This is a genomic window from Kitasatospora sp. NPDC057542 (assembly GCF_042801945.1).
In the GTDB taxonomy this organism is placed as follows: Bacteria; Actinomycetota; Actinomycetes; order Streptomycetales; family Streptomycetaceae; genus Kitasatospora.
In genome coordinates this window covers 1-55,953 of record NZ_JBHVFE010000008.1, presented here as the reverse complement: position 1 = coordinate 55,953, position 55,953 = coordinate 1, and the positions used below count along the sequence as shown (strand labels likewise).

Genomic DNA, 55,953 nt, shown 5'->3' with positions numbered 1-55,953 from the left:
AGCGGGTCGGAGCCGGTGCGGCGGTCGTCCGGTCGGCTGTCGAGCGTGCCGCCCTCGCCGAGATGGAACCGCTGGGTGCGGGTGCCCGGGACCGGCCAGCGGGAGGTGGTGCGCCAGACGCCCTCGTTGAAGGTGTAGTAGTGCACCTGCCGCCGGCCGTCGGGGCGGGCGTCACCCCGGACGTAGCGGTCGAAGAAGTCGAGCACGCGCCGGTCGTTCTCGTCGTGTTCCTGCGCGGTGAGCGGGCGGGCGGGCCGGAACGGGTCGGCGAGCCAGCCGGCGCCGTGGTTCCAGGGCCCGATCCAGGCGTCCTGGGTGTTGGACAGGCCGGTGAACTGGGAGAGCGCCCCGTTGGCGGTGCCCGCGTCGAGCCAGCCGGCGCGGGTCAGGACGGGCACCCGGCCGGCTTCGACGGCGTCGGTCTTCTCGCCGACGCTGCCGACCGTCCAGCTCTTCGGGCCGTCCCGGTAGTCGCGGTAGGCACCGGCGTTCGCCATCTCGACCAGGTTGGCGTTGTTCGCGTGCTCGGCGCGCGCGGCGGCGAGCAGGGCCTGGCCGTCAGGGCCGTCGACCGGCCGGGGCTGGAGTCCGGTGAGGCCGACGTGCGCGCAGAGCTGCCTGGCCTGCTCGTCCGTCTCGCAGGTGGTGCCGCCGGCCTGGTCGAGGATGCGCAGCAGCAGCGCGTACGGGGCGACCCGGGGTTCGATGAGCACGCCGCCGGGGCGCACCAGGTCCTCGTAGGGGTCGAAGTCGTAGGAGATCGGGGCGGCGGCCGTGATGTGGTGGTTGCGCAGGGCGGTGGCGAGCATCGCGGTGTCGCCGCCGTAGGAGATGCCGGTGGTGCCGACCCGGCCGTTGGACCAGGGCTGGGCGGCGATCCAGTCGCTGAGCGGGCCGCTGTCGGCGATCGCGTCGGCGCCGAGTTCGGAGCCGAGGGTGCCGAAGGAGGCGCCGGTGCCGCGCAGGTCGGCGACCACGTAGGCGTAGCCACGGGCGGTCCACTGCTCGGCCTCGCCGCTGGCGCCGCCGGGTTCGCCGAGCCGGACCCTGGCCCGCCAGTAGCGCTGGGTGACCAGGACGGTGGGCAGTCCGGCGCCGGCCCGGGTGCCTTCGGGCAGGTAGACGTCGACGGCGAGGCGGACCCCGTCCGGCATGGTGACGTAGCGCGACCGCAGATGCGGCTCGGCAGGCCCGGCAGGCCCGGCAGGCCCGGCGGCGGCCGCCGGGACGACCGAGAGCCCGAGCACGGCCGCGACCGCGACCAGCGCCGCCAGCGGGCGGCGCAGCAGCCCCCGCCTCATCGGACGGTCGCCTTCCAGGGACCTTCCGCCGGCCGCGCCTCGCGGTCCGTCCCCGGCCAGGGCGGCATGGTGACGGCGGTGATCCGCAGCGGCCCGTCGGAGTCCGCGTCCGTCCGGAACTGGAACGCGGTGCCCAGCGGTATCGACACCGCCGTGCCGGGCACGAGCCGTACGGTCTCCTCGCGCCCGCCCTGGCGGCGCCACAGCTCTCCGCTGCCCGCGGTGACCTGCCACAACTCCTGCACGGTGGCGTGCGACACCGCGCGGGTCACCTGCCCGGGGGCGAGTGCGAAGACCGCGAGGCTTCCGGCGCCCGCCAGTACCAGCAGCGGGCGCACCTCGGCCCCGTCCGGGGCGGTGACCACCGGCGCGCCCTCCGTATGCGCGCTGTGGAAGGGCTGTTGACCTGCCTGATTGCTCATGCGACGACCTGGCCTCTCTCGTACGAGCGAGTAGCGTGGTCTCGTCCCCCACCGCCGATGGGACCACGGGCGCCCGGGCGCCCGCCAGAGCGGGCTACCCTGAGACGACCCCGATCCGGCCCTGGTCCTCCCCGGACTCCTGGCAGCGTCCGAAGTCGCGCACGGCCTCGGTGACGATCGCCTCCAGCCGGGCGTGATGGGCGCCGCGCCAGTAGGCCTGGCCGCAGTCGGTGCACTGGGCGAAGGCGTCGTAGGAGCGCTCGGTGCCGTCCTGCAGCTGCTCGCGCACCGAGGTCTTGGTGGCCGGCTGCAGCGTGCCGTTGCAGGTGGTGCAGCGGCTCCAGGGGGCGAGCGACGGCGCGAACCGGGAGAGCACGTCGCGCAGTTGCTCGGCGGGGCGGTGGCTGTAGACGTAGGCGCCGGCCCACAGTTCGCGGCGGCGCAGCAGTCCGCGGTCGCGGGAGAGCATGATCCGCTCTTCGGCGGCCGAGCGGGCGGCCAGCGCGGCGTCGCCGATGTCGGGGTTCTCGTACGCGGCGTCCACGCCGAGCAGGCGCAACCGGCGGGCGAGGGTGCCGAGGTGGACGTCCAGCAGGAAGCGCGGCGGGACGGGCGAGGGCTGCGGCCTGGTCACGGCCCGGACGGCGATCTCCTCGCCGTCGGCCGGAACGTGGGCCTCGGGCACGGCCCGGCCGTCCACCAGCAGGCCGCCGACCTCGGTGAGCGGGACGCCCAGGGACTCGACGACGTGGCCGAGGGTGGAGGTGCCGTCGGTGCGCAGCGCGGTGCGGCCGGCCCGCCGGGGCGCGGAGACGAAGAGGTGCAGCTCGGGGGCGAAGTCGAGCCAGATCTGGGGTCGGTCCACGTGGCCAGCATGCCAGCGGGCGGCGGGCCGGGGCCACCGGGTTTCCGGCCCGCCGTTGCGGCGTTCGGGGTCTGGCCCCGGCGCGGGGCCCGTCGTCAGGGCGTCCCCGGTGCGGTGCCCGCCCCCACCGGCGACGGCGGGGACACCTCGTGACCGCGGTCCCGCGCCGCCCAGCGGGCGACCGGACCCATCGCGTACCCCGCCGCGAGGAACACCCCGCCCAGGACCAGCCAGCCGACCAGGCCCCCGTCCAGCAGCAGCGTGGTGAGCAGCAGTGGCCCGAGGGTGCGGGCGACGGCGACACCGGTGCCGAAGAAGCCCTGGTACTGGCCGATCCGCCCGGACGGGGCGAGGTCGAAGGCGATCTGCCAGCTGCCGGCCGACTGCCGCATCTCTCCGGCCACCTGCAGGACGGAGGCGGCGACCAGCAGCGCGGCGACCGCCCAGACCGGCACGTCCAGCGCGGACAGCCCGAAGACGGCGCAGGAGCCGAGCAGCAGCAGGCCGGCGGAGCGGACCGCCCGGGCGGCCGGGTCCAGTCCGGTGACGCCGCGCGCCGCCCGGACCTGGAAGGCCAGCACCGCGAGGGTGTTGAGCACGAACAGCGCCGAGCCGAGCCAGCCGATCCCGGGGGCGCGCTCGGCGATCCAGAGCGGGATGATCAGGCTGAGCAGCGGCATCCGCAGCAGCAGGACGGCGTTGACCGCGGTGACGGCCGCGTACCGGCGGTCGCGCAGCACGGCCAGGCGCGGCCCGGCGTCCGACTGCCCTGTCGCGGGCGGGGCTTCGGGCAGCCGGCGCAGGACCAGCGCGCCGATCAGGAAGCCGAGCGCGGTGACGGCGAACGCGGCCAGGTAGGCGGCGCGGGTGCCGACGCCGAGCGCGATGCCGCCGATCGCCGCACCGACGGCCAGTCCACCGTTGAGGGTCGACTGGATGTGGGCGAGCAGGGTGGTGCGCTGCGCGGGCGGCACCAGGGCGGCGACCAGTGCCTGCCGGGCGGCGGTCAGACCGGACTGCGCGGTGGCGTAGAGGCAGACCGCGAGCAGGAACAGCGGGTAGGAGCGGATCACCAGGAAGGCGGCGACCACGGCCGCCGTGCCGAGCGCGAGCGCCACCGAGGTGCGGCGCGGGCCGCGCCGGTCGGCGAGGTGGCCCAGCGGGACGCCGGCGACGGAGCCGAGCGCCCAGGCGAGGGTGAGGCCGAGCCCGAGGGCGGTCGGCGACATCCCGACCACCCGGGTGAAGTAGAGCGCGGAGCAGGTGTAGTACGCACCGTCGCCCACGGCGGCGGCCAACTGGGCGGCGGCCAGGGTCCGCTGGGGCCCGGCGGGCGGCAGGGCGTCCCAACGGGCGGCTCGGTCGGTCGGCATGCCCCTCCTTCACTCGTTCGCGGGTGTCACCCGCCGGACGTGCCGGGCCGTCACCCGCACGCGTTCACGGCGGGTGGACGACTCACGGTCCGTCACCCCTGTCCGTGGCCCCCGGACGGGCGGCGCGCGGAGTCGGTCTCCGCAACCGCCGGTTCCGGTGCGCCCCCAACCCTAGGGAAAAACCGGCCCAGTGGACCGGTCCAGTGATCAAGGAATTCCCTGGGCCAATTCCCTTCGCCGCCGCACCGCCGACCGACCCCTGAACCCGCGTGCGAGAGGCGCCAGTTGGCGCCTCCCAACCCTTCGAAGCGATCTCGTCCCGGCCTCGCCCGCACCCCCGAAGCGCCGTCCGTACCCGCTCCGAATCCGCTCCCGCCGACCGTCACAGAACCGCGATCACGCAGACCAGGGGCCAACTTTGACCGTGTTTGACCCGTCAGTAGCGCCCTTTTATGCTCAACGGCGTTCGCGATCCGGCACCGGCCCGGGGCCGCCCCGCCCGCCCGTTCCGTCGCCGTCTCCGGCTCGAAGGGTGTCCTCCCATCAGCACCTCCATCGCCCCCTCGGACTCCGCCGGCCAACCGGGCGACGCCGGACACCCGCGCGCCCACGCCCTCCCGACCACCCCGCACACCCCGGACGCCCCGGACGCCCCGGACGCCCCGCACACCCCGGACGCCCCGGACGCCCCGGCCGCCCGGGCGACGGACGGCGCCACCCGCCGCCGGCGCTTCCTCACCTACCTGCTGGCCGCGCCCACCCTCACCGTCGCCGCCCGCCTCGGCCTCGACGCCGCCGCACCCACCACCGTGCAGGCCGCCCCGACCCCCGCCGGGGCCGCCGTGCCCGCCCGGGAGACCGCCCTCCCCCAGCAGCTGATCGGCCTGCCCGGCATCCCGGACATCGTCGACCTCGGCGACGCGATGATCATCGCCGGGCTGCCGACCTCGCACCTGCTGGTCCTCGAAGTCACCACCGCCGGGCGCGCCGCGCTGCACCTGCCCCGGCTGGAGGTCGGCCAGGGCCTCACCACCGCGATCGCCATGATCGTCGCCGAGGAGCTCGACGCCCGGCTCTCCGACGTCGACGTCCCGCTCTCCGACGCCCGCCCCGAACTGCAGTTCAACCAGCTGACCGGCGGCTCCAACTCGATCCGCTCGCTGTACGATCCGGTGCGCGCCGCGGCCGCCGCCGCCCGGGCCCGGCTGGTGACCGTCGCCGCCAAGCGCTGGAACGTTCCCGCGACCACCCTGCGCACCGCCGACTCCGCCGTCCTCGCCCCCGACGGCCGCCGCTTCGGCTACGGCGACCTCGCCGCCGAGGCCGCCACCGTCGCCGCACCCGCCGTCCCGGCCGTCCCCAAGACCGCCGACCAGCTGCGCCTGGTGGGCAGGCCGACCGGCCGGATCGACGCCCGCGACATCGTCACCGGCCGCGCCGAGTACGCCGGGGACCTCCGGATCCCGGGCGCCGTGCCCACCGTCGTCGCCCGCCCGGACACCGTCAACGGCACCCTCAGGTCACTCGACGCCTCCGCCGCCCGCGCCATGCCCGGGGTGCTCGGCGTGGTGCGGATCCCGAGCGGCGTCGCCGTCCTCGCCGAGACCTTCGACCAGGCGCTCAAGGCCCGCGACGCACTGCGCACCACCTGGAACCCGGGGCCGGTCGCGGGCCTGTCCGACGCCGACGTGCGCTCCCGGCTGCGCGCCGCCCACCTGCCGTCCCTCCCGCCGCCGCTGCTCTCCCACCGCGTGGAAGGGGAGTTCGACTTCGCCTTCGTCAACCACGCCCCGATGGAGGTGCTCACCGCGATCGCCGACGTCCGGCCGAACCGGGCCGAGCTGTGGTTCGCCGCGCAGAGCCCGATCCTCGCCCAGGGCACCATCGCCGCCGAACTCGGGCTGCCGGAGAACGCCGTCACCGTCCACGTGGTGCGCGGCGGCGGCTCGTTCGGCCGCCGGCTGTTCTTCGACGCCGCGCTGGAGGCCGCCCAGGTCTCCAAGGCCGCCGGCCGCCCGGTCAAGCTGATGTGGACCCGCAACGACGACATGCGCCACGGCCGGATGCGCCCGGCCAGCCACCACCTGATCCGCGCCACCTACGGCCTCGGCCAGGTGTTCAGCTGGGAGCACCACGTGGCCGGCGTCCGCACCGACCTCGGGCACGGCCTCGGCGACATGCTCACCGCCGCCGGCTACAACCTCCCACTGGCCGGGCTCACCGCCTCCGAACTGTTCTTCCTGCTCACCGAGAAGATCCCGTACGACGTCGGAGTGCCCACCCAGCTGCTCGCCGAGCTGCCCCTGGAACTGCACACCGGCAGCTGGCGCTCGGTCTACTCGGGCACCGTCCGGGTCGCCGACGAGATCATGATGGACGAACTCGCCCGCCGGATGGGCCAGGACGAGCTGGCCTTCCGCCGGGCCCGGATGCGCAGCGCCTCCGGGCGGGCGGTGCTGGACGAACTCGCCAAGAGAGGCAACTGGGGCCGCCCGATGCCCCCGGGCCAGGCCCAGGGCATCGGCTACCACGACGAGCACGGCGCCGGCGCCGCCTACCTGGTCGAACTGGACGCCACCGACCGGGCCGACCCCCGGGTGACCAAGGCCGTCGTCGTCGCCGACGTCGGCCGGGTGATCAACCCCAAGGGCCTGGAGGCCCAGCTCACCGGCGCGCTGGTCGACGGCATCTCGGTGATCCTGCAGGCCGGCAACCACCTGGACAACGGCGCCTTCCGGGAAGGCAGTTACGGCGACTTCCACTACGCCCGGCAGCGGCACACCCCGCCGGTGGTCGAGATCCACCTGATGCCCCCGAGCGGACCGCCCGGCGGTGCGGGCGAGCTGGGCGTCCCGGCTGCCTCCGCCGCCGTAGCCAACGCCTACGCCCGCGCGACCGGCACCGGCCCGCGCTCCTTCCCGATCAATTTCTGACCACCGGCACCTTCTGACCACCAGCTGAGGAATCCCGACTCCCGATGTCCACCCACACCTTCGTCCTCAACGGGCGGCCCGTCACCGTCGAGGCCCCGGACGACATGCCCATGCTCTGGGTGCTGCGCGACAAGCTCGGCGTCACCGGCCCCAAGTACGGCTGCGGGGTGGGCGTCTGCCGTGCCTGCACCAGCCACCTGGACGGCCGGGAGTTCCAGCCCTGCACCCGTTCCGTCAAGGACTGCGCGGGGCACAGCGTCACCACCATCGAGGGGCTGGCCGACGGCGAGGTCCTGCACCCGGTCCAGGAGGCCTGGCTGGCCTGCGACGTCGCCCAGTGCGGCTTCTGCCAGCCCGGCCAGATCATGACCGCCGTCGCCCTGCTGCGCCACACCCCGAACCCGACGGACGCGGACATCGACCAGATCCAGAACATCTGCCGCTGCGGCAGCTACCCGCGCATCCGCGAGGCGATCAAACAGGCCGCCGCCCGGCAGGCCGCCAGGCCCTGAGCCGTCCCCCGTCTCGTCGCCGCCCCCGCATCCCCGCGCTCTGGCGCCACCGGACCAGACCACCTAGGCTGACCGGACCCGTCGCCGAGCCGGCAAGGATGACGCATGATCAGGCGCCGTTCACTGCTCGCCCTCGCGGGCCTGGGCGGGACCGCCGCCCTGCTGCCCGCCGGGCCCGCCCTGGCCGCACCGCCGCGCACCATCGACCTGCCCGCGCCCACCGTCGGCCGGCCGGTCGGCACCACGAGCCTGCACCTGGTCGACCACGACCGGCTCGACCCGTTCGCGCCCGCCCCCGGCCCGCGCGAACTGATGGTGCAGCTCTGGTACCCGGCACGCGGCACCGCCGGCCGGCCCCGCGCCCCCTACACCACCCCCCGGGTCGCGGCCGCGATCGAGCAGGTCCTGCCGCTGGACCCGGGCACCCTCGCCCGGGTCCGCCCCACCGCCCGCGCCGACGCGCCCGTCCGCCCCGGCCCGCTCCCCCTGCTGCTGCTCGGACACGGCCGCACGGGCGGACGCAGCAACTGCACCGCGCTGGCTGAGGAGTTGGCCGCGCACGGCTACCTCGTCGCGGCCGTCGACCACACCTACGACGCCGCCGCCGTCGAGTTCCCGGACGGCCGGCTGGTGCGCAGCGTCCTGTCGCAGGACCCGCCGGACCGGGATGCCGCCGAGCGCAAGGAGATCGCCGTGCGGGTCGGCGACCTGCGCTTCGTCACCGGCGAACTGACCGGCGGCCGGCTGCCGTTCCGGGTCGACGAGGGGCGGATCGGCGTGCTCGGCCACTCCATGGGCGGAGCCGCGGCCGCCGAGGCGCTGCGCCAGGACCCGCGCTTCCGGATCGGCCTCGACCTCGACGGCGGCCTGTTCGGCTCCCCCGTCCCGGAGCTCGGGCTGGACCGGCCGTTCCTGCTGCTCACCTCGATCGACGACCACGACACCTGGCAGCGCTGGCGCGAGCACCACCACGCGTGGGGGCGCCAGCTGCGCACCCTGGGCGCGGGCCACCTCAGCTTCACCGACCTGCCGCACGCCGCCGGCCCCGGCAACCTGCCGGGCCGCCTTCCCGCCGAGGTCTACGCGGCTCTGCTCGGCACCATCGCCCCCGACCGCGCCACCGCCCTCACCCGTACCTACGTCCGGGCCTTCGTCGACCGCTTCCTCCGCGACCGCCCCGCCCCGCTGCTCGACGCCCCGTCCCCGCGCTACCCCGAGGTCGGGTTCCGCTGGAGCCGCGGGTAGGGGGCTACGGGGCGAGGGCCGCCGCCGGGTCGCGGCCGAAGAAGGCCGCGAGCCGGTCGTACGCCGGGGCATCCTCGGGGACGGCGACGGCGGGGCCGAAGGCGTGGTGCTCCTCCTCGGCACCGCGGTACTCGGGGTTGAGGGCGCCGCCGGCCCAGGCGAGCGCGGCGAGCGCGACCTCGTGGTCCAGGCCCTCGGTGGACTGGCCGCTGGCTCGGGCCAAGTCCCAGCCGTGGACGGCGAATTCGGCGATCTGCTGGTCCACCGGAAAACGGGCCGGCAGGGTGCCGACACCGGGGACCTCCAGGGTGCCCCCGAGGTCACCGGCCGCGCGCCACGCGTCGACCAGCTCCTCCGCCCCGGCCTCGAAGGCGTGCAGCCAGTCCTCCTCGACCCGCTCGAAGGGCCGCGACCAGTCCGGCTGCCCGCCCTTCGCCCGTACGGTGAACTGCCGCAGGTCGTGCAGGAGGTGGCTGATCAGGTCACCGACGTCCCAGGAGCGGCACGGCGTCGGGTGGCCGGCCAGCTCGACGCCGGTGCCGTCGATCAGCCCGGCGGTCTGCGCGAGGGCCCGGGCGAGCAGCCCGATCGGGTCTTCCGCTGCGGTCATGGCACACCTCTCGGTACGGGGTCCCGGTGCGGGAGCACGGTGTCGTGCCGGGTGATCGTAAGCGCGGGCGCCGACAACCGCCCGGCACGACACCGTGCCCGCCGCTACCGCGGGTCAGGCGGCGAAGCCGCCGTCCACCGCCAGCTCGGCGCCGCTGACGTACCGGCCGTCCGGGCCCGCCAGGTAGGCGACGGCGGCGGCGACCTCCGCGCCGGTGCCGTAGCGGCCGAGCGCGGTGAGCCCGCTCTGGGCCTCCGCCGACGGGCCGTCGGCCGGGTTCATGTCGGTGTCGATCGGCCCGGGGTGGACCAGGTTGGCGGTGATCCCGCGCGGCCCGAGCTCCCGGGCCAGCGCCTTGGTCAGGCCGATCAGCGCGGCCTTGCTGGTCGCGTACAGCGTCGCGCCGGGGAAGGCGACGCGCTGGGCGATGCAGCTGCCGACGGTGACGATCCGCCCGCCGTCGGCCAGGTGCGCGGAGGCCGCCCGGGCGTACAGGAAGGGCGCCCGGACGTTCACCTCCAGCACCCGGTCGACGTCGTCCAGTGTGAGGTCGCCGATCGGGCCGAGGACGCCGACGCCGGCGTTGTTCACCAGGACGTCCAGCTTCCCGAACCGCTCGGCGACGGCCTCGACCACGCCCTGCACCGCCTGCGGGTCGGCGCTGTCCGCCCGCACGGCCCAGCCGGTCCGCCCCATCGCGGTGATCTTGGCTGCGACCTCTTCGGCCCGCTCCGCACCTCCCTGGTAGGTCAGCACCACGTCGGCGCCGTCCTCGGCCAGCCGCAGGGCGACCGCGGCCCCGATCCCCCGGCTGCCGCCGGTCACCAGCGCCACCTTGCCGTCGAGCACCGCCGCACCGTTCATCGTCATATCTCCAGAACTCCTGGTTCCGATCTCGGACATGACTCGATCCTGGTCCGCGGCGCTTCAAACCTCCGGCGGTATTCGGACGTTGCGTTCAACGTTCAACCACGCCTCGATGCGCCCTCGTCCCCGGCGTGCGCGCCGGCTACCGGTAGTACGACCCGACTGCCGGCTGGCCCGTGTAGTTCGGCCCGGCCGCCGGGTCGGCTCCGGCGTAGCCGAAGGGCAGCACGACCTTCCGTCCGCCGTCCAGGACCAGCAGGTGCCGGCGCGCCCGGTACTCGAAGCCTGCCGCCCGCAGCGCCGCCACCACCGCGCGGGCCGCGCCGGAGCCGTCCGGGCGGCGCACCGACTCCGCGTCGAAGTGGGCGGCGAACCGGCCGTTCGGCGTCAGCCAGGAGGCGGCGCGGGCGATCACGCCGAGCTGGTCGCCGAGGTAGTGCAGCCCGTGCACACAGGTGATCAGGTCGTAGGACCGCTCCGGCGCCCAGTCCGCGACGGCTGCCGTGACCAGACGCAGGTGTGGCAGCGCCGCCAGGTCCGGCGGCGGGGCCAGCGGGCCGACCAGGTCCACGCCGGTCAGTTCCACGCCCGCCCGTGGGGCTCCGGCCCGTGCCGCCCCCGGGGCCGGCCGCCGCGCCGCCTCCACCAGCGCCCGGCCCTCGCCACTGCACAGGTCCAGCCACCCCGGCGTCGTGCCGCCGTGCTGCGTCAGCCAGTCCAGCGGGTCGAAGCCGAGCTCGCGGGCGTAGCTGTTCACCCCGTTGAGCCCGCGTTCGCGGTTCATGGTGCTGTTGGCCACCACCGGGGAGGCGGTGAGCTCACTGTCGCCGATCAGTCGGACCATCGGCCGACCCTACCGGCGCGGGGAACAGGCCGGGAACGGCCCGGAACACACCGAAACCGGCCGGAACGCCCCGGAACCGGCCGGAGCGGCCACCCCGGTGCAGGGGCGGCCGCTCGGCCGGTCGGCAGGGCTACGTCAGGCGGCTTCCCGTCAGACGGTCAGCATCTGGCCCGGGAAGATCAGGTCCGGGTCGCCGCCGATGGTGCGCGCGTTCTTCCGGTAGAGGCTGTCCGTGTCGGTGCCGAACTTGGCCGCGATGTCGCTCAGGGTGTCACCGCTCCTGACGGTGTAGCCGCCACCGGCGGTGTTCTTCGGCGCGACCGGCGCGGACTGCACCGGCTTGGCCGAGGGCCGCCCCTTGGGCGCCTGCGGCTTGGCCGCGGGCTTGGCGGCAGCGGCAGCGGGCTTGGCGGCGGGCTTCGCCGCCCTGGCGCTCGGAGCGGCCGCCTTGGCCGGCGTGCCGGCCGAGGCGTCGACGGCGGCCGGAGCGCCGCCCTTGCCCAGACCCGCCTTCTGCGAGCAGACGGGCCAGGCGCCCGGGCCCTGCGAGGCGAGGACCTTCTCCGCGACGGCGATCTGCTGCGCCCTGGTCGCCTTGTTGGCCTGGGAGGCGTACGCGGTCCCGCCGTACGCGGCCCAGGTGGACGGGGTGAACTGCAGTCCGCCGTGGAAGCCGTTGCCGGTGCTGATGCTCCAGTTCCCGCCGCTCTCGCACTGGGCGACGGCGTCCCAGGCCGAGGCGGTAGCGGCGGAGGCCGAGGTGGCCGTGACGAGGCCGGCCACCGGCAGGGCCGCGACGGCGGCTCCCGCGACGACCGCCATCCGTACGCGGTTGCGCTTGGTGGTGGCGGTGGTGTCGGTGGCAGCGGCGGTCTCGTGACGGGGATTCATACAGGTCCTCTCGACAAGTCCCGGGTGGGCATGCGGAACCAGGCCCGGGACATGGGCCGGCAGTTGTTCGCTCACCTCACTCGACGGGCGGCCGGACACGTGTCGGACGTGCCGTGCCGCCCCGGTCACCTCCGCACGCCGACGGCCTGTTCGAGCCGGCCTGGTCGGCGGGCACCGCCCTCGCGCCGCGGGTCAGTCGGCGGGCAGTGCGTCGGGGTGAACCCGGGTGGCGCTCGTTGCGCCGCCAATGAAGCTAGGGGCCATCACCCGGACGCAGCAAGCAATTCTTGGACGTCGCAGGTCAGTTGACTGTTACCGGCGGTATCGATCAAGAAATCATGCCCGATTTGACCATTTTTGACCGAATTTTCAAGATCAAACGGTCACATTCCGTGCCATCACTCACACCTGTCCATCCGAGAAAGCCGGCACACCATCCACGCGGAGGAACCGTCAGCTGACGCACCGTCACCACCGCACCCGGAGTTCCCGGTTCCGCGCCGCCGCCGAGTGGAATCCGTCACGCCCGACACTCATGGTGACTGCGAAAGCACCCTCAGCGACGGCCGTCGAGCTCCGCATCCCGCGCCAGCAGCGCCGCCTGGACCCGGTTCTCGCAGCCCAGCTTGGCCAGGATCCGGCTGACGTAGGTCTTCACCGTCGCCTCACTCATGTGGATCCGCGCCCCCGCGTCGGCGTTGGACAGACCCTCTCCGAGCAGCGCCAACACCTCCAGCTCGCGCGGGGTGAGCACCTCCAGCCGGCGCCGCGCCGCCACGCCGCGGGCGGCCAGCGAGGCGCTGCGCCCGGAGGCCAGCGAGTCGACGATGTGCCGGGTGGCGGCCGGGGAGAGGAAGGCGTTCCCACCCGCCGCCGCCCGGACGGCCTGGATCAGCTCGTTCGGCGCGGTGTCCTTGAGCAGGAAGCCGGCACCGCCCTCGGTCACGGCGCGCAGGACGTTCTCGCGCTCCCCGAAGGTGGTGAGGATCAGCGCCCGCGCGCCGGGGGCGGCCTTTGCCAGCTCCCCGAGCGCCGTCAGCCCGTCCATCACCGGCATCTGGATGTCCAGCAGCACCACGTCCACCCGGTGCGCCCGCGCGAGCTCCAGCGCCTCCCGGCCGTCGGCGGCCTCCGCGACCACCTCGATGTCGTCGGCGGAGCCGAGGATCATCCTGATCCCGGCCCGGATCAGCGGCTCGTCGTCGGCGACGAGGACTCGGATCACGCTGGTCATTCCCCTCGAACGGTGCTTCGGCTGCGGCACCATCCTCACATCCCGGCGGCATCCCTCCGAACCACCCCGATCCGGACCACCACGCTCTGAACCGGCCCGGCCCGTCCCGGTCGAAGCACCCGCCCGCGCACGGGGGCACTCAGCTCTTCGCCACGTACTCCTGCTTCTCCACCAACGCCCCGTCCCGGAAGCAGAACCGCGCCACGTGCTCCTCGTTCCAGCCGGCGCCGGGCGCACCGCTCAGGACGTACCAGCGGCAGTGCGCGCCCGCCGGCACCTCGGGCCCTGTCCCCTTGTAGGTGTCGGTGAAGAAGTCGTTGCCGCGCGGCAGCGTCTGCAGCACCTCGGACTCTGCGGTGCCGAGCCTGATCTGGTCGTACATCGGCATCTGCACGGTCGCGTCGTTGGTGCCCTTGACGAAGGCGACCACGCCCCAGACCAGCAGGCCGAGCACGATCAGCCCGATCACGACCACCCCGAGGGCGCAGCCCACCGCCGGGCTGCGCCGCCTGCGCTCCGGTTCCTCGACCGGCAACGGGCCGTCCGGCATCCAGCCCTCGGCCCCGTCCGTGGCCTCCGCCTCCGCCCCTTCGTACGGCAGGACGGCCGCCAGCCGGAAGCCCTGCTCCGGCGTGGGCCCGGCGTGCACCATGCCGCCGACCAGCCGGGCGCGCTCCCGCAGGCCGGTCAGCCCCTGACCGCCGCTGACCGCCGCGCCCACGCCGACGCGTGCGCCCACGAGCTCCGGCGCGCGACTGTTCGTCACCTCCACCACCAGGGCGTCCGGCTCGTACCGCAGCGCGACACCGATCGGCGCGCCGGGGGCGTGCTTGTGTGCGTTGGTGAGCGCCTCCTGCACGATCCGGTACGCCGCGTGGTCGACCGTGGCCGGCAGCGGACGCCGCTCGCCCTCCCGGGTGAGCTCGATCGCCGCCCCGGCCGCCCGGGAGGACTCCACCAGCCCCTCGACCCCGTCCACGCCGCCCCGGGCCGGCGTCCCTGAAGCCGTCCCGGTGCCGGGCGGCAGCGCCGTCGACTCGTCGTGCAGCACCCCGACCACCTCGCGCAGCTCGCGCATCGCCGCGACCGCCGCCTGCCGCAGCACTCCGACCGCCTCGCGCTGCCGGTCGGTGAGCGTCCGGTCCACCTCCAGCGCACCCGAGTGCACCGAGATCAGCGCCAGCTGGTGGCCCAGGCTGTCGTGCATGTCCTGGGCGATCCGGTGCCGCTCGCGCAGCCGCGCCTGGTGCACCACCATGACCCGCTCGCGCAGCAGCTGCTCGTTGCGCTCGCGCAGCGCGTCCAGCAGGGCGCGGCGCTGTGCCCGGTAGCGGCCGTAGAGCGCGGGCAGCACGGCGATCACCAGGAAGAAGCCGAGCGACAGCGACAGGAGCAGCTTCGGCGAGAACGAGGCGCCGTCCTTCAGCACGCCCGTCACGGTGAACAGCACCCAGCTCACGACGAAGGTGCCGACCAGCGACCAGACCCGGCGGATCCGCGCGCCGGCCGTCCAGCCCGCGCAGACCAGCATCGGCATCGGCCCGGCCCCCCAGCCGGCCAGGGCCGCGGCGGCGAGCAGCACGGTGGCCGGCAACCCCTTGCGCAGCACCCACAGCGCCGCGACGGCGAGGCCGAAGGGCACCGCCAGGCCGGTGTTGGAGAGCAGCTCCAACAGGGCGGCGAACCCGCCCATCAGCAGGGCGAGCACGGCCTCGCCCACCACCCGCCGGGGCCGCCAGGGCCCCGGCAGAGCTGTCCGTACCACCGTGTTCCAGGCCCGCGCGATCGCTTCCACGCGTCGAGGCTATCGGTCCGGACGGAGCCCCCGCCGTCCTCCTTCGTCGTCGCCTCGTGCCGACGAAAGTCGCCTGGTCGGGCCCCGTCTTACGGCCGCTCAGCCGAAAGCCGTGAGCAGCAGCGCCACGTCGTCCACCCGGTGGGTCGAGCCGACCTCGCGCAGCAGCCGCTCGGCCGCGTGCTCCAGCCCCTCCCCCGCTACGGACCGGGCCGCGTACCAGCGGCCCCACCGGTCGCGTGCGGATGGCGCATGCTCTTGTGCCGGCCCCGGAGCCCGGGTGCGATCGTCCCGGCCGTCACGGCGTACCTCCGGTGGGCTCCCGGGCGGGCCTCGTACGGGGTGCCACGACCCCGTGTACGGGCGTTGCGGGGGTTTGGGACGGTTCGGGAGCCGTTCGATATTCTCCGGGCGGGTGGCGGCGTGAGGCCGCCGGTGGGGAAGCGAGAGCCGCATGCAGTCGCCGTCGTCCGGGGGTCCCGCGCGTGGAACGTCGTGGCAGTGGGACGAGGAAACCGCCGGCGGCGAGGCCTCCGAGGACGTGATCGCGGGCGGCGGGGTGCGCCCGCGGCCGAGCCGGCGCCGGATGCTGGTCGGGGCCGGGGTGCTCGCAGCGGGCGGGGCCGCCTGGGCGTTCGGCCGTTCGGGTGTCGGTGGCGCCCTCCCGACGCCGGAGCCGACCAGGCCGAATCCGACCGCGCTGTCCGGGCCGACGCCGGTCTGGACCTACCGCGGCCCGGAGGCGATGACCCCGGAGCGGCTCACCGACCCGCCGGGCCGCCCGGTCTACCTCTCCAAGAACGGTCTGCAGGTCCTCGACCCCGCCAAGGGCACCGCCGCCCGGCTGCTGGTCGTCGACCCGCCGGCCGCCCGCAGCTGGCCCAGCGACCTCGACATGCTCGGCAAGGTGGTGGTCGGGCCGGAACACCTCTTCACCACCTACGAGGGCCACGTCGAGGCCCGTCACTTCACCGACCCCGCCGCCGACTGGAGCCGGCCGCTGCCCGACGAGCTCCAGGGGCAGATCCGCCTCGCCGGCTACGACCGCTCCGGCCCCGGCGTCCTCTACGGCTACTCCTGGGGCCGCCCGCAGGCCGACGGCACCCCGACGGACAACCGCCTCTTCGCGCTGCGGGTCACCGACCGCGCGCTGCTCTGGTCCGTCCGCACCGAGCGGGAGGAGCAGCCCGTCATCCCCACCACCCACAGCGGAGGCGGCCTCCTCGCCTGCGCCCGTTTCCTCGGCGGCCGCGCCGAGCTGGTGGCCCGGGACGCCGCCACCGGCCGCGAGCGGTGGACCGCCCCCGGTGACGAGGACCTTCGCTGGTGCGTCACCGGCTCGGGGAACTTCTACGTCCCCGACGGCAACGGCGGCGTGCGCATGCTGCAGGCCACGGGCGAGCCGGGCTGGACGTACTCCCCCGCCCGTGGCGAGTCCCGGCGGGCCCTGCCGCCCCTCCACGACGGCTCGCAGGTGTACATCCCGTGGGACCAGGGCGTCGTCACCTGCCACGAGTCGCACTCCGGAACCGTGCTCTGGTCCTGCCGACTGCCGTTCCCGCTGGACCGCCGCACCCGTCCGCTGGTCGGCGACAGGACACTGTTCGTCCCGGGTACGGCGGTCGGCGGGGTCAGCGCGATCCACACCTCGACCGGCGAGCTGGGGTGGACCTTCCACGACTCGGGCCCGGGCAAGGACGTCTGGACGCTCGCCTTCGACGGAAACCTCCTCTACGCGGGTCACGACGACATCCTGCACGCCCTCCCCCTGCGCTGAGCGCCCCGACGAAACGACAGGACCACACGAAACGGCAGGACGACCCGATGCAGGTACGCCCGATCTCCCCCGACAACCTGGCCGAGCTGCTCGCCGACCGCATCACCGCCCTGTCCGACGCCGGTGGCCGGCGCCTGCGGGTCGCCGTGGACGGCGCGGCCGCCGCCCGGCCCGAAGCGCTCGCCGACTCCCTGGTGGAGCCGCTGCGGCTGCGCGGCCACCCGACGCTGCGGGTCTCGGCCTCCGGCTTCCTGCGCCCTGCCTCGATCCGGCTGGAGTACGGCCACCAGGACGCGGACGCCTTCCACGACCTCTGGCTGGACGACGGCGCCCTGCTGCGCGAGGTGCTCGACCCGCTGGAGCCGGGCGGCAGCGGCCGCGTCCTGCCCTCCCTGCGCGACCCGGTCACCGACCGGTCGACCCGCGCCCCGTACACCGAACTCCCGCCCGGCGGCGTGCTGTTGCTGGACGGCGCCCTGCTGCTCGGCCGCTGGCTGCCGCTGGAGCTGACCGTCCACCTGGCCCTCGGCCCGGCCGCACTGGCCCGCCGCACCCCGGCCGACCAGCAGTGGACGCTGCCCGCCTTCGCCCGCTACGAGGCGGAGACCGGGCCCGCCGAGGCGGCCGACGTCACCGTACGGGTGGACGACCCCCGCCACCCCGCGCTGGTCGAGCGGCCGTGACCTCCGGGGCCGGGCCGCGCTGGCAGTACGGGCACCAGTACACCGACCGGTCGCGCGGCGGCGAGCCCTGCCGCCCGGTGACCACCGGGGTGACGCAGCGCGGGCAGGGCCGTCCGGCCCGGCCGTAGACCCAGTGCTGGTAGCCGGGCCGGGTGTCGCCGGTGGTGATGTGGCCGGGGCGCAGCTTGTTGGCCTCCAGCATCTGTCGGGCGCGCTCCACCAGCCGGTCGGGGTGCGGGAGTTCGCCGACCTCGGTCCAGGGGGTGACGCCCGCCACGAAGCACAGCTCGTTGGCGTAGACGTTGCCGATCCCGGCGAGGTTGCGCTGGTCGAGCAGGGCCTCGACGAGCGGGCGGCCCGGGCGGGCGAGGAGCCGGCGGACGGCCTCGACCGGGTCCCAGTCGGGGCCGAGCAGGTCGGGGCCGAGGTGGCCGACGATCCGCCGTTCGTCGGCGGTGCGCAGCAGTTCGACGACGGGCAGCCGGTAGCCGACGGCGGTGCCCCGGTCGGTGCCGAGGACGGCGCGGATCTGCCGGTCGGGGCCGCCGGTCCACCGCTCGCCGGGGCGGTAGACCTCCCAGCGGCCGTCCATCCGCAGGTGGGTGTGGAGGGTGAGGCCGCCGTCGAAGCGGGCGAGCAGGTGCTTGCCGCGCGAGGCGACCTCCAGCACCCGGCGGCCGGTGAGGTCGGCGGTGGCGTGCGCGGGCACCCGCAGGTCGGCGCTGGTCAGCGGCTGTCCGGCGAGGGCCTCGTGCAAGTGGGCCGCCGCGCGGTAGACGGAGTCACCTTCTGGCATGTCTCCATTCTGGTCCGTGCGGCGGCCCGGCGCGGTACCGACCCCGGTGCGCTACGCCGACTGCTCCGGGGCGGTCTGGCCCTCGCGCACCACGACCACCGGGCAGGGCGCGTGCTCGGTGAGATGGCGGCTGACCGAGCCGAGCAGCACGCCGGTGAAGCCGCCCAGGCCCCGGCTTCCGACGACGATCAGAGCGGCGCCCTTGGCGGCCTCCAGCAGCGCCCGGGCGGCGTTGCCGGGCATCACGCTCTCGGTGATCCGTACGCCGGCGTCGTCGCCGGCCACCTTGGTGATGGCCTCGCTGAGGGTCTTCCCGGCAATCTCCTCGGGGTTGAAGGTCTCGACGGTCGGCACGCCCTGCCCGGCCCAACCGTAGAAGGCCGGGTACTCCCAGGCGGCGATCGCGTGGACCGTCCCGCCGACGGCCCGCGCGTAGTCGATCGCCCAGCGCAGCGCCTGCTCCGAGGCGGGCGAGCCGTCCACGCCGACGACGATCCGGGGATTGGCACTCATGCCCTTGCTCCTTCGGTTGCTCCTGATCGGTCCGGACCCTCTGAAAATAGATCAAATCGGACAAACGGTCGGTATCTGCCACGCCGGAAGCGGCCCGCCGCATTCAATTCCAAGTGCGACGGGCGGTCAGGAGCTGGGAGGATGCCCGGATGCCGAGCAAACCGCGCCGTCGTACCGGCGGCTTCGCCGAGGTCCTGGCCGCCCTGCCGCCCAAGGACGAGGACGACGACAGCTGGGTGCTCCATGACCCGCTGAAGTCGGGCGGCTTCGTGGACTCCGAAGGACGCTACTGGCGGCTGGCCCGCGGCCCGGTGGACCGGCGGCTGGCGAAGCGGCTGGCGGTCCACGCGGACGAGATGACGCTGGGCCTGTGGGGCCGGCTGCACGAGGCCTCACCGGGCTTCTTCGTGCCTTCCCTGCTCGCCCCCGAGGAACGCCCGGGCGCCTGGCTGGAGGCCTCTGCCCTGGAATACCTGGCGTACGAGTTCCGCGCCTCGGGCGGCCGGACGCTGCTCTACCTCGTGGTGTTCTGCTGAGCCGCCCTCCAGGCCGACCGAGACTCGACTCAACTCCGGTAGGCGGCCCAGGAGTTGGCCATCCGCTGGACCTGGCCCGGGGTGAACTGGGTCATGCAGGAGTCATAGCTGTAGTCCATGAAGTTGTGGATCGGGTCGAGCCCTGGGCCGGGGCAGGTGTCGCGGCCCTCGGGGCAGCCGGAGGCGGCGGTGCGCTCGGCCGGGGTGTCGTCCACGTAGTCGCCCGGGGCCCGGCAGCCGCCCTGGAAGGTGTGGAGGAGGCCGAGCCAGTGGCCGATCTCGTGGGTCGCGGTGTTGCCCTCGTCGTAGTGGGTGGCGGCGCCGCCCGGCAGGGAGGCGTCGAGCACCACGACGCCGTCGTCGGTCGGGTTCGTCCGGTACGCGTTCGGGAACGTCGACCAGCCGAGCAGGGACTTGCCGAGCCGGGCGGTGTAGAGGTTGAGGGTGCCCTGGTCCCCCTTGCGCAGGGTGGTCTTCATCGCCCGCTCGGCCGGCGAGCCCGGGGTCATGCCGGTGTACCAGGAGGCGTTGTCGGTCCAGTCCGTGCCGACCAGCTGGAAGTGGAACGGGCTCGGGGCGTTGCCCTCGCCCTGGCCGCCGTAGCTGCTGTTGAGGTGGTCGATCTGGCCCGCGACGGCGGCCTGGTCAAGCCGTCCGGCGCCGCCGTCGTGGATCACGTGGACGAACACCGGGACGGTGGTGGGAACGGCGGCCCGGACCCGGCCGGTGCCCAGTTCGGCGAGCCGCTGGTCGAGGTCGGCCTGCATCGCCCGGGCCTGCGCGGCGCTGACCTCGTTCGGGTCCCGGCCCGGGCGGCTGCCGGCCGGCAGCCGCGCCGCGGCACCAGCACCGGCACCGGCACCGGCACCGGCACCGGCCGCACCGTCGCCGTCGCCGTCGTCCACGCACCCAGCCGCCGACACAGCGGCGCGGGGCGCGGCCGGTACGGCGAACTGGCTCAGACCGGCCACGGCGACCAACGCAGCGGCGCAGGGGAACAGTCGGGGGGCACGCGAGCGCACCCGGGCAGTACGACGCATCAGCGCTCCTGACGGGGGAGTTGACGGAGTCTCGGCCGCGCCCCGGGCCTGCTCCGGCCGGACCCGCCGGCGCCCGGCGCGGACTCGCCGAGACTACGACGCCGTGAAGTCGATCTCCCGCAGGGCGCGCGCGGCGGCCCGGTCCAGTACCACGGCCGACGCACAACCGGCCGGCAGCCGTCCGGCCTCCAGGATCCGGCGGCGCAGCCGGCCGACCGCGGCCCGGTGCCGGGCGAAGGCGTAGCGCGAGACGCCGCGCCGGCGCCGCCGCTGCCCGTCCAGCGCCTCGGCCGGATCGGCGTCGAGCAGCAGCAGGTGCACCCGGCGGCCCTGCCGGGCGGCGGCCCCGACCAGCCAGGCCCGCACCCAGGGCTGGGTGCCGCAGTCGTGCACCGCGAGCGGCCCGCCGTCCAGCACGGCCCGGCGCAGCCGCCGGTAGTGGGCGAGCCGGGCCAGCGGGCGGTAGAGCGCGTACGGCAGGCGGCCGGGCAGCCTGGCCGCGTACTCCTCGCGGACCAGCTGGGAGTCGATCAGCGGGGCGCGGACGCAGCGGCGCATCAGGGTGCTCTTGCCACTGCCCGGCAGACCGGTGACGACCAGCAGGTCCCCGGCCGGGTAGCGCAGGGCCGCGGGCCCGGGCCCGCGCAGCTCGTGCCGGGCGGGTGGCTCGTACGGCGCGGGCAGGACGACGCGTTCCCCCGCGGTGCGCGGCGGCGGCACCCTCGGCGCCGCCGTCCGCACCGTTCTCGTCCCGCTCACCCGGTCTCCCCCCGCCGTTCCCGTCCAAGGAGCATGGCGCATTCCCAAGAGTGAGTAAAGGGCGGAGGTCGGGGCGGGTACGGACGACCCCGGCCGGTGCCGGGCCGCCGGCCCGCCGACGGCCCGGAGGGCGCGTCAGCCGAGCTGCGGGGCGATCCGGGAGGCGCGATCAGCTCCAGGTGGTCGAGGTCGTCCAGGTCGAGGATCTGGAAGTAGATCCGCTCGCTGCCGGCCGCCGCGTACCGGCCGATCTTCTCGACCACCTCGTCCGGGGTGCCGGCCAGGCCGTTCTCCTTCAGCTCGTCCACCTCGCGGCCGATCGCGGCGGCGCGACGGGCCACCTCGGCGTCGTCGCGGCCGACACAGGCCACCAGGGCGTTGGAGTAGACCAGGTCGTCGGCCGAGCGCCCGGCCTGCTCGACGGCGGCGCGCACCCGGCCGAACTGGGCGGTGGTGTCGTCCACCGAGGCGAACGGCAGGTTGAACTCGTCGGCGAAGCGGGCCGCCAGGGCCGGGGTGCGCTGGGGGCCGAGGCCGCCGACCAGCACCGGGACGTGCTCCTGGGCGGGCTTGGGCAGCGCGGGCGAGTCGGTCAGCGTGTAGTACTCGCCGGCGAAGTCGAAGGTGTCGCCGAGCTTGGTGTTCCACAGCCCGGTGATGATCGCCAGCTGCTCCTCCAGCCGCCCGAACTTATCCTTCGGGAAGGGGATGCCGTACGCGGTGTGCTCGGCCTCGTACCAGCCGGCACCGAGGCCGAACTCGACCCGGCCGCCGCTCATCGCGTCCACCTGGGCGACCTGGATCGCGGTGACGCCCGGCAGCCGGAAGGTCGCGGCGGTCATCAGGGTGCCCAGGCGGATGGTGCTGGTGTCGCGGGCGAGGCCGGCCAGGGTGATCCAGGCGTCGGTGGGCCCGGGCAGGCCGTCGACGTCGCCCATCTTCAGGTAGTGGTCAGAACGGAAGAAGGCGCTGAAGGCACCGAGTTCCTCGGCGGTGCGGGCGACCGCGAGGAGGGTCTCGTAGCTCGCGCCCTGCTGGGGTTCGGTGAAGATGCGAAGATCCATGCCGGCCATTCTGGTACGGACCACCCGGCGGTCGACGCAGCGAATCCGCCGGGCCACGGAACGTCCGCAGGGCGGGCGGGCCGGCCCGGGCAGGGGTGGCCAAGGTCTCAGCACCGAACCGTCACGGGCGCCCGTTCCCGCCCGGGGCTCGCCTACCGTGGACGGATGTCCGCCACCTCCGACGATTCCTTCCGGCGCTCCCCCGACGAGCCGGGCGGCTGCCCGCTACCCGCCATCGTGACCGCCTTCACGCCCCGGCTGGCCGAGTTCGCCTTCGAGCCCGGCTTCGTGGCGGCGGTCGACCAGCACACGGCGATGCTGCGGGAGCTGCTGTACGCGCAGGGGCCGGAACTCGCGCCCCGGCCCGTGGACCGTGAGGAGTTGTCGGACTACGCGCTGGGCTTCCTGGACGCGCTCGCCGAGATCGGCTGGCGGGAGCCGGTCGGCTACGACTACGCCGTGACTCGCCTCACCGCGATCTGCTGGCTGGTGCGCGAGCAGGGCCTGCTGGAGGTCTGAGCCCCGGCAGGCCCCCCGGGCTACCGGTTCCGGTCCCGCTTCCGGTGTCCGGGATCGCCCCCTCGGGTGAACCGTCCAGCCGTCCGCGCGCGTACAGTGACGGTCCGGGGGGACGGGCCACGGAACGGGACGGACGGGACGGTGCGGCAGTGAACGGTACGACGGCGGAGCGCGCGGTGGGCCACCGGGCGCTGCACTGGCACGTCCGGCCGGAAGCGGCGCGGGCCGCCGTCCTGGTGCTGCACGGCGGCGAGGAGCACAACCTCGCCCGGCCAGGGCGCCTCAACCTCCCGCTGCTGCGGATGCACGGCTTCCTGCGCGGGCTCACCAGGGCGACCGCGGACGCCGGCATCGCCGTCGGGACCGTCCGCTACCGCCACCGCGGCTGGAACGGCGAGCGGGCGGACGCCGCACTGGACGCGACCGCCGCGCTCGACGAACTGGCCGCGCTGCTCGGACCGGTGCCGACCGTACTGGTCGGCCACTCGATGGGCGGACGCGCCGCACTCCAGGCCGGCGGGCACCCGTCCGTCACCGGCCTGATCGCCCTCGCACCGTGGTGCCCGGCCGAGGACCCGTGCGCACAGCTCGCCGGACGGGACGTACTGATGCTGCACGGCGACCGCGACACCGTCACCCCGCCCGCCGACACCCACGCCTTCGCCGCCCGCAGCCGCGCCGCGGGCGCCCGGGTCTGCGGCTACACCGTCACCGGCAGCGGCCACGCCATGCTCCAGCGCATCCCCGACTGGCACCGCGCCACCACCCGCCTCACCACCGCCCTGCTCGGCCTGCGCCCCCTCCCGGCCGAAACCGCCACCGCCCTCGCCCTCCCGGCGGCCTCCCGCGAGGCCCTCACCCTCGCCCTCCCGCCCCAGCCCCGCCGGGCACCGGCCCTCCCGGCGAACCTCTGACGCAGCGCGCGGCGGCCGGGGGACGGTGCAGGTAGGCGGCCGCCTCACAGCCGACGCACCGAACGCCACGTCACCACCGCGCCGGTCGTGCCCGCCAGCAGCAGACAGGCGCAGGTCACGGCCGTCAGGGAAGCCGCGGTCGGGCTAGACCGTGCTCCAGAGGGCGGCGGCGAAGACCGCCGTCACCCAGGTCCACAGGACGGAGAGGCCGAGGTGCGCGAGGGTGCGCAGGCGGTCGCCGCGCCACAGCCGGGGCGAGAAGTAGGCGAATTCGAAGAGCCAGCGCAGGCCCCAGAAGAGGGTCTGGCCCGCCAGCAGGGCGGTGCCCAGCCGGCCGCCGGCGAGCAGGTCGGGGGCCAGGCAGAGCGGGAGCAGGCCGAGCAGGGCGCAGGCGAGGCCGATGAAGAAGAGGTGGGCGTAGGAGACCTGACGGGTCAGCAGCGTGGTGCCGGACAGGTCCGCGGGCCAGCCGATGGCGCGGGGCAGCACCGCGTGGACCAGGCCTGCGGTCACGAGGGCGGCGCCGACCAGGCGCAGCTGGGCTTCCAGGGTGATCAGTCCGGTCATGACGTGGGCTTCCGGAAGGCGAAGGCGGTGACCAGGCCGGCGATCCGGCGTTCGGCGGCCGGGTGCAGTCCGGCCTCGGCGGCGTGCCGGAGCCAGGTGTCGCGGGGCAGGAAGTGCCAGGCGCCGGGGCCGTAGACGACGGTGTTGGCGGCGTCCCGCAGGTGCTCGACCAGCAGCAGGGTGCCGCCGGGGCGCAGGGTGCGGGCGGCCTCGGTGAACAGGGCGGTGCGGTCGGCGGGCCGGCGCAGCTCGTGGGCGGCGAACACGGCGAACACGGTGTCCAGGACGCCCGTTGCGGCGGGCAGGGCGCCCGGGCGGGCCGGGATGCCGCCGGGGGCGGGCGGGGCGTGACGGCGGGCGCGGCGGATCGAGCCGCCCGCGGTCAGCGCCGGGTCGTACAGATCGGCGACCCGCCCGCGGGCTTCGGGGTGGCGGGCGGCGAGCGGACGGCTGGCCTCGTCCAGGCCGGTGCTGATCACCAGGTGGTCGCCCGGGCCTTCGGGCAGCAGGGCGGGCAGCCAGTCGTAGCGGTGGAGTGCGGAGCGGTCGTAGACGCACCAGGTGGCGAGGGTGCTGACGGCGAGGTAACCGGCGGCGGTGGCGGCGGCCGTACGGGCGAGCGCGGCGGCGGGGCCGGGCAGCCGGCGGGCCAGCGCCCGGCCGGCGGCGACGGTGAGCGCACCGGCGGCGTACATCGGCCAGTTGTAGCGGACGACTTCGCGCACGCCGGACGGGCGGGGGCCGTCGAGCCGGGCAGCGGCCGGGCGCAGGACGGCCGGGCAGACGGCCGCCGGGCGGGGCCCGGCCGCGGTGGGGGCGGTCATCGGACGGCTCCGGTGAGGTCGCGGCGCTCTCCGGCGTGCCAGCCGTAGTCGAGGCCGGCGACGTGGAAGGCGTTGGCGAGCACCGGCCGGCTGCCGGCCAGCGGGCCGTGGTCGAAGAAGGTGAGCCGGGGCACCTCGACGGCCACCGGAGCCGGGTCCCAGTGGGCGCGGGTGGCCTTGACCACGATCATCGAGCGGGTCTGCGGCTCGTACTCGAAGGTGTAGGGCAGCGGGCCGGCGAAGCGACGCGCGGCCCGGGCGTCCGCGAACGGGCTGCCCGGCGGGAGGGCGGCGGGGGCGCTGCCGAGGTCGGCGCGCACGTGCAGGTCGGCGCGGCCGTCGCCGCTGAGCACCTTGAACTCCAGGGTGTCCCCGAGCACCCGGGTGCCGATCCGGGCGTGCCGGTAGTGGTAGCGGGAGAAGGCGTTGCCGCCGACCGCCATCATCCGGCTGTCGGTGTCCGAGCGCAGGATGCGCAGGCCCCGCATGGTGCGGCCGCCGGGGGTCGGGAAGCGGGTGAAGACCCGGTAGCCGGTGAGGATGAAGTCCCGGCCGAGGCCGGCGGGCAGCGCGGCCGGGCGCAGCGCCCGGGTGTCCACGACGGCGGCGGCGACGAAGCCGTGCTCGGTGCCGTCGGGGTCGGTGTAGGTGTCGAGGGCGAGGCCGGGCGGCACCAGCGGGGTGAGCCGGCTCGGCGGCAGGGCGTAGGTGAGGACGAGCGAGTGCACGAAGTGGGTGCGCATCGCGAAGGGGTGGCGTTGCAACAGGTGTCGCACGGTCGACTCCGTGGTCTGGTACGGGGATTCGGAGCGTGACGGGGCAGCACGGGAGCACCCTCCGCCGCAGGCCGCGGCGGGGTGTTCTCGCGCGTCCTCATCATGGCGCACGACTTTGAACGCGTTCAACTCGGGGTGGGAGGGGTACGCGAACGGCCGGTGCCCACGCCGCGTGAACGCCCGGTTCCCGCGCCGCGGCAGCGCTGTCGGCCGACCTCCGGACGGGGTGCCCGGTTGCCGGACCGGACACCCGGCGGGCAGCGGTCCCCGGGGGGCTCCTGTGCCCGAACGAACCACCCCGGACTGCTTCTCGCTCCCCCCACACGGGTGGTTTCTCCCTCCACACCGGCCTCGGAGACGGTCGGTGGACGGATGATCCGTCCCGGGGCCGTACTGGGCGGCCCGGGAAGGACGGTTCGGAACGATGAGCACGACGCGGCGGTCGCTGCTGGGCGCGACGCTGGCCGCCCCGCTACTGGGGTGGCTCACCGGGACGGCGGCCGGCGCCGGTGACGGCGGTACCGACCGCGCCGGAAGATTGGGCACGCTCTCCGACGGCTGGGTGGAAGTGCGCTGGACCCCGGAGGCACAGGCCCAACTGGACCGCCACCACGCGATGGTGGACGTCGTCGCCCCGGCGCGCATGGTGCTGAACGACCGGGGCCCGGCGGTGCGCCTGCCGATCCGATCGGCCCAGGGTGACCCGTCCCTCGCGAACCCGCCGAAGGCGCACGGCGACGGGGCGCTGGACGGCGGAGTCTCCGTCCGCACCCCCCAGGGGATCTACCAGGTGGTGAACCTGGCCGGCGCGATCGAGGACGGCCTGGGCTCCGGCCGCTGCGAGGTCGGCGGGGCGGAGATGGGGCAACGCTCGGCCTTCCAGTGCGGCCTGGCGGAGGGGAAGCTGACGGCCCAGCCGGTACCCGCGGGGCAGCCGATGAAGGTCCGGCTCAGCGGGGTGCCGCTGCGCCCCACCCAGGAGGCGGTGGACGCGTACACCGCGAACTTCGGCGCGCACCCGGTCACCGTGGACACCGTACTGGGGTACGTCACGGCCGAGGGGACGTACACCCCTCCCCCGGCCGTGTAGGAGCAGGAGCGGCAGCAGCCGGCCGGTCGTCGCGGGGCTGCCGGGACTGGGCGGGCACGCCGGCGCCGAAGCGACGTTCGCGGGCCGCGTAGGCCCGGACCGCCCCGCGCAGCCGGGCCAGGTCGTAGTCGGGCCACGGCGTGGGGTCGAACAGCAGCTCGGCGTAGGCGAGCTGCCAGGGCAGGAAGTTGCTGATCCGCTGCTCCCCGGAGGTGCGGATCAGCAGGTCGACGTCCGGGAGGTCCGGGACGTAAAGGTGCCGGGCGAGGTCGGCCGGGCCGATCGCCTCCGGACGGATCCCGCCGGCCACCGCCTCGGCGGCCAGGCTCCTGGCCGCGGCGGCCAGTTCCTCCCGTCCGCCGTAGTCCACGCAGACCGTCAGGCTCAGCGTGCCGTTGTTGGACGTCAGGCTCTCCACCAGCGCGATCGAGGACGCCAGCGACTCGTCCACCCGGTCCCGCCGGCCGCACCAGCGGATCCGCACGCCGAGCGCGTGCAGGCCCTCCGCGCTGCGGGTGAGGCCGTCGGCCAGCGAGTCGAACAGCGCGGTCAGTTCCTCGGGCGGGCGGTCCCAGTTCTCGGTGGAGAACGCGTACAGGCTCAGGTGCCGGATGCCCAGCCGCAGCGCCGCGTTGACCAGGCGCAGTGCGGCCCGCTGCCCGGCCTGGTGGCCCTGCTGGGCGGGCAGCCGCCGGGCCTCGGCCCAGCGGCGGTTGCCGTCCATGATCACGGCGACGTGGGCGGGCGCGCCCTCCGAGGACACCGGGTGGTCGCGGCGGTGGGGCGTGATGCCGTCGGAGCTCAGCGGCGTGAGGCCCTCGGTCAGGACGCGTGAGCGCACCAGGGCCACTTCGTCGTACTGGAGCTGGGCGCCGAGCAGCAGGGTGTGCAGGAACGGGCGGCAGCCGGGGGCGGCGAGCCAGGTGGCGGGCAGGGCCTGCTCCAACAGCCGGTGCATCTGTGCCTGTTGGCGCTCGACCAGCCCGTCCAGGGCCGCCCGGTGGTCGCGTCGGCGGGCGTGCCGGCCGAGGTCGCCGACGGTCAGGCCGAGCCGGCGCAGGTCCTCCTGCGGCAGGTAGCAGCGGCCGGCCGCGAGGTCGAGCGGGAGGTCCTCCAGGATGTCGGCCAGCTGGCAGGCCTCCCCCAGTGCGGACAGCGCGCCGACCGCCTGCGGGCCCTGCGCCCCCAGCAGTGGGGCCCACAGTTCGGTGATCGTCCCCGCGACGCCCCGCAGGTGGCGGCGCAGGTCCGCGTGGGTCTCGACAGCCGGCGGGCGGGCGCCGTCGGCCAGGGTGGCGTCCAGGAACTCCTCGATCAGGGCCGGGTCCAGCTCCCAGCGCCGCACGGTGTCCACGAGGGCCCGGCGCAGCGGGTGCTCGCTGTGGCCGGCCGCCAGTTCGGCCAGGGTGTCGGCCCGCCAGCGGGCGAACCGGCGCCCCCGCTCGGCGGGGCCGGCAACGGTGTGGGCCTCACCGTCGCCTTCGTGGGCGTCGGCGTCGGCGTCGTCGGCGATCCGGTCGGACCGGGAGGCGAAGCCGTTGACGGCGTGGAAGTACGGCCGCACCTCGGGCGGCAGCATGTCGCTGATCGCCCGCAGCGGGGCCAGTCGGCGGGCCACCTCCTGCTCGCAGACCCGGTACGACTCCTCCAGCTCCGACGAACCGCCCACCGCCGCCGCCCCGTTCCCCGCCATGCCCGTTCCCCGCCCTCCGCCGACACCGTGCGCCGTCTGGTCAACGAGGCGCGGGCGGATCGGTGGCGATCCGGGCGGACGCCGACGGGGCCGGATCACCTCGGCCCAGGTCCGGCCCTCGGCGCAGATGCACCCGGCGGATCGAGGAGCTGCGCCACCGCATCCTCCCTGGGGGGCTCACCGTCCCGGACCTCGCGGCCCCTGCCCACGTCAGCGAACGGCAGTCGGTCCGACCGCCGTCACGGCAACCGTACGGTGAACACCGTGCGGCCGGGCCGGCTCTTCACCGCCACCGTGCCGCCGTGCGCCCGGACCACGGCCCGGACGATGGCCAGGCCGAGCCCGGTCGAGCCGGTGGCGCGGGAACGGGCCCGGTCACCCCGGACGAAGCGCTCGAAGACCCGGTCGACCAGCTCGGGCGCGATCCCCGGGCCGTCGTCCGTGACGCTCAGCTCGACCTGCCCGCCCACCCGTTCGAGGCGCAGGAGGACCTCGGCTCCGGGCAGGGTGTGGGTCCGGGCGTTGGCCAGCAGATTGGCCACCACCTGGCTCAGCCGGTGCTCGTCCCCGCGGACCGGCACCGGGTCCTCGGGCAGGGCGAGCCGCCAGTGGTGCTCCGGCCCGGCGGCGCGGGCGTCGGCCACCGCGTCGAGGGCGATCCGGGTCAGGTCCACCTCCTCCGCGGCCAGCGGGCGGCCGGCGTCCAGCCGGGCGAGCAGCAGCAGGTCCTCGACGATCGCCCCCATCCGCACCGCCTCGGCGTCGATCCGCTCCAGTGAGTGCCTGACCTCCGCCGGCACCGGCCCGGGGTGGCGCAGCGCCAGTTCGGCGTGGCCGCGGACCGCCGCGACCGGGGTGCGCAGCTCGTGGCTGGCGTCGGCGGCGAAGGCGCGCAGCCGTTCCTCCACCGCGTGGCGGCGGGCGAGGGCGTCGCCGACGTGCCCGAGCATCCGGTTGAGCGCGGTGCCGACCCGGCCGACCTCGGTGCGCGGGTCGTCGTCCGGCACGCGTTCGGCGAGCATCACCTCGCCGCTGGCGAGCGGCAGGGCGCTGACCCGCTCGGCCATGCCCACCACGCGCCGCAGCGGGCGCAGCGAGAAGCCGACCCAGGCGGCCCCGGCCGCGCCCGCCGCGGTGGCGGCGATCGCGAAGACGGTGAGCTCCAGGGTCGCCAGCCGCTCGACGGTGTCCTCGGCCTGGCGCAGCGGCAGACCGCTGACCAGCACGTCGCCGTCCCGCCCGGCCGCCGCGCGGACCCGGTACTGGCCCAGGGCCCGGCCGAGGTCGAGGCTATGGGCCGGGCCGTTGACGGGCAGGGCCGCCAGCGCGTGCTGCTGCTCGGGGGTGAAGGTGACCCGGTCATCGTCGTCGCCGGGTTCGTCCGCGTCGTCGGCGTCCCCGTCGACCACGCCCGCGGCGGTGACCCGGCCTGCCAGCAGCCGCACCCCGAGGGTGCCGGGGGTCTGGGCCCGGGTGTCGGGGCCGGCGCCCCGGCCGGTGTGCTCCAGGCTCGCGGCGTAGCGGCCGCCGGACTCGACGAGCTGCTGGTCCAGACGGTCGACCAGGAAGTGGCGCAGCGCGGCGGTGGTGGCGAAACCGACGGCGGCGCAGGTGGCGACGAGCAGCACCAGCAGGCCGGCGGTCAGCCGGGCTCGCAGGGTGCGGGGCACCAGCCGGGCGGCGCGCTGCCTCGCGCTGCGGAGCCGGCCGCCCCGCGTCACGTCGCGGCCTTGATCAGGTACCCCGCGCCGCGCACCGTGTGGATCATCGGGCTGCGGCCCGCGTCCACCTTCTTGCGCAGGTAACTGATGTACAGCTCCACGATGTGCGCCTGCCCGCCGAAGTCGTACGACCAGACCGCCTCCAGGATCTGCGCCTTGCTGAGCACCTGCCGGGGGTGGCGCATCAGGTGGGCGAGCAGCGCGTACTCGGTCGGGCTGAGCTCGACCGCCTCCCCGCCCCGGGTGACCTCGTGGGCCCGGTCGTCCAGTACGAGGTCGCCGAGCACCAGCGCGTGCGGGGGCGGCTGCCCCGTCCCGGCGGGCGGGGCGGCCCGGCGCAGCAGGCCGTGCAGCCGGACCACCACCTCGGCCAGGCTGAACGGCTTGGTCACGTAGTCGTCACCGCCGGCCGCGATGCCGGCGATCCGTTCCTCGACGGCGTCCCGGGCGGTGAGGAAGAGCACCCGCACCTCGGGCTGCTCGGCGTGGATGCGGCGCAGCACCTCCAGGCCGTCGAGGTCGGGCAGCATCACGTCGAGCACCACGGCGTGCGGCCGCCAGGCCTCGGCGGCCTCGACGGCGGCCAGGCCGGTGGTCGCGCCGCGCGCCTGCCAGCCCTCGTACCGGACGGCCCCGCAGACCACCTCGACCAGGTCCGGTTCGTCGTCGACGACCAGGACACGCCAGTCCGGGCGGTCGGCGGTCTCGTCCATGGGGCTCCCTCGGGCTTGTGCTTCGCATTGTTCATCCTGGCGCGCCCGGATGAGAAACCGGTGAGACCCCAGAGGATGGTTCGTAGACCATTGCACCATTGCTGACCTGCGTGAACGACCTCGCAGAGGGTGCCGTGAACCGGTCGGTTCAGAGCGGTCTCAGAGCTTGCGGTGCGATCGTTGGCGACCTCGGCGGCACTCGCCGCCGGGCGCTGAGGAGGTTCCCGATGACCACTGCTGCCGCACGGACGTCGCGGCCCGGACCGGCGTCCGACCGGTCCCGGCACCGGGCGGCGCCGCGTCCGCCGTTCGCCCTCGACCCGCGCGCGGCGCTCGGCCTGATCGCCGCGGGCGCGCTCGGCGTGCTCGCGCTCTGGTGGAAGGGCACGCCGGCGGTGGTCGGCGCGGCCGGCTGGCTGAGCGGCGCCGGCCGGATCACCGGACTGCTGGCCGGCTACGCCGCGCCGGTGCTGCTCCTGCTGATGGCCCGGCTACCGCCGGTGGAGCGTGGGGTGGGCGCGGACCGGCTGGCCCGCTGGCACGCCTTCGGCGGGCGCTGGATGGTGGCCATGGTCTCGGTGCACGTGCTGACGATCGTCTGGGGCTACGCGCTGACCGACGACCGCGGTCTGGTCGGCGAGGGCGTGGAGGTCGTGTTCCACTACCCCGAGATGATCAAGGCCACCCTGGGCACCCTGCTGCTGCTCGGCACCGGCGCGGTCTCCGCCCGGATCGCGCGCCGCCGCCTCGCCTACGAGACCTGGTACTACCTGCACCTGGCGACCTACCTCGCGGTGGCGCTGGCCTTCTCCCACCAGCCGGCCACCGGCGCCGACCTGGGCGGCGGCCCCGGCCAGGCCGCCTGGTACGCCCTCTACTTCGGCACGGCGGCGCTGCTGGGCTGGTTCCGGCTGCTGCGGCCGTGGCTGCTCGACCGGCGGCACCGCCTGGAGGTCGCCGAGGTGCGGCCGGAGGGCCCCGGCGTGGTGTCGCTCTTCCTGAGCGGGCGGCGGCTGGACGAACTCGGCGCCGAGCCGGGCCAGTTCTTCCGGCTCCAGTTCCAGGCGCCCGGGCTGCGCTGGGCCGCCAACCCGTACTCGCTGTCCGCACCGCCGCACCCGCACTTCCTGCGCTTCACGGTCAAGGACCTCGGCGGGCACAGCGCCGCGGTGGCCGCCCTGCGCCCGGGGACCCGGGTGCGCGCCGAGGGCCCGTACGGGGCGTTCACCGGGCGGCGGCTGCGGCAGCGCCGGGTGCTGCTGCTCGGCGCCGGGGTGGGGATCACCCCGCTGCGCGCCCTGTTCGAGACCCTGCCGGGCGAGCTGACGCTGGTCCAGCGGGCCCGCCGACCGCAGGACGTGCTGTTCCGGGCGGAGCTGGCCGCGATCGCCCGGCGACGCGGCGCGGCAGTGCACGAGCTGCTCGGCTCGCGCGAAGAGGTCGGCGACCTCGGGGCCGCGCTGGCCCGGCTGGCCCCGGACCTCGCCCGGCACGAGGTCTACCTGTGCGGCCCGGAGGCGATGGCCGAGGAGGCCGTCCGCGCGCTGCGGGCGGCAGGGGTGCGGCCGGGGCACATCCACCACGAGAGCTTTTCCTTCTGAGCCCTTCCGATTCCACGTCCCCGAGGAGCGTCGATCCCATGCGCCGAGCCGTCGTCACCAGCGCCGCCACCGCGGCCGGGGTGGTGCTGCTGCTGTCCCTCAAACCGCACCAGGCGACCGGACCGGCTCCGGTGATCGGCTCGGGGTCGGACAGCGGATCCGGCCCCGCCGCCGGTCCCGCCGCCGGTCCCGGTTCCGGTTCCGGAACCGACGTCTCCGGAACGTCGAACACCCCCGCGCCCTCCGCCTCCGCCCCCGCCCCGGGCGCCACCCGGAAGGTCAGCGGCAACACCGTCAACACCCGCTACGGTCCGGTGCAGGTGCAGGTCACCCTCGCGGGCAACCGGATCACCGCCGTCGACGTGGTCAAGTACCCGAACTCCGAACGGCGCGACCGCGAGATCAACAGCTCCGCGCTGCCGGTCCTCAACCAGGAGGCGATAGCCGCGCAGAGCGCCCGGATCGACATGGTCAGCGGCGCGACGTACACCAGCGACGGCTACGTCCGCTCCCTGCAGAGCGCCCTCGACCGGGCCAAGGGCTGAGGTGCCCGTGCTGCGCCACGCCGAGCCCGTGATGGGCACCGTCTTCTCCATCGCCGTGCGCGACCCCGGCCCCGGCACCCCGGCCGTGCTGGAGCGGATCACCGAGCGGCTGCACCGGATCGACGCGGTGTTCTCGACCTACCGGCCGGACAGCGACATCAGCCGCCTCGACCGGGGCGAACTCGCCCCGGACGACTGCGATCCGGAGGTCCTCGCCGTCCTGGCCGCCTGCCGCGAGGTGGCCGCCGAGACCGACGGGTACTTCACCGAGCGGCCAGGCGGCCGCCTCGACCCCAGCGGCTGGGTCAAGGGCTGGGCGGTCGAGCAGGCGGCCGCCCTGCTGCGTTCCTCCGGAGCCCGGCAGTACTGCGTCAGCGGCGGCGGGGACGTGCAGACCGCCGGCGGGCCGTGGCGGATCGGCGTCGCCGACCCCCGGCAGCCGGGGCTGCTGGCCGCCGTCCTGGCCGGCCACGACCTGGCCGTGGCCACCTCGGGCACCGCCGAGCGCGGCGCGCACATCCTCGACCCTCACACCGGCCGCCCGGCCGGCGGGCTGGCCTCGCTCACCCTGGTCGGCTCCCCGGGCACCGGCATCGCCCGCACCGACGCCTGGGCCACCGCCGCCTTCGCCATGGGCCCGGACCGCGCCCTCGCCTGGGCCGCCCGCCGGCCCGGCATCGAGGCCCTGGCCGTGCTGCCGGACGGTTCGAAGCGCTGGACCCCGGGCCTGCCGGAGCACCTCCCGGCGAGCGGTCCGGCGGACTGGCGGGCCGCCGTCGGCTGACGGGGCGGTCCCGAACGGACGCCCGCTCCTCGCAACGCCCGTTCCCCGCGAAACAGTGCCCGCGGAACGGTACCCGCTCCTCGCGGAACGACCGTTCCCGGGAACGCCCGTTCCGGTCTACACCCGTTGCCGCTGCGCCGCCCGCCAGGCCTCCCAGGCCACCAGCGGCGCGAGGTACGACCAGCGCCGCGAGCCGTCCGGGCAGGTGCCGCCCTCGACCAGTTCGGAGACCGCACGCCGGGAGAACGGCACCCAGACGGCCATGTCGTGCTCGAAAGTGCTGTGGCAGGCCTCGCGACGGCGGTCGATCTCGGCCGCGTCGAGCCGGGACCGGACGGTGGCCACCAGCGTGTAGCAGGAGGCCGGCTCGCTCCAGCCCAGCCAGGTGATCACGGTCGGCCCGACGTCGTCCGGCAGCAGCCCCAGCTCCTCCTCCAGCGCCCGCCGGACCAGCCCGTAGAAGTCCTCGGCGGCGCCCGGCTCGTCACGGTACTTCATGGTCTCGTTGATCCCGACCGTCCACTGCGCCGGGAAGGTGTTGACCGCCAGCGAGCGGCGGAGCAGCAACAGCCGGCCCTGCCGGTCCCGTACCGCGACGCAGGCACTGACCATCGTGGGCGGCGCGACGGCCACGAAGCTCGTCAGGCCCTCGTCCAGCGCCTCGCGCAGCAGCCGGGCCGCCTCCGGGTCCTCCCGGCCCAGCCGGGTGGTGGCCATGCACTCCGCGTAGTCACTCTCGGCGATGTCCACCTCGCAGACCCGCGCGCCGCCGTGCTCGCCGTGGTCGACCGTCAGCCGCGAGACGTACGCCGTCCGGCCCGCCGCACCGGCCGCCCGCTGGCGTGCCACCTCGTCGGCCCATCCGACCGCGTCCAGCACGTGCGCGCGCTCCACCCGTCCGCGGTGCGCCGTCACCAGCGTGTTCGGTGTCAGCGGCCTGGCCGCCGACCAGGTGATCAGCGGCGCCAGCCCGTCCGCCCGCACGTCGTGCGCCCGGGCCGCCGTCGTCAGGCTCGCCCGCCGGACCCGCGGCACCGGCACCCGGGAACCGAGCCGCGAGCCGCCGTACTTGGCGAAGTCGTACAGCACATTGGTCAGCACGCCGAGCAGCAGCGCCCCGCCGATCCCCAGCAGCCACTCCATCCCGGTCCCCCACTTCCGCGATCGACCCGCCCCATTGTGGAGGGGCCCCGCTGCCGAGGGAAGGGCTGTAGGCCGTGGCCGGTTCCGCCGCCGGTGTTAGGGTGATCGGAAAGTCGGCTCGGAGGCTCGGAGGTGCTGAACAGTCGTGCGGGCGACCAGGATTGCCGGGTCCACGGTCCGGTCCGCCACCCGCCCGGGCCTGCGCTCCGCCGCCCGGTCCGCGGTGCGCCGCTCCCCCGCCGCCGCCGGCTATCTCCTCCTCGGCCTCGGCACCGGTCTGGCCGCGCTGGTCGCGCTCGGCCTGCTGCTCGTCGTCCTCGCCCTCTGCCTGGTCGGTGTGGGCCTGCTGCTCCTCCCACCAGCCCTGCAACTGCTGCGCCGCTACGCCGAGTTCCACCGGCGGCAGGTCGGCCGTCGACTGGGCGGCGACCGGCTGAGCACGCCGTACGGCGACCGGGTGTCCGTGCGCGACCCGGCCGTCCGCAAGGACCTGGCGTGGCTGCTCACCCACGGCACCGCCGGAACGGTGTTGTGCGGGGCTGCCCTCACCCTGTGCAGCCACGCCGTCAACTGGCTGACCGCGCCGGTGTGGTGGCAGCTCCTGCCGACCGAGCGCGGGAAGATCATCCTGCTGACCGTCGACTCCTGGCCGGTGGCCACCGCGGCAGCAGCCGGCGGGGTCGGCTACGCCGTGATCGCCCTGGCCGCGCTGCCGGCGATCGCCGACCTGCACGCCCGGGCCTCCCGCCGACTGCTGGTCGCCCGGCCCGGCACCTCGCTCGCCCTGCGCGTCCGGGAGCTGACCACCAGCCGGTCCGAGGCGCTGGACGCCCACGCCGCCGAACTTCGCCGGATCGAACGGGACCTGCACGACGGCGCCCAGGCCAACCTGGTGGCCGTCTCGCTCCGGCTCGGCATGATCCGCCGTGCGCTCGACCGACGCCCGGAACAGGCAGCCGAGTTGGTGGACTCCACCCAGCTCGTCGCCGAGCAGGCCCTGGAGTCGCTGCGCGCCCTGGTGCGCGGCATCCACCCGCCGCTGCTCGCCGACCGCGGCCTCGCCGAGGCCGTACGGTCGCTCGCCGACCGCTGCGCCGTGCCCACCCGGGTCGGGCTGGACACCCCCGGCGCATCCGCCGGCCCGCCGCCGCGCGCACCGGCCGCCGCCGAGGCCGCGGCCTACTTCGTGGTCTCCGAGGCGCTCACCAACGTCGCCCGGCACAGCGGCGCCCGCAGCGCCCTGGTCCGGCTGCGGGTCACCGCCGACGCCATCGCCGTCCGGGTCGAGGACGACGGCCGGGGCGGCGCCGCCGAGGGCGCCGGCAGCGGGCTGCCCGGCCTGCGCCGGAGGGTCGCCGCATTCGACGGGACCACCCGCCTGTCCAGCCCGCCCGGGGGCCCGACCGTACTGGAGGTGGAGATCCCGTGCGGATCCTGATCGCCGAGGACAACGCCCTGCTCCGCGAGGGCCTGGTCCTGCTGCTGCACAGCGAGGGGCACGAGGTGTGCGCGACCGTCGAACACGGCGACGACCTGCTGCCCGCCCTGCTCGACCACCGCCCCGACGTCGCCGTGGTCGACGTCCGGCTGCCGCCGGACTTCCGCGACGAGGGCCTGCGCGCCGCCGTGGAGGCCCGCCGCCGACTGCCCGCGCTGCCCGTCCTGATCCTCTCCCAGTACGTCGAACGCGCCTACGCCGGCGAACTGCTCGCCCAGAGCGCCACCGGCGTCGGCTACCTGCTCAAGGACCGGGTCGGCCACACCGAGGAGTTCCTCCAGGCGCTGCGACGGGTCGCCGGGGGCGGTACCGCGATGGACCCGGAGGTCATCTCCCAGCTGATGGCCCACCGCACCGGCCCCGACCCGCTGGCCGCCCTCACCCCGCGCGAGCGCGAGGTGCTCGCCCTGATGGCCGAGGGCCACAACAACCCGGCCATCGCCCGACTCCTCTTCCTCGCCGAGAGTTCGGTGAACAAGCACATCGGCAGCATCTTCGGCAAGCTCGGCATGCCCACCCCCGACACCGGACACCGCCGGGTGCGCGCCGTCCTCACCTACCTGCGCACGCTCGCGGACGAGTGACCCTCCGCCGCTCGCCCGTCCTCCGAAGCCTCCAACCGCAGCTGCTCCTCCTCGACGATCAGCGCCGCCAGCGACCGCTCCGACACGTCCACCGCCTCCGGGGTCGACTCCGCCACCTCGCTGCGCCGCGCGTAGTCGTCGAACAGCCGGCCCTTCGCCCGCAGCAGGTCCAGCATCCGCTGGTCGACGCTGTCCGTCGCCAGCAGCCGGTGCACCCGCACCCGGCGGACCTGCCCCATCCGGCGCGACCGCGCCACCGCCTGCTCCTCCAGGGTCGGCTTGACCTGCGGCTCGCACAGGATCACCACCGAAGCCGCCTGGATGTTCAACCCCACTCCCCCGGCCTGGATCTGGCAGAGCAGCACCGCGTGCCCGGGCGCGGCGCCGAACCCGTCCACCACGTCCTGCCGCCGCACCGAGTCCAGGGAGCCGTCGACCGGCCCGAACGACCGCTGCTCCAAGGCCATGTGAACGGCCGCCAGGACGTCCCGGAAGAACGAGAAGACCACCACCTTCAGCCCGCTGTCCGCCGCCTCCCGGACGATCTCCAGCAGCCGCTTCAGCTTGGCCGACTCCGCCGGGTCCGCGTACCCGGCCCGGCGCATCGCCGGGAAGTTGCCCGCCGCGACGGCCGACCGGTAGGCGGCGAGGTCGGCCGGCGAGAACTCCTCCCACTCGTCCACGTGCACCACCTCGGGCAGCTCGGTGAGCACGTCCCGCTGGTTGCGGCGCAGGTACGCCGGGGCGACCGCCTTGCGGAAGGCCACCGGCCCGGCGGCCGCCGAACCCTGTTGGGCCAGCGGCATCAGCTCGGGCCGGAGGTACCGCACCAGGCTGCGGAACTCCTCCACCCGGTTCTCCATCGGCGTCCCGGTGAGGAACAGCACCCGCTCCACCCGCTCCGCCCAGGCGGCCACCGCCCGGGAGCGCTGCGTGGCAGGGTTCTTGACGAAGTGCGCCTCGTCCACCACGACCATCCCGACCTCGACCGCCTCCGCCGCCTCCGCGACCTCCGGACGGCGCAGCCCGTCGAAGGTCACCACCGCGACCCCGCCGTCCCGGAGCCACTCGGCGAGCGCCGCCTCCCGCTCCTGGCCGTGCACCCGGAACGCCCGCAGGGTGCTGCGCGACTCGATCTCCCGGGTCCAGTTGATCAGGACACTGGCCGGGCAGACCACCAGGAAGTGGGTGCTCCCCCGCGCCCGCAGGTGCGCCAGCACGGCGATCGCCTGCACCGTCTTGCCGAGGCCCATCTCGTCCCCGATGATCACCCGTCGCTGGGCGAGCGCGAACCGCGCCCCGAAGGCCTGGTAGCCGCGCAGCGAGACCCGGCAGTGGGCGTCGTCCAGCGGCTCGGCCCGTACCCGGTCCGACAGTTCCTCCGGCAGGAACCCCTCGGCGGCGGAGGGTTCGGCGCCGGCCTCCTCGACGATCCCGCCGAGCACTCCGTAGTAGTCGGCCGAGCGGAGCTCGAAGTCCGTCCACGCCTCGACCGGGTCGACCGGTGGGCGCAGCAGGTCGACCGAGGCCTGGGCGAGCAGCACCGGGACCTCCTGCGCCCCGAACCCGGCCAGCACCTTCTCCAGCCGCTCGACCGCCGCCTGCGCCTGCGCCCGCCGCTCCCGCCCGGCGAACAGCCCGCGCAACACCCCCCGGGCCGGCCGCGCGCCCGCCACCAAGGGCTCGACCTCGGCCTGGACCCGCTCCGCGGTGTCCCTGGCCCGCCGCGCCTCCGGCCCGGCGGCCACCAGCCGCTGGAGCGTCACGACCAGCGCGGTGCTCATCGTGTCCTGCTGCTCGACGTCCAGCCGCACCGCCACCGTCTCCTCGACGGCCCGGGCGATCTGCCCCGCCGCGGCCAGGGCCTGCGCCGCCGTCTGCGCCCCGACCCCCGGGATCAGCCGGAGCGTGTAGCCGGAGGCCTCCACCACCTGCCGTACCGTCCCCAGCCCGGCCGCCTCCAGCGCCCCGACCCGCAGCCGCCCCTCGGTCACGTCCCGGAGCCGAGCCACCGCGATGGCCCCCAGCTCCTCCCGCACCAGCCGGTCCCGCAACGCGACGTACGCCAGCCGCGCCTCCTCCACGGCCCCCCGGTGGTCCGCCACCACCGCCGCGGCCGCCACCCGCAACCGCTCCGCCTCGGCGAGGACCACCCCGGGCCGCCGCCCACCCCGCCGCCGCTCCCCCACCGTCCGACCCCCGTCTCGCTCCGTGCACCCAGGGGCCCCATGATCCCACCCGCCGACCCGGCCCTGCCCGTACGGAACCACGGCGGTGACGCCCGGCGGTAGGCTCTCGCCAGGCAGGGAGGGGCGGACAATGGCCAAGGTCGTCTTCGTACACGGTGTCGCCAAGCAGTACCTCAGCGAGGACTCGCTGGCGCGGGACGTCGTTCCCGAACTCATGGGCGGCGCACGGCTGGCGGGCGGCCCCGTCCCCGAGCCGACGGACGTGGCCGTCGCCTTCTACGGTGACCTGTTCCGCCCCCGGGGCACCCGCGCGGGGTCCGAGCCGAACTACGACGCCTCGGACGTCGAGACCGAGGAGGAGTTCCGACTCCTCATGGCCTGGTGGGCGGAGGCCGCCCGGACGGACCCCGGCGTCCCGGCCCCGGACGAGACCGGTACCCGCGGGGCGGTCGGCTGGGCCCTCTCCCAGTCGCTCAGGATCCGCAGGGTCCGCGCAGCCCTCGACGCGCTCACCGGCGCCCGGTACCTGCGCGGCGTCCTGGATGCGGCGCTGATCGGCAGTCTGAAGCAGCTGGCGCGCTACTTCGAGGACGAGCGGATCCGCGAAGCGGCCCGTGCGCGGTTGGCCGCGCAGATCGGCTCGGACACCCGGGTGGTGGTGGCCCACTCGCTGGGCTCCGTCGTCGCCTACGAGACGCTGTGCCAGGAAGGCCGCCCCGACTGGGACGTCCGGATGCTCGTCACCCTGGGCTCGCCCCTCGGCATGGGCGCGCTCGTCCTCGACCGCCTCCGGCCCGAGCCCCTGGACCGCAAGGCCAGGTGGCCCAAGCCGCTCCGGGCCTGGACCAACATCGCCGACGCCACGGACATCGTCGCCGCCGTGCGGGAACTCCGCCCGGCCTTCGGCCCTCGGGTCACCGATGTCCCGGTGAACAACGGATCCCACATGCACGACGCGACCCACTACCTCACCGCGGTGGAGACCGGCCGGGCTGTCGCCGCAGGGCTGAAGTAGAAGGAGACCGGCCGGCCCCATGCGCTACCTGATCGCTGCCGGTACGTCCACGTACAGCGCCGGCGAACTGCCGTACCTCGCGCACGCCCTCGACGACGTCGAGCGGGTCGCCGAGTTCCTCACCTCTCCGGAGATGGGCTACACCCGGGTGCTCGCGGAGGTCTCGCGCGACCCGGTGTCCGCGGACTTCGAGGACGCTCTCTCCGACTGGTGCACGAGTGGCGAGCTCACCGCGGAGGACGTGGTGGTCGTGTACTACGCCGGCCACGGTGAGCAGCCGAACCCGGGCGCGCCGTACCGTCTCGCCTGCGCCGACAGCCGGTTCAGCCGGCCCCGTTCCTGGCTGTCGCCGCAGAACATGGCCGAGATCCTGGCGGCCTCGCCGCTGCGGAACGTCCTCTTCGTCATCGACTCCTGCCATGCCGCTCATGGCTCCACGGAGATCCAGGTCATGACGGACGGAATCGTCGCGTCGCGGCCTCGCGGCGACGACAACGGGGCCGGCACCTGGGTCCTCGCCTCCGCCCGTCACCGTGACCTCGCCGACGACGGCGCGTTCGTGTCCGGGTTCATCGAGGTGTGCGCGGCGGGCGACGGGCCGTCCCAGCGGTACCTCTCTCCTTCCGCGGTGGCGGCCAAGGTCAATCAGGCATTCCTGGCGGCGGGGGCGCGGCAGCGGGCCGCGTGCTCCTCGAACCACCAGGGCGCACAGCCACCGTTCTTCCCCAATCCCGGCTACGACCCGAGCGCGGAAGTCGGCGAGCGGGAGGAGACGGGCGACTCGTCCGACCTCTCTTCGCACTTCGAGCCCCGAGGGCGGGGCGTGGAGCACGTCCATGACCCGGGGTCGTACTTCACGGGCCGTCGCACAGCACTCAACCAGCTCTACGACGCCATGAACGGGCAAGGCGGGCAGGGGGCGCTGGTCGTCACCGCCTCACCCGGCTCCGGGAAGTCCGCCGTGCTGGGGCGTTTGGTGCTGGAGGGCCACTCCGACGCCTCCGCGAACGCCCGCCACCAGAGCCTGGAGGCGCTGGTAACGCGTCTGGCTGCGGCGGCTGATGTCCGAGCGACTGATCCGGCGGCCCTGCTCACGGCGCTCGCCAAGCGGCAGGCGCCGCTGCGCGTCGTGATCGACTCCCTCGACGAGGCCGGCCCGGCCGGCGACCGGGCCGAGGCGCGACGCATCGCCTGGGACCTGCTGCGTCCGCTCGGCGCCGTGCCGTGCGTGCGACTGGTCGTCGGGTCGCGTCGCGAACTGCTGCCGCACATCGGCGAGCAGGTCAACTCCATCGACCTGGACAGCGCGGAGTACGCGGACGACACGAGCACAGCGGAGTACGTGCGCCGCATCCTCGGAGACGCCGGTTCGCCGTACGCCGGTTTGGAGGAGCGGATCGGCGTCATCGCGGCCGAGGTCGCCCGGCGCGCTGGGCACTGCTTCCTGGTGGCACGCATGACGGCGAGCGCGCTGTTGCGCGGGGAGCTGCTGGACACGACTGTCCCCGGATGGGCGGAGATCCTCCCGTCGGATGTCGGTGGCGCCTTCGAGGCCTACCTGCGACGCATCCCCCAGCACCGTGCCGAGGCGGTGATGGCGCTCCTCACGGCACTGGCCTTCGGCGAGGGCCACGGACTGCCGCGCCGGATCTGGCTGCTGGTGGCCTCCCGGCTGTCGGGCATCCCACTGCGGGAGGCGGACATCGACGCGTTGGTGGAGGAGGACGGGTCGTACCTGACCTGGGCTGAGGTGTCGGGCACCAAGCACTTCCGCCTGTACCACCAGGAACTCACGGACTACCTGCGGCAACGTGCTCTCAAGGTCCGCGACCTCCAGGATGTGCAGGAGGGGTTCGTCGAGGTCCTGCTCGACCTGACACCCGGCCGGACCTGGGCACAGGCGCTGCCGTACGTGCGCCAGCACCTGGCCACGCACGCGGCGGCGGCCGGATCGATTCAGGGGCTCGTCGAGGACCCGGCCTTCGTCCTGGCCGCCGACCCGACCGGGCTGCTTCCGGCCGTGCGCCACCACTCGTGCGATCCGGTGCTGGCGATGGTGGTCGAGCGTTTCGTGGGTCTCGTTGGACCCCCTGACACCGACCGGGCTGCGCTACTGACATTCGCAGCCGAATCCAACGGGGCCATGGCCTTCGCCAGGCGAACAGAGGAGCTGTCTTCGTCAGTGCAGCGCGTCCGGATCGAAGCCAGGCCCGTCACTCCGCACCGCATCGTAGGCCGGCATCACGAGAGGACGTACTCAACCACGGCGATGACGGGCCGATGGCAGATCGACGACCTCGTATTGCCCGACAAGGACCGTGTGGTACTTGCGGTCGCCCTTGGGCAGTCCGATGTCTATGTCTGGATGATCGACACGCCCGCCGCCTCCGCAACACTCCTCCACCCCTCGCGCATTCGCGGCATGCGGGCGCTGCCCGCTCATACGGGCCACCCGCTTGCCGTCACCCTCGACGACCTGGGCGATCTGCGGCTCTGGAATGTCAGCGACCAGACCGTCGTCCACCACATCCGAGGTGAACGCTTCGATGAAATTCTGGATGCCGGCGAATTGAAAAACGGCACTTCCGTGGTGGTCTGCCGTTCTGAGGATCATGTAGTCGTCATCGACTCATCAGGCAGGACACTACTGAAGGAACCTTTCACCTCCAAGGGGCCGAATAACAGCACCACTGCCGCCCTTGTGTGGCATGGCAACGGTACGCCCCATCTCGTAGTGTGCGACTTCGAAGGCGGGAAGGTCATCGCCTACGCCGCCGACGAGGGTTGGCGCAGAAATGTCTTGTTGAGCAATCTACGAAAACCAAAGCTCCTTAACCGATCGACCCGGAAGCTCGGGTCTGCACTAGTTGCCATCTGGGAACCGGGCAGGAGACCCGGCAGTCCCGGATGTGTGAAGATTTTGGACTGTGGATCGGCTCAGATCGTGGCTGCAGACCGGAACTCGCATACCCAACCCCGCGGCAAATTCGTTCGACTCAAATCTCGCGATGTTGCTTTTGTAGCCTCTTCCTGGGAAGACACCATCATCTATTCAACCGGAACCGGCCAGGTCACCAGGGCCGGCACAGACGTCGACATCCATTCCCTGTTCACTCCGCTGACACCAGCCAGCGCGAGTGGCACATATGCCGTCGGCGCATCCTTTGGCGGCAGTGTAAACATCGTCGACTGCGAAAACGGATCATCCGCCGGAAGGGCCTTGCACGGCCATGAAGGCACGGTCTGCGGCCTCCACACACTTGCCTCACTCGACGCCCACTCACAGGATGTCCTAACCGTCAGCAACGACGGCACTGCCAGACTGTGGCATGTGCTTTTCGACGACCATCGAGTCGAACGATTCGCCGAGGACGACCAGGGAGGAACGGGCGACAAGGCGACAACGGTCCTCATTCACGGCTGGTCCGCCCGTTCTCGAGAGTTCGTCGTCGGCTCGTGGCATGGCCTCAGGTTGGTCGACAACGATGCGCTGGATCACAGCACACACACGCCGCTAGTCGCTCACCATCTGACCGACACGCACATGTCAGAGCTTGGAACTCAAACAGAAGGGGAGGACGGGACGCTCAACCTGCTGGGGAAGATCGAGGAAATCATAGACACAGCCGAGGAGTCTCACGCCAAGGCAATCTTCTCATGGCAACAACTCCACGCCGACGGGACAATTGAATGCACTCGGCCCGAAACCCTCGCCATGACCCCCTGGGAAACATCGTGTCACTTGATCCCACCGACTCTCCAACATCCCGGCACTCGACTGGTCGGATTCGATCCGGAGAACGGGCACATCTTTGCGGCGACATCCCCCAAGGCTCAAGTCGGCATTGACATCGCCCCTTGGGATATTGATATTGACTCAACAATGGTCTTTACCGCTGGATTTTCGGACCCCAGCGGCCATGCCATGCTGCTTGTCGCCGTTCGACAGGCGGCAACTTCCGGCGATTTTACAGCAAGCGGCTATTACACCCATGAAGATCTGCCCGGCGCCGACGCTGCTTCACGTGGATACCTGTGGGACACAACCTCTCGACAACCGGTTCACGGCAAGCCGATCATCCTGCCGGACAGAATAAAGTCGCTGGTACCGCATCACGGTGATTGCGGAACTCGTTATGTCGCCATGGCTGGTGCGGACGGTCGCGCAGCCGTTCTTGACCTGGAGTGCGGCGAAATCCATGCCGTGCACTCTGACCGACAGGTGACCGGCCGCCGCACACTTCGAAATGCCACCAACGGCCACGGATATTATCTCAGGTGGGCGGACACACAAACCGGCAAACCAGTCCTGGCATACATGGCCGGACTCGGTCGCGACGATACCGTCCTTTCCCCCGTCGTCATCTGGGACTCCGCCCACCCCGGAGCCCCCGCCCGCGAGCTCCCCGTCCGGGCGCGCCGGCTCCTCTGGACGGGCTTGGCCCCGAGCGGCGATTCCCTCCTCGCCATCAGCGACGAGTTCGGGATCAGGCTGTTCACCCTTCCCGATGCCGAGGAGGTGTGGTCGACCCCCCTCCCCGCTCTCGTCACCTCGCTCGCGGCCCGACCCCACAGCCCCCACCTCGACCTCGGTGTCGCCACCCAGCAGGGCGTGGTCCTGATCCGGCCCCGCCTCACCCCGTACTGGCAGCGGCGACTGTTGCAGAAGCCCTGAGGTCGCGCCCTACGCCCGGATGCGACGGAAGACCACGACCAGCAGGGCCAACGTGAGCGCCACCAGGATGCCGGCCTCGACGAGTTGGACGGGGACGAGGTGGTCGGCCGGGTGGTAGCGGAGCCAGGAGGCGGTGGCGCCGTCGCAGTCGGTGCTGAAGCTGAAGCCGCAGCTGCTGGTGCTGACGCGGGTGCCGTCGGGGAGGACGACGCCGCGGTCGAGAAGCCAGGAGTTGGTGGGGTGGGTGGTGCGCAGGGCGGCCACCCGGTCCACGGCCGGATAGAAGGAGGGGCGCGCCCAGAGGACGAGGCCGTGGGTGGCGGCGACGAGGGCGCCGGTGAGGAACATCGCGGGCAGGGTGCGGCGGACGAGTTGCCCGACGAGGACCCCGAGGATCAGGGCGAACAGGGACCACGCGATCGGGGCGAGGCCGAGGGCCGGGTAGGTGAAGAACTGGAACGGCGGGTCGAAGGCGACCGGGCCGTGCACGATGTCCGTCCACCACACCCAGGTCATCAGCACGGCGAGCACGCCGCTGGCGGCCAGGACGGCGAGGCCGGGGACGGCGAGGCGGACGGCCAGCCAGCGGATCGGGCTGACGGACTGCGCGCGGATCAGGCGGATGGTGCCGCGTTCGTACTCCTGGGCCAGCAGCGGGGCGCCGATGAACACGCCGATCAGCAGCGGGAGCGCGGTGACGGCGGGCTGGAGGACCTGGAGGTACCAGAAGTTCGGGTGGTCGATCTGCTGGAGGAGGTTCCAGCACTGGGGCCTGTCCCAGGTCTCGGGGTCGTAGCAGTCGGTCCGGCGCAGGTCGCTCACGATCCGGCTGCAGGCGATGTGGATCCAGAGGAGGTCGGCGACCGCCAGGATCAGCAGGGTGCCCAAGGTCCAGAGGAGGAGCCGGTTCTGGCGGAGTACCAGCCAGAAGAGCCCGCGCAGGCCGGGGGCCGCGGAGTCGACCGGAACGGCGGCGCGGTCGGGCAGGACGGTCGTGCTCATGCGGCCACCTCGTTCGGGTCGTTCGGGTCGTGCGGCTTGGCGGGTGCGCGGAGGTAGCCGAGCAGCAGGTCCTCCAGGCTCGGCCGCTCGCTCTCCCACGGGCCGTCCACCGGTTCGTCGGTGCGGACCAGGGCGATGGCCCGGCGGCCGCTGACGCGCTGCTCGACCACGGACCCGGCCGGGAGCACGGAACCCTGACCGGCCGGCCCGGTGAGCAGCCGGTGCCCGTCGAGGATCTCGTCCAGGTCGCCGGCCAGCCGGATGCGCCCGCCCTGGACGAGGAGCAGGTGGTCGATGACGCCGTCCAGTTCGGGGAGGATGTGCGAGGACAGCACGATGCCGGTGCCGCGCTCGGCGGCGGCCGACATCAGGGTGCCCATCAGCTGGTGCCGGGCGAGCGGGTCGAGGTCGGCCATCGGCTCGTCGAGCAGCATCAGGTCGGGGAGCTTGCCCAGGGCGAGGGCGAGGCAGACCCGGGTGCGCTGGCCGCCGGAGAGCGAACCGATCCGCGCCCTGGTGTTCAACTCGCCCTGTTCGACGATCTGTTGGGCCAAGCTCTCGTCCCACACCGGGTTGAGCTCGCGGCCCATCCGCAGTGTCTCGGCGACGGTGAGGCCCTGGTACAGCGGCTTGTCCTGCGGCACGTAGGCGACCCGGGCGCGCAGCTCGGGTGCGCCGGCGGTGGCGCCGAGCACCTGCAACCGGCCCTCGGTGGGCTTGAGTTGGCCGGCGGCGAGGGCGAGCAGGGTGCTCTTGCCCGCGCCGTTGGGCCCCACCACGCCGCAGATCCGCCCGGCCGGGACGGTGACGTCGCAGTCGCGCAGGGCCCAGCCGCTTTGGTACTTCCTGCCGAGGCCGGTGGCCTCCAGGGCAGATTCCAGGCCCGCTTCCTGCGCGGCCCCCAGCACGGGCGCCGACGCGGGCGCCGTGGTCGTCGGGTCGTCCACCCGGTCCCCCACTGTTCTCGGTTCGGTGTTGCCGGGGAGGCTCAGGCCCCGGTGTCGGAGTCCACGGCTCCGGAGCCGGCCCCGGTGCCGGAGACCCCGGTGTCGAAACGCTGCTCCAGGACGGAGGCCATCAGCGCGGCGATGTCCTCGCGCTCCAGTCCGGCCCCCCGGGCCTGGTCCACCCACCCGACCAGGTCCGCGCGCAGCGGCCCGTCCGCCGCCGCCTCCGGCCGGGCGAGCGAGCGCCGGACGAAGGTGCCGAGCCCCGGGCGGGGTTCGACCAGCCCTTCGCGTTCGAGTTCGCGATAGGCCTTCAGCACGGTGTTGGGGTTGATCGCGGTCAGCTCGACCACCTCACGGGCGGTCGGCAGCTTGTCCCCGGGCTGGAGCAGTCCGAGCCTCAGGGCCTGCTTGGTCTGCTGCACGATCTGCTGGTAGGTGGAGACGCCGCTGCGCCGCTCGATGCGGTACTCGATCACCCGCGTTTTCAGCCTTTCACTAGTTCAATAGTGGAATAGTGGCCCACTGCGGCGCTCGGGTCAAGCTGGACCCGGGGGTCCCTTACGGGGGCTCTCAGGGACGGTGCAGCAGGAGCAGGCCGTCCTGCTCGACCAGCGGCAGGTAGCCGCGCTCCCGGTAGACGGCCAGCATCCGGGCGGTGTCGGCGGTGGCGCACGGGGACTGCACGCTCGGGTCGCGCAGGTCGACGGCCACCCACTGCGGTCCGGGCCCACCGGCGCCTGGCACACCAGGGTGACCTCCGCCCGGCCGGTGAGCTGGGCCGCCAGCCGGTTGGAGGCGGCCACGGTGGCGTCGTCGGGTATCCGGCGGAGCAGCGCCCGGGTCTCGGTGAGCCGGGGCGAGGTGCGCCAGGCTTCGGGCATCACCACCTCGTGCAGCGGGTAGAGCGGCAGCGTCACGGCGGTCACCAGGGCGCTGACGACGAGCGCGCGCCTGGCACGACTCGCGTCAAGACGGCGCAGGACGTCCACGAGGGCCGCGAGCGCGATCGGCATCAGCACCGCGCTGTAGTGGTAACTGACGCCCCAGTAGTGCGAGTTGGACGACAGCAGCCGCCAGGCGAGGGTGGGCACGCAGAGCAGGAGGAGCGGCGAGCGCACGCCGGCGAAGCCGGCGGTGGCGGCGAGCAGGAACAGCAGCAGCCACTTGACCGGCGGCCAGCCGAGCTGCAGCGGCAGCACCCAGAGCGAGGGCTGCCCGCCGCCGTCCAGTTGCCGCCAGTAGTCGAAGCCCCCGCTCGGGTTGAACGCCGGCAGCACGACGAGCACGGTGAGCGCGGTCGCGGCGAGGCCGACGGCGGCGAGGGCGAGCCCGGGCAGCGGACTGCGGTGCCGCTCCCGGCGGGCCTGCCAGGCGATCAGGGCGCCGACGGCGGCCACGGTCAGCCCCAGGTCCTCCTTGACCAGCAGCAGCGGCAGCGACCAGAGCGCGGCGGCGAGCGGTCGGCGCCGGCCCAGTGCGGTGGCGGCGAAGGCGAGCAGCGGGACGGCGAAGGCGATCTCGTGGAAGTCGTCGGCCGCCGCCCGGACGATCCCCCAGGAGGCCCCGGTGGCGCAGCCGACGAGCAGCGCCACCCGCGGCCCGGCCACCTCGTGGGCCCAGCGGGTCAGCGGGACGACGGCCGACGCCATCAGCAGCGCCTGGGCGATCACGAGGGTGAGCGGACTCGGGAAGGCCCGGTAGACGGGGGCGAGGACGGCGATCAGCGGGTGGAAGTGGTCCCCGAGCAGGTGGTAGCCGGGCCCCTTGAGCGGCACGATCGGCGCCTGCCCGTGGGCGTACGCCCGGACGGCCTGCTCGAAGATGCCCAGGTTGTAGGCCTTGGTGAGGCCACGCCGGTGCCGGTTGACGGCGACGCAGGCGTACAGCGCGGCGAACCCGGCCGCCAGGCCCCAGGCGAGCACGGCAGGGCGGCGGGCGAGGAGGGTCGCGAACCGGGCGGATGACGCGGGCGGGGTGGACGACGCGGGAGGAAAGGCTCGGGGCGGGGAGGCGGGATCGGAAGCAGGAGCGGAAGCGGGCGCGGACGGGGAAGCGGGCATCAGCAAAGTACCCTTTCACTATTTGATTAGTGGAAGGGTGGTGGAAGCCCGAAGCGGCCGTCAAACCCGGTCGGACGACGACGACCGGGCCTTCGGCGTGCCCTCAGGAGCCCTCGATCCGACTCACTCCGCCCAGTCGGAGCCCCTGATCACCTCCACGAAGTCGCCGCGCTCGAAACCGGGCACGAAGTGCGCGAGCACGTCCGCCTTGACGTTGCCGAAGGTCGTGTCCGGGCGGCCCTTGATGCCGTCGGTGAACGCCGCCAGGATGCGGTTCTTGAAGTCGGGCCGCGGATGGGCGGCGACCACGGCGGCACGCTGCTCCTCGGTGAGGGCGTGGTAGCCGATGCCCAGGACGTCCAGCTCCACCCCCCGGGTGACCAGGGCGACCTCCGGCGCCATGTGCAGCGGGATCTCCGGGGTGGTGTGCAGCGCGATGGCCGTCCAGACCCGCTGCGCCGGCTCGCCGGTGATGCCGTGGGCCACCAGGAAGCGGCGGGCCTCGTCGGCCCCGTCGATCTCGAACCGCTGGTCGGTCCGGGCGAAGCGGCCGGTGAGGCCGAGGTCGTGGAACATCGCGCCGACGTACAGCAGCTCCGGGTCGAACTCCAGCCCCTGCTCGGCGCCGCGCAGCGCCCCGAACAGGAACACCCGGCGCGAGTGGTCGAACAGCAGGGGCGAGGCCGCCTCCCGCACCAGTTCGGTCGCCTCACGGGCCAGGGCGCTGTCCGGGATGCGCACGCCCGCGATCGTCTCGTTCGTCATGACTTCCTCTGCTTTCGGGGCCGTTCGGTTGACTCCTCCACCCTCGCCCGGTGGCGTAGGCTGCCGCCATGTCCGTACAGACACCTGTACCTCGGATTCGGACATGACGCGCCAGGTCGCCTTCCTCGTGTTCGACGGGGTGACGCTGCTCGACGTCAGCGGTCCGCTGGAGGTCTTCCACCAGGCCGGCCGGCTCGGCCACCCGTACGGGACCCTCCTGGTCTCCCCTTGCGGGGGCACCGTCACGGCCTCCAACGGCGTGGCCCTGGCGGACACCGCCGCACCGCAGGACGCCGACGCGCCCCTCGACACGCTGGTCGTCGCCGGAGCCGACCACCTCGCCACCCGGGGCCCCGACGAGCACCTGCTCTCCGCCGCGGACGGCCTCGCCGGGCGGGCGCGGCGGGTCGCCTCGGTGTGCAGCGGCGCGTTCGTGCTCGCCGCGCTGGGGCTGCTCGACGACCGCCGGGCCACCACCCACTGGCGCCACGCCCCCGCCCTCGCGCTCCGCCACCCCCGGGTGCGGGTCGAGCCCGACGCCCTGCACATCCGGGACGGCCGGTACCACACCAGCGCCGGCATCAGCGCGGGCATCGACCTGGCCCTCGCCCTGGTCGAACACGACCACGGTGCCGAGACCGCCCGTGCCATCGCCCGCGAGCTGGTCGTCTTCATGCAGCGCCCGGGCGGCCAGTCGCAGTTCTCCACCGCCCTGGCCACCCCGCCCGCCCGCAGCGACCTGCTGCGCACACTCACCGACGCCGTCCTCGCCGACCCGGCCGCCGAGCACACCCTGCCCGCGATGGCCGCCACCGCCGCCGTCAGCCCCCGCCACCTGACCCGGCTCTTCCAGGCCGAGCTGCACACCACCCCCGCCCGCTGGGTCGAGCGCGTCCGCCTCGACCGCGCCCAACAGCTGCTCCTCGACGGCCACGGCGTCACCGCCGCCGCCCGGCTCAGCGGCCTGGGCAGCGACGAGACCCTGCGCCGCGCCTTCGCCCGCCGCCTGGGCACCACACCGACCGAGTACCGCAACCGCTTCGCCACCACCAGCGACCTGGGCACCTGAACACCCGACGGGCTCCCCGCGACAGGCGCTTGACCTTGACGCTGCGTCAGGGTCGGAGGCTTGCCGCATGACGAACGAGAGCACTCCCTCCACTGCGCTCCACCCCCCGGTCGGCGGGTTCCAGGAGATCGACGGCCGCCGCCTCTACCTGCACCGCCAGGGCACGGGCGGACCGGCCGTCGTCCTCCTGCCCGGCGCGAGCGCCATCGGACTGGACTACTTCGGTGTCCAGCAAGGGGTTTCGCAGTTCACCACCGCCGTGGTGTACGACCGTGGCGGCACCGGCTACAGCGACGAGGCCGCGCTGCCGCGCACCGCCACCGAGGTCGCGGCCGAACTGCACGCACTGCTGCGTGCCCACGGCGTTCCCGGCCCGTACGTCCTGGTCGCGTGCGCGCGGGAGCGGATCTGCCCGACGTCCCGGTGATCGCGCTCACCCCGCTGGGTGTCGACCCCGGCCAGCAGGCGCTGATGTCGGAGGAACTCCTCCAGGCGATGCACGACGGCAAGACGCGGCTGTACGCGGACATGGTGGACCGGGTCTCGAACGGGGAGCAGCGCATCCTCTCCGACACCGGGCACAGCCAGTTCGTCTTCGAGCGCGTGGACGCCGTGGTGCAGGCGGTCCGCGACGTCGTGGACCGCGCGGGCCGCGCCTGGACTCGGCCCGGCCACACTCGCCGACGGAACCGGAGCGAACGGTGCTCACGATCAGTCGACTCGCGGCAACCGCAGGCGTGACCGTGCGCACCGTCCGCCACTACCACCAGGTCGGACTGCTGCCCGAGCCCGAGCGCGACGCCTCCGGCTACCGCCGTTACAGCGCGCAGGCCGCGGTGGACCTCATCCGGATCAGGCCCCTCGCCGACGCCGGGGTTCCGCTGGCCCGGATCGACGCGCTGCCGCACGCACAACCCGAGGAGTTCGCCGCCGCCCTCACCGGCCTCGACGCCGAACCGGAGCGACGGATCGACCAACTCACCGAGCACCGCCGCCGGATCGCCGACCTGGCGAGCGGCTCGCCCTGCCGTCCGAGGTGGTCGCCATCCTGGACCGGATGCGCGCGCTCGGGGTCAGCGAGCGATCCGTACGACTCGAACGCGACACCTGGATCCTGCACCAGGCCCTCGACCCGGAGGCCATGCGCCAGGGCATCCGGGAGAAGAACGCCAGCTTCGACGACCCCGAGACGATGCGGCTGTTCCTCCTCTGCGACCAGTCGCTCGACTGGGAACCGGACGATCCACGCGTGGACCGGCTGATCGACGACCTGGACGCCTGGGAGGCCGCCCACGGGCGGGACAGCAGCCGGCCCGGGAACCAGGCGGTGATCTTCTCCCGGATCGCCGAGGCCTCGCCGACCTGGCAGCGCATCCTCGACGTGCTCGCCCACCTCGCCCAGCAGCGCCGCCTCGCCCAGCAGTGCAGCCCCGCCGAACAGTGCAGCCCCGCCGAACCACGCCGCTCCACCGCACCCCGCGGGACCGCCGGATCGCGCCGCCCCGTCGAGCAGCGCCGGACCGCCGGCCCGGCACGGAAGCGTTGACGTCTGATTCACGCCAGCCCAACCCCCGGTCGGCTTGGTGGACTTCGGGTCACACACCCGCCGCCCACCGACAGGACCTCCGGCATGCCGACCGGCACCACCCTCAACCCCGCACCGCCCGCCCCGAAGCGCCGCCCCCGGGGCGGCGGCACGCTCGCCGTCCTCGCCGTGACGACCGGCGTCTTCTCCATCGTCACCACCGAGATCCTTCCGATCGGCCTGCTGACCCCGATCGGCGCCACCTTCCGGATCTCCGCCGGCACGGCCGGGCTGATGATGACCCTGCCGGGCATCGTCGCCGCGGTGGCCGCACCCGTGGTGACCGTCGCGACCAGGCGCGCGGACCGGCGGACCATGCTCTGCGCACTGCTGCTGGTCCTCACCCTCGCGGACCTGCTCAGCGCGTTCGCCCCCGCCTACTGGGCGGTGCTGACCGCCCGGATCGCCCTCGGGCTGGTCATCGGGGCGTTCTGGTCGATCGGTTCCGGGCTCGCCCCGCGCCTCGTCCCCGAGCACCGGCAGGCCCGGGCCAACACGCTGATCTTCTCCGCCGTCCCGCTCGGCTCGGTGCTCGGCGTACCGGCGGGGGTGTTCCTCGGCTCGCTGGCCGGCTGGCGGGCCGCCTTCCTCGCGATGGCCGCGCTGACCCTGCTCGCCCTGGTCGCCCTCCTGCGGTCGCTGCCGCCGCTGCCCCCGCTGACCGTCACCGGGCTGGGCGTGCTGCGCGGCCTGCTGGCCGGACGGGGCACCCGTACCGGCATCGCCGTGACCTTCCTGATCGTGCCGGCCCACTTCGGCAGCTACACCTACGTCACCCCCTTCCTCACCGACACCACCCACGCCGGCACCGGCCTGATCACCGCCCTGCTCCTCGTCTACGGCGCCGCCGGGCTGCTCGGCAACGTCCTGGCCGGCGGCCGGGCGGCCGGGGCACTGCGGCCGGTGTTCGGTGCGGCGGCCCTCCTGCTGGCCGGCGCGGCGCTGCTGCTGCCGCTACTGGGCACCGGTGGTCCGGGCGCCGCCATCCTGCTGACGCTCTGGGGCGTGGCGTACGGCGCCGTCCCGGTCTGCTCCCTCACCTGGTTCCTCGCCGCGGCCCCGCACGCCCCGGAGGGCGCCGGCGTGGTGTTCACCTCGGCGTTCCAGGCCGCCTTCTCGACCGGCGCGCTGACCGGCGGCGTGGTGGTGGACCACTCCTCCCCCGGCACCGTCATGCTGCTCGGCGGGACGGTCGCCCTGCTCGCCGCGGCCGCCGTGTGGCGGTACGGCCACCGGATCCGGCCCGAGCCGGCGCCGTGACGCGACCCGACGCCGTGACACGGTTGGCACCCGTGGGCCGGCCAAGGCCCTCACCCGGTCGGCGCCCTGACACACCTGCGGCCGGGCTCTGGCCGTCCGCACCGTCCGTGGTGAGAATGCCGGGGTGCCGTCGGCCCGGCCGCCCAACAGCGGGGCGGGCAGGCGGCGCCGCCGGCCGGGACGGTCCCGGGCGGCCGAGGGCGGAAGGACGGCGAGCGGGATGGACCAGACGTTCCACGGGCGGTTCGGCGACTACCAGAACGAGATCTACCTGCACGGACTCGACGGCGTGCTGCCGACGATGCCGATGACCTTCGCCGAACTGGAGGCGCGGGCGAGCACGGCGCTGTCGCCCTCGATCCTCTCCTACGTCGCGGGCGGGGCGGGCGACGAGTCCACCCAGCGTGCGAACGTCGCCGCCTTCGGGCGGTGGGGCCTGGTGCCGCGGATGATGGTCGGCGCGAGCACGCGGGACCTGTCGGTGGAGCTGTTCGGCCTGCGACTGCCGACCCCGCTGTTCATGGCGCCGATCGGGGTGATCGGCCTGTGCGCGCAGGACGGCCACGGGGACCTGGCCAGCGCCCGCGCCGCCGCCCGGACCGGCGTGCCGATGGTCGCCTCCACGCTGACGGTCGATCCGCTGGAGCAGGTGGCCGCCGAGTTCGGCGACACCCCCGGCTTCTTCCAGCTCTACACCCCCACCGACCGGGCGCTGGCCGAGAGCCTGGTGCACCGGGCGGAGGCCGCGGGCTACCGGGGCATCGTCGTCACCCTGGACACCTGGGTCACCGGCTGGCGCCCGCGCGACCTGGCCACCGCCAACTTCCCGCAGCTGCGCGGCCACTGCCTGGCCAACTACACCTCCGACCCGGTGTTCCGCGCCCGCCTCGCCAAGGCGCCGGAGGAGGACCTTCAGGCGGCCGTCCTGGAGTGGGCAGGCGTCTTCTGCAACCCACTGACCTGGGACGACCTGCCCTGGCTGCGCTCGCTCACCGACCTGCCGATCCTCCTCAAGGGCATCTGCCACCCCGAGGACGTGCGCCGTGCCAGGGACGGCGGCGTCGACGGCATCTACTGCTCCAACCACGGCGGCCGCCAGGCCAACGGCGGCCTGGCCGCCCTCGACCTGCTCCCCGACGTGGTCGCGGCCGCCGACGGTCTGCCCGTCCTCTTCGACTCCGGCATCCGCTCGGGCGCCGACGTCGTCAAGGCACTCGCCCTCGGCGCGACCGCCGTCGGTGTGGGCCGCCCGTACGCCTACGGCCTGGCCCTGGAGGGCACCGACGGCATCGTCCACGTACTGCGCTCCCTGCTCGCCGAGGCCGATCTCCTGATGGCCGTCGACGGCTATCCCACCCTCGCCTCCCTCCGCGCGGACGGCGCCCTGCGCCGGACCTGACGCGGGACCAGTCCGCGGTGTCCACCCGCAACCGGTGGGGCTTGCCGGGGCATTCGGGACGGCCCTACGCTCGAACGGCACAAATCGGGTCCGTACGTTCCCGCACGCTGGGAGGTCCGCCATCATCCGCGTCCTGCTGACCGCCTTCGAACCGTTCGGCCGCGATCCCCTGAATTCGTCCCTGGAGGCGGGCCGGCTGGTCGCCGCCGGTCCGCCGGCCGGAGTGGCCCTGGAGTTCGCCGGGCTGCCCTGGGTGTTCGGCGACTCGATCACCGAACTGCGCCGGGCGGTGGCCCGGTTCGAGCCGGACCTGGTCATCGCCACCGGTCAGGGCGGCAACCGCCCTGACCTCACGGTCGAGCGGGTCGCGATCAACCTCGACGACGCCGTCCGGGCGCCCGACCGGAAGGGCAACCAGCCGGTCGACCAGCCGGTCGTGCCGGACGGCCCGGCCGCGTACTTCTCCTCCCTGCCGGTGAAGGCCTGCGTGGAGGCGGTCCAGCAGGCCGGCATCCCGGCCACCGTCTCGCACACCGCCGGCACCCACCTCTGCAACCACGTCTTCTACGGGCTGGCGCACCTGATCGCCACCGAACGCCCGGAGCTGCGCGGCGGGTTCGCACGCCTGCCGTACCTGCCGAGCCAGGCATCCGGCCGGGAGAAGAGCGCGTCGATGTCGGCGGAGACGGCGGCCGAGGGCATCCGCATCCTGATCCGCAGCGCCGTGGCCGCCCTCCACTCACCGCCCGTCGGCACGGCGCCCGCAGCGCGCCGACGGACCTGGCTGTCCCGCCGGAGCGTCTGACCCCCGAGACGTCGGGCGGGGTGCTGGTGACGGCCCGTCGGTCCCCCAAAACGCGAAGAACCCCCATCCGGGTCCCGGATGGGGGTTCTTTCTGAAGAATTGTTCGGCGGCGTCCTACTCTCCCACAGGGTCCCCCCTGCAGTACCA

Annotated in this window: 50 protein-coding genes and 2 pseudogenes (1 of these 52 only partly in view); 24 read left to right on the top strand and 28 right to left on the bottom strand. The window is 74.2% G+C overall.

Annotated elements, in window-relative coordinates; translation table 11 throughout:
• From ACFU7Y_RS02465 to ACFU7Y_RS02450, 4 genes are all read right to left on the bottom strand, one after another.
• Positions 1-1,301, bottom strand: the 5' portion of a protein-coding gene (locus ACFU7Y_RS02465; RefSeq protein ID WP_380766161.1) for a CocE/NonD family hydrolase. Its footprint begins 574 nt before the window's first position; the window shows 1,301 of its 1,875 coding nt (coding positions 1-1,301); it begins with the start codon at positions 1,299-1,301; the stop codon falls past the left edge of the window.
• The gene (locus tag ACFU7Y_RS02460) at positions 1,298-1,723 is read right to left on the bottom strand and encodes a cupin domain-containing protein (protein WP_380766159.1); all 426 of its coding nucleotides are present in this window, start codon (positions 1,721-1,723) and stop codon (positions 1,298-1,300) included. Before ACFU7Y_RS02460 ends, ACFU7Y_RS02465 begins: the two co-directional genes overlap by 4 nt.
• A gap of 94 nt (positions 1,724-1,817) precedes the next feature.
• Positions 1,818-2,588, bottom strand: a complete 771-nt coding sequence (locus ACFU7Y_RS02455; RefSeq protein ID WP_224284228.1) for a Mut7-C ubiquitin/RNAse domain-containing protein — start codon at positions 2,586-2,588, stop codon at positions 1,818-1,820.
• A gap of 95 nt (positions 2,589-2,683) precedes the next feature.
• A complete protein-coding gene (locus tag ACFU7Y_RS02450) occupies positions 2,684-3,961 on the bottom strand; it encodes an MFS transporter (protein WP_380766157.1) in 1,278 nt (425 codons plus the stop codon).
• A gap of 452 nt (positions 3,962-4,413) precedes the next feature.
• On the opposite strand from ACFU7Y_RS02450, the gene ACFU7Y_RS02445 reads away from it, so the two are divergent.
• The 3 genes from ACFU7Y_RS02445 (at position 4,414) to ACFU7Y_RS02435 (ending at position 8,651) form a co-directional block, all read left to right on the top strand.
• Positions 4,414-6,894: a molybdopterin cofactor-binding domain-containing protein gene (locus ACFU7Y_RS02445; protein WP_380766155.1), complete on the top strand. Its 2,481-nt coding sequence runs from the start codon at positions 4,414-4,416 to the stop codon at positions 6,892-6,894.
• 44 nt (positions 6,895-6,938) lie between these two features.
• Positions 6,939-7,406: a (2Fe-2S)-binding protein gene (locus ACFU7Y_RS02440; protein WP_224280823.1), complete on the top strand. Its 468-nt coding sequence runs from the start codon at positions 6,939-6,941 to the stop codon at positions 7,404-7,406.
• 105 nt (positions 7,407-7,511) lie between these two features.
• The gene (locus ACFU7Y_RS02435) at positions 7,512-8,651 is read left to right on the top strand and encodes an alpha/beta hydrolase (protein ID WP_224280822.1); all 1,140 of its coding nucleotides are present in this window, start codon (positions 7,512-7,514) and stop codon (positions 8,649-8,651) included.
• Between the two features lie 4 nt (positions 8,652-8,655).
• Here the strand turns inward: ACFU7Y_RS02435 and ACFU7Y_RS02430 are convergent, their stop codons facing one another.
• The 6 genes from ACFU7Y_RS02430 to ACFU7Y_RS02405 form a co-directional block, all read right to left on the bottom strand.
• Positions 8,656-9,261 (bottom strand): TIGR03086 family metal-binding protein, encoded by a 606-nt coding sequence (locus ACFU7Y_RS02430; RefSeq protein WP_224280821.1) that lies wholly within the window; start codon positions 9,259-9,261, stop codon positions 8,656-8,658.
• A 114-nt stretch (positions 9,262-9,375) separates the two neighbouring features.
• Positions 9,376-10,164, bottom strand: coding sequence for an SDR family NAD(P)-dependent oxidoreductase (locus ACFU7Y_RS02425; protein WP_224280820.1), 789 nt, complete (start codon positions 10,162-10,164; stop codon positions 9,376-9,378).
• A gap of 106 nt (positions 10,165-10,270) precedes the next feature.
• Positions 10,271-10,972, bottom strand: a complete 702-nt coding sequence (locus ACFU7Y_RS02420) for a trans-aconitate 2-methyltransferase (RefSeq protein ID WP_224280819.1) — start codon at positions 10,970-10,972, stop codon at positions 10,271-10,273.
• 150 nt (positions 10,973-11,122) lie between these two features.
• Complete coding sequence (locus ACFU7Y_RS02415; protein ID WP_380766152.1) at positions 11,123-11,863, bottom strand: transglycosylase family protein; 741 nt, start codon at positions 11,861-11,863, stop codon at positions 11,123-11,125.
• A 556-nt stretch (positions 11,864-12,419) separates the two neighbouring features.
• Complete coding sequence (locus ACFU7Y_RS02410) at positions 12,420-13,088, bottom strand: response regulator transcription factor (RefSeq protein ID WP_224280824.1); 669 nt, start codon at positions 13,086-13,088, stop codon at positions 12,420-12,422.
• 148 nt (positions 13,089-13,236) lie between these two features.
• Positions 13,237-14,892: a sensor histidine kinase gene (locus tag ACFU7Y_RS02405; RefSeq protein ID WP_380766150.1), complete on the bottom strand. Its 1,656-nt coding sequence runs from the start codon at positions 14,890-14,892 to the stop codon at positions 13,237-13,239.
• A 454-nt stretch (positions 14,893-15,346) separates the two neighbouring features.
• On the opposite strand from ACFU7Y_RS02405, the gene ACFU7Y_RS02400 reads away from it, so the two are divergent.
• The gene (locus tag ACFU7Y_RS02400) at positions 15,347-16,669 is read left to right on the top strand and encodes a PQQ-binding-like beta-propeller repeat protein (RefSeq protein WP_224280817.1); all 1,323 of its coding nucleotides are present in this window, start codon (positions 15,347-15,349) and stop codon (positions 16,667-16,669) included.
• Between the two features lie 47 nt (positions 16,670-16,716).
• Positions 16,717-17,352, top strand: coding sequence for a uridine kinase (locus tag ACFU7Y_RS02395; protein WP_224280816.1), 636 nt, complete (start codon positions 16,717-16,719; stop codon positions 17,350-17,352).
• On the opposite strand, the gene ACFU7Y_RS02390 is transcribed toward ACFU7Y_RS02395, so the two are convergent.
• Together ACFU7Y_RS02390 and ACFU7Y_RS02385 are read right to left on the bottom strand one after the other, a co-directional pair.
• Positions 17,300-18,148, bottom strand: coding sequence for a DNA-formamidopyrimidine glycosylase family protein (locus tag ACFU7Y_RS02390; protein ID WP_380766147.1), 849 nt, complete (start codon positions 18,146-18,148; stop codon positions 17,300-17,302). The genes ACFU7Y_RS02395 and ACFU7Y_RS02390 overlap by 53 nt on opposite strands.
• A gap of 51 nt (positions 18,149-18,199) precedes the next feature.
• Entirely contained in the window at positions 18,200-18,661 is a 462-nt protein-coding gene (locus tag ACFU7Y_RS02385) for a universal stress protein (RefSeq protein WP_224280814.1), read from the bottom strand.
• Between the two features lie 149 nt (positions 18,662-18,810).
• Between ACFU7Y_RS02385 and ACFU7Y_RS02380 the strand changes: the two genes are divergently transcribed.
• The gene (locus ACFU7Y_RS02380; protein ID WP_224280813.1) at positions 18,811-19,197 is read left to right on the top strand and encodes a hypothetical protein; all 387 of its coding nucleotides are present in this window, start codon (positions 18,811-18,813) and stop codon (positions 19,195-19,197) included.
• Positions 19,198-19,226: 29 nt separating this feature from the next.
• Here ACFU7Y_RS02380 and ACFU7Y_RS02375 read toward each other — a convergent pair whose 3' ends face one another.
• The 3 genes and pseudogenes from ACFU7Y_RS02375 to ACFU7Y_RS02365 all read right to left on the bottom strand — a co-directional run.
• Positions 19,227-20,237 (bottom strand): zinc metalloprotease, encoded by a 1,011-nt coding sequence (locus ACFU7Y_RS02375; RefSeq protein WP_380766145.1) that lies wholly within the window; start codon positions 20,235-20,237, stop codon positions 19,227-19,229.
• Between the two features lie 93 nt (positions 20,238-20,330).
• Entirely contained in the window at positions 20,331-21,038 is a 708-nt protein-coding gene (locus ACFU7Y_RS02370) for an AAA family ATPase (protein ID WP_380766143.1), read from the bottom strand.
• A gap of 122 nt (positions 21,039-21,160) precedes the next feature.
• A pseudogene (locus tag ACFU7Y_RS02365) lies at positions 21,161-22,060 on the bottom strand (LLM class F420-dependent oxidoreductase); the annotation flags it as partial.
• 165 nt (positions 22,061-22,225) lie between these two features.
• Here ACFU7Y_RS02365 and ACFU7Y_RS02360 point away from each other — a divergent pair.
• Together ACFU7Y_RS02360 and ACFU7Y_RS02355 are read left to right on the top strand one after the other, a co-directional pair.
• Entirely contained in the window at positions 22,226-22,579 is a 354-nt protein-coding gene (locus ACFU7Y_RS02360; protein WP_224284881.1) for a DUF6401 family natural product biosynthesis protein, read from the top strand.
• Between the two features lie 149 nt (positions 22,580-22,728).
• Positions 22,729-23,493 carry an alpha/beta hydrolase gene (locus tag ACFU7Y_RS02355; RefSeq protein ID WP_380766140.1) on the top strand — a complete coding sequence of 255 codons (765 nt, stop codon included), beginning with the start codon at positions 22,729-22,731 and terminating at the stop codon, positions 23,491-23,493.
• Between the two features lie 144 nt (positions 23,494-23,637).
• On the opposite strand, the gene ACFU7Y_RS02350 is transcribed toward ACFU7Y_RS02355, so the two are convergent.
• Genes ACFU7Y_RS02350 through ACFU7Y_RS02340 form a run of 3 tightly spaced genes read right to left on the bottom strand, consistent with a single transcriptional unit; the run spans position 23,638 to position 25,660 of the window.
• Positions 23,638-24,060, bottom strand: a complete 423-nt coding sequence (locus ACFU7Y_RS02350; RefSeq protein ID WP_224284883.1) for a hypothetical protein — start codon at positions 24,058-24,060, stop codon at positions 23,638-23,640.
• Positions 24,057-24,884, bottom strand: coding sequence for a class I SAM-dependent methyltransferase (locus ACFU7Y_RS02345; protein ID WP_380766137.1), 828 nt, complete (start codon positions 24,882-24,884; stop codon positions 24,057-24,059). The genes ACFU7Y_RS02350 and ACFU7Y_RS02345 overlap by 4 nt, the downstream gene beginning before the upstream one ends.
• On the bottom strand, positions 24,881-25,660 hold the full coding sequence (locus ACFU7Y_RS02340) for a DUF2071 domain-containing protein (RefSeq protein WP_224283843.1): 780 nt from the start codon (positions 25,658-25,660) through the stop codon (positions 24,881-24,883). The genes ACFU7Y_RS02345 and ACFU7Y_RS02340 overlap by 4 nt, the downstream gene beginning before the upstream one ends.
• Before the next feature lie 424 nt (positions 25,661-26,084).
• Here ACFU7Y_RS02340 and ACFU7Y_RS02335 point away from each other — a divergent pair, with 424 nt between their 5' ends.
• Positions 26,085-26,750, top strand: coding sequence for a hypothetical protein (locus ACFU7Y_RS02335; RefSeq protein WP_224283842.1), 666 nt, complete (start codon positions 26,085-26,087; stop codon positions 26,748-26,750).
• Here the strand turns inward: ACFU7Y_RS02335 and uppS are convergent.
• The 3 genes from uppS to ACFU7Y_RS02320 all read right to left on the bottom strand — a co-directional run bounded on the left by uppS (position 26,710) and on the right by ACFU7Y_RS02320 (position 30,877).
• Entirely contained in the window at positions 26,710-28,443 is a 1,734-nt protein-coding gene (gene uppS, locus ACFU7Y_RS02330; RefSeq protein WP_380766135.1) for a polyprenyl diphosphate synthase, read from the bottom strand. The genes ACFU7Y_RS02335 and uppS overlap by 41 nt on opposite strands.
• Before the next feature lie 239 nt (positions 28,444-28,682).
• Complete coding sequence (locus ACFU7Y_RS02325) at positions 28,683-30,164, bottom strand: sensor histidine kinase (protein ID WP_380766133.1); 1,482 nt, start codon at positions 30,162-30,164, stop codon at positions 28,683-28,685.
• Positions 30,161-30,877: a response regulator transcription factor gene (locus tag ACFU7Y_RS02320; RefSeq protein WP_224283839.1), complete on the bottom strand. Its 717-nt coding sequence runs from the start codon at positions 30,875-30,877 to the stop codon at positions 30,161-30,163. Before ACFU7Y_RS02320 ends, ACFU7Y_RS02325 begins: the two co-directional genes overlap by 4 nt.
• A gap of 227 nt (positions 30,878-31,104) precedes the next feature.
• On the opposite strand from ACFU7Y_RS02320, the gene ACFU7Y_RS02315 reads away from it, so the two are divergent.
• From ACFU7Y_RS02315 to ACFU7Y_RS02305, 3 genes are read left to right on the top strand one after another with little or no spacing between them, the layout of a single operon-like run.
• The gene (locus ACFU7Y_RS02315) at positions 31,105-32,478 is read left to right on the top strand and encodes a ferric reductase-like transmembrane domain-containing protein (protein WP_380766130.1); all 1,374 of its coding nucleotides are present in this window, start codon (positions 31,105-31,107) and stop codon (positions 32,476-32,478) included.
• A 38-nt stretch (positions 32,479-32,516) separates the two neighbouring features.
• The gene (locus ACFU7Y_RS02310; protein WP_380766128.1) at positions 32,517-33,023 is read left to right on the top strand and encodes an FMN-binding protein; all 507 of its coding nucleotides are present in this window, start codon (positions 32,517-32,519) and stop codon (positions 33,021-33,023) included.
• Between the two features lie 31 nt (positions 33,024-33,054).
• Entirely contained in the window at positions 33,055-33,807 is a 753-nt protein-coding gene (locus tag ACFU7Y_RS02305; RefSeq protein WP_380766164.1) for an FAD:protein FMN transferase, read from the top strand.
• Positions 33,808-33,924: 117 nt separating this feature from the next.
• Here ACFU7Y_RS02305 and ACFU7Y_RS02300 read toward each other — a convergent pair whose 3' ends face one another.
• Positions 33,925-34,950, bottom strand: a complete 1,026-nt coding sequence (locus ACFU7Y_RS02300; RefSeq protein WP_380766127.1) for an NUDIX domain-containing protein — start codon at positions 34,948-34,950, stop codon at positions 33,925-33,927.
• Between the two features lie 145 nt (positions 34,951-35,095).
• On the opposite strand from ACFU7Y_RS02300, the gene ACFU7Y_RS02295 reads away from it, so the two are divergent.
• Together ACFU7Y_RS02295 and ACFU7Y_RS02290 are read left to right on the top strand one after the other, a co-directional pair.
• Positions 35,096-36,388 carry a sensor domain-containing protein gene (locus ACFU7Y_RS02295; RefSeq protein WP_380766125.1) on the top strand — a complete coding sequence of 431 codons (1,293 nt, stop codon included), beginning with the start codon at positions 35,096-35,098 and terminating at the stop codon, positions 36,386-36,388.
• Entirely contained in the window at positions 36,376-37,032 is a 657-nt protein-coding gene (locus tag ACFU7Y_RS02290; RefSeq protein WP_224279641.1) for a response regulator transcription factor, read from the top strand. Before ACFU7Y_RS02295 ends, ACFU7Y_RS02290 begins: the two co-directional genes overlap by 13 nt.
• On the opposite strand, the gene ACFU7Y_RS02285 is transcribed toward ACFU7Y_RS02290, so the two are convergent.
• On the bottom strand, positions 37,005-39,185 hold the full coding sequence (locus ACFU7Y_RS02285) for a DEAD/DEAH box helicase (RefSeq protein ID WP_380766124.1): 2,181 nt from the start codon (positions 39,183-39,185) through the stop codon (positions 37,005-37,007). The two genes, ACFU7Y_RS02290 and ACFU7Y_RS02285, sit on opposite strands and share 28 nt — an antisense overlap.
• A gap of 166 nt (positions 39,186-39,351) precedes the next feature.
• On the opposite strand from ACFU7Y_RS02285, the gene ACFU7Y_RS02280 reads away from it, so the two are divergent.
• Both ACFU7Y_RS02280 and ACFU7Y_RS02275 read left to right on the top strand, forming a co-directional pair.
• On the top strand, positions 39,352-40,236 hold the full coding sequence (locus tag ACFU7Y_RS02280) for a hypothetical protein (protein ID WP_224279645.1): 885 nt from the start codon (positions 39,352-39,354) through the stop codon (positions 40,234-40,236).
• A 19-nt stretch (positions 40,237-40,255) separates the two neighbouring features.
• Positions 40,256-44,911 carry a caspase family protein gene (locus ACFU7Y_RS02275; RefSeq protein WP_380766122.1) on the top strand — a complete coding sequence of 1,552 codons (4,656 nt, stop codon included), beginning with the start codon at positions 40,256-40,258 and terminating at the stop codon, positions 44,909-44,911.
• Between the two features lie 9 nt (positions 44,912-44,920).
• On the opposite strand, the gene ACFU7Y_RS02270 is transcribed toward ACFU7Y_RS02275, so the two are convergent.
• The 5 genes from ACFU7Y_RS02270 to ACFU7Y_RS02250 form a co-directional block, all read right to left on the bottom strand.
• Positions 44,921-45,913 (bottom strand): ABC transporter permease, encoded by a 993-nt coding sequence (locus tag ACFU7Y_RS02270; RefSeq protein ID WP_224279648.1) that lies wholly within the window; start codon positions 45,911-45,913, stop codon positions 44,921-44,923.
• Positions 45,910-46,860, bottom strand: coding sequence for an ABC transporter ATP-binding protein (locus ACFU7Y_RS02265; RefSeq protein ID WP_224279650.1), 951 nt, complete (start codon positions 46,858-46,860; stop codon positions 45,910-45,912). The genes ACFU7Y_RS02270 and ACFU7Y_RS02265 overlap by 4 nt, the downstream gene beginning before the upstream one ends.
• A 41-nt stretch (positions 46,861-46,901) precedes the next feature.
• On the bottom strand, positions 46,902-47,339 hold the full coding sequence (locus tag ACFU7Y_RS02260; protein WP_224279659.1) for a GntR family transcriptional regulator: 438 nt from the start codon (positions 47,337-47,339) through the stop codon (positions 46,902-46,904).
• 60 nt (positions 47,340-47,399) lie between these two features.
• Complete coding sequence (locus ACFU7Y_RS02255; protein ID WP_380766120.1) at positions 47,400-48,785, bottom strand: DUF2079 domain-containing protein; 1,386 nt, start codon at positions 48,783-48,785, stop codon at positions 47,400-47,402.
• 261 nt (positions 48,786-49,046) lie between these two features.
• Positions 49,047-49,688 carry an HD domain-containing protein gene (locus tag ACFU7Y_RS02250; RefSeq protein ID WP_224279664.1) on the bottom strand — a complete coding sequence of 214 codons (642 nt, stop codon included), beginning with the start codon at positions 49,686-49,688 and terminating at the stop codon, positions 49,047-49,049.
• 103 nt (positions 49,689-49,791) lie between these two features.
• On the opposite strand from ACFU7Y_RS02250, the gene ACFU7Y_RS02245 reads away from it, so the two are divergent.
• The 8 genes and pseudogenes from ACFU7Y_RS02245 to pcp all read left to right on the top strand — a co-directional run bounded on the left by ACFU7Y_RS02245 (position 49,792) and on the right by pcp (position 55,806).
• The gene (locus ACFU7Y_RS02245) at positions 49,792-50,757 is read left to right on the top strand and encodes a GlxA family transcriptional regulator (protein WP_380766118.1); all 966 of its coding nucleotides are present in this window, start codon (positions 49,792-49,794) and stop codon (positions 50,755-50,757) included.
• Between the two features lie 67 nt (positions 50,758-50,824).
• The gene (locus ACFU7Y_RS02240; protein ID WP_380766116.1) at positions 50,825-51,184 is read left to right on the top strand and encodes an alpha/beta fold hydrolase; all 360 of its coding nucleotides are present in this window, start codon (positions 50,825-50,827) and stop codon (positions 51,182-51,184) included.
• Positions 51,148-51,498, top strand: a complete 351-nt coding sequence (locus ACFU7Y_RS02235; RefSeq protein ID WP_224279677.1) for a hypothetical protein — start codon at positions 51,148-51,150, stop codon at positions 51,496-51,498. The genes ACFU7Y_RS02240 and ACFU7Y_RS02235 overlap by 37 nt, the downstream gene beginning before the upstream one ends.
• Positions 51,459-51,593 (top strand): annotated as a pseudogene (locus ACFU7Y_RS02230) (MerR family DNA-binding transcriptional regulator); the annotation flags it as partial. The gene ACFU7Y_RS02235 and the pseudogene ACFU7Y_RS02230, both read left to right, overlap by 40 nt.
• Positions 51,594-51,814: 221 nt before the next feature.
• Positions 51,815-52,303 (top strand): hypothetical protein, encoded by a 489-nt coding sequence (locus ACFU7Y_RS02225; protein WP_380766167.1) that lies wholly within the window; start codon positions 51,815-51,817, stop codon positions 52,301-52,303.
• A gap of 84 nt (positions 52,304-52,387) precedes the next feature.
• On the top strand, positions 52,388-53,602 hold the full coding sequence (locus ACFU7Y_RS02220; protein ID WP_380766113.1) for an MFS transporter: 1,215 nt from the start codon (positions 52,388-52,390) through the stop codon (positions 53,600-53,602).
• A 220-nt stretch (positions 53,603-53,822) separates the two neighbouring features.
• Positions 53,823-55,001 carry a lactate 2-monooxygenase gene (locus ACFU7Y_RS02215; protein WP_380766111.1) on the top strand — a complete coding sequence of 393 codons (1,179 nt, stop codon included), beginning with the start codon at positions 53,823-53,825 and terminating at the stop codon, positions 54,999-55,001.
• A 121-nt stretch (positions 55,002-55,122) separates the two neighbouring features.
• The gene (gene pcp, locus ACFU7Y_RS02210; protein WP_224279683.1) at positions 55,123-55,806 is read left to right on the top strand and encodes a pyroglutamyl-peptidase I; all 684 of its coding nucleotides are present in this window, start codon (positions 55,123-55,125) and stop codon (positions 55,804-55,806) included.
• The last annotated feature ends 147 nt before the right edge of the window (positions 55,807-55,953 follow it).

Coding starts and splice junctions, on each gene's coding strand:
- ACFU7Y_RS02275 (WP_380766122.1), top strand. CDS start 40,256: ATGCGCTACCTGATCGCTGCCGGTACGTCCACGTACAGCGCCGGCGAA.
- ACFU7Y_RS02390 (WP_380766147.1), bottom strand. CDS start 18,148: ATGCCAGAAGGTGACTCCGTCTACCGCGCGGCGGCCCACTTGCACGAG.
- ACFU7Y_RS02430 (WP_224280821.1), bottom strand. CDS start 9,261: ATGACCGCAGCGGAAGACCCGATCGGGCTGCTCGCCCGGGCCCTCGCG.
- ACFU7Y_RS02315 (WP_380766130.1), top strand. CDS start 31,105: ATGACCACTGCTGCCGCACGGACGTCGCGGCCCGGACCGGCGTCCGAC.
- ACFU7Y_RS02220 (WP_380766113.1), top strand. CDS start 52,388: ATGCCGACCGGCACCACCCTCAACCCCGCACCGCCCGCCCCGAAGCGC.
- ACFU7Y_RS02250 (WP_224279664.1), bottom strand. CDS start 49,688: ATGACGAACGAGACGATCGCGGGCGTGCGCATCCCGGACAGCGCCCTG.
- ACFU7Y_RS02310 (WP_380766128.1), top strand. CDS start 32,517: ATGCGCCGAGCCGTCGTCACCAGCGCCGCCACCGCGGCCGGGGTGGTG.
- ACFU7Y_RS02270 (WP_224279648.1), bottom strand. CDS start 45,913: ATGAGCACGACCGTCCTGCCCGACCGCGCCGCCGTTCCGGTCGACTCC.
- ACFU7Y_RS02445 (WP_380766155.1), top strand. CDS start 4,414: ATGCTCAACGGCGTTCGCGATCCGGCACCGGCCCGGGGCCGCCCCGCC.
- ACFU7Y_RS02380 (WP_224280813.1), top strand. CDS start 18,811: ATGCCGAGCAAACCGCGCCGTCGTACCGGCGGCTTCGCCGAGGTCCTG.
- ACFU7Y_RS02420 (WP_224280819.1), bottom strand. CDS start 10,972: ATGGTCCGACTGATCGGCGACAGTGAGCTCACCGCCTCCCCGGTGGTG.
- uppS (WP_380766135.1), bottom strand. CDS start 28,443: ATGGCGGGGAACGGGGCGGCGGCGGTGGGCGGTTCGTCGGAGCTGGAG.
- ACFU7Y_RS02395 (WP_224280816.1), top strand. CDS start 16,717: ATGCAGGTACGCCCGATCTCCCCCGACAACCTGGCCGAGCTGCTCGCC.
- ACFU7Y_RS02350 (WP_224284883.1), bottom strand. CDS start 24,060: ATGACCGGACTGATCACCCTGGAAGCCCAGCTGCGCCTGGTCGGCGCC.
- ACFU7Y_RS02280 (WP_224279645.1), top strand. CDS start 39,352: ATGGCCAAGGTCGTCTTCGTACACGGTGTCGCCAAGCAGTACCTCAGC.
- ACFU7Y_RS02425 (WP_224280820.1), bottom strand. CDS start 10,164: ATGTCCGAGATCGGAACCAGGAGTTCTGGAGATATGACGATGAACGGT.
- ACFU7Y_RS02440 (WP_224280823.1), top strand. CDS start 6,939: ATGTCCACCCACACCTTCGTCCTCAACGGGCGGCCCGTCACCGTCGAG.
- ACFU7Y_RS02305 (WP_380766164.1), top strand. CDS start 33,055: ATGGGCACCGTCTTCTCCATCGCCGTGCGCGACCCCGGCCCCGGCACC.
- ACFU7Y_RS02400 (WP_224280817.1), top strand. CDS start 15,347: ATGCAGTCGCCGTCGTCCGGGGGTCCCGCGCGTGGAACGTCGTGGCAG.
- ACFU7Y_RS02335 (WP_224283842.1), top strand. CDS start 26,085: ATGAGCACGACGCGGCGGTCGCTGCTGGGCGCGACGCTGGCCGCCCCG.
- ACFU7Y_RS02375 (WP_380766145.1), bottom strand. CDS start 20,237: ATGCGTCGTACTGCCCGGGTGCGCTCGCGTGCCCCCCGACTGTTCCCC.
- ACFU7Y_RS02435 (WP_224280822.1), top strand. CDS start 7,512: ATGATCAGGCGCCGTTCACTGCTCGCCCTCGCGGGCCTGGGCGGGACC.
- ACFU7Y_RS02215 (WP_380766111.1), top strand. CDS start 53,823: ATGGACCAGACGTTCCACGGGCGGTTCGGCGACTACCAGAACGAGATC.
- ACFU7Y_RS02460 (WP_380766159.1), bottom strand. CDS start 1,723: ATGAGCAATCAGGCAGGTCAACAGCCCTTCCACAGCGCGCATACGGAG.
- ACFU7Y_RS02385 (WP_224280814.1), bottom strand. CDS start 18,661: ATGAGTGCCAATCCCCGGATCGTCGTCGGCGTGGACGGCTCGCCCGCC.
- ACFU7Y_RS02300 (WP_380766127.1), bottom strand. CDS start 34,950: ATGGAGTGGCTGCTGGGGATCGGCGGGGCGCTGCTGCTCGGCGTGCTG.
- ACFU7Y_RS02245 (WP_380766118.1), top strand. CDS start 49,792: ATGACGCGCCAGGTCGCCTTCCTCGTGTTCGACGGGGTGACGCTGCTC.
- ACFU7Y_RS02225 (WP_380766167.1), top strand. CDS start 51,815: ATGCGCGCGCTCGGGGTCAGCGAGCGATCCGTACGACTCGAACGCGAC.
- ACFU7Y_RS02370 (WP_380766143.1), bottom strand. CDS start 21,038: ATGCGCCATGCTCCTTGGACGGGAACGGCGGGGGGAGACCGGGTGAGC.
- ACFU7Y_RS02320 (WP_224283839.1), bottom strand. CDS start 30,877: ATGGACGAGACCGCCGACCGCCCGGACTGGCGTGTCCTGGTCGTCGAC.
- ACFU7Y_RS02415 (WP_380766152.1), bottom strand. CDS start 11,863: ATGAATCCCCGTCACGAGACCGCCGCTGCCACCGACACCACCGCCACC.
- ACFU7Y_RS02345 (WP_380766137.1), bottom strand. CDS start 24,884: ATGACCGCCCCCACCGCGGCCGGGCCCCGCCCGGCGGCCGTCTGCCCG.
- ACFU7Y_RS02360 (WP_224284881.1), top strand. CDS start 22,226: ATGTCCGCCACCTCCGACGATTCCTTCCGGCGCTCCCCCGACGAGCCG.
- ACFU7Y_RS02450 (WP_380766157.1), bottom strand. CDS start 3,961: ATGCCGACCGACCGAGCCGCCCGTTGGGACGCCCTGCCGCCCGCCGGG.
- ACFU7Y_RS02240 (WP_380766116.1), top strand. CDS start 50,825: ATGACGAACGAGAGCACTCCCTCCACTGCGCTCCACCCCCCGGTCGGC.